At 52.7% G+C, this 56,700-nt stretch carries 55 protein-coding genes, 2 pseudogenes and 1 riboswitch (1 of these 58 only partly in view); of the genes and pseudogenes, 22 read left to right on the forward strand and 35 right to left on the reverse strand.

All coding sequences use genetic code 11. The features are described 5' to 3' along the window. The 8 genes from ugpA to livK form a co-directional block, all read right to left on the reverse strand. Positions 1-766 carry the 5' portion of a sn-glycerol-3-phosphate ABC transporter permease UgpA gene (gene ugpA / locus OGX66_RS03385; RefSeq protein WP_003837841.1) on the reverse strand. The gene continues 122 nt to the left of window position 1, outside the view, so 766 of the gene's 888 nt are visible here — the first part of the coding sequence; the start codon lies at positions 764-766; its stop codon lies beyond the left edge, outside the window. Positions 767-866: 100 nt separating this feature from the next. Next, complete coding sequence (gene ugpB, locus OGX66_RS03390; protein WP_003837839.1) at positions 867-2,183, reverse strand: sn-glycerol-3-phosphate ABC transporter substrate-binding protein UgpB; 1,317 nt, start codon at positions 2,181-2,183, stop codon at positions 867-869. 246 nt (positions 2,184-2,429) lie between these two features. Further along, on the reverse strand, positions 2,430-2,711 hold the full coding sequence (locus OGX66_RS03395) for a hypothetical protein (protein WP_003023442.1): 282 nt from the start codon (positions 2,709-2,711) through the stop codon (positions 2,430-2,432). A 102-nt stretch (positions 2,712-2,813) separates the two neighbouring features. Further along, entirely contained in the window at positions 2,814-3,527 is a 714-nt protein-coding gene (gene livF / locus OGX66_RS03400; protein ID WP_003827581.1) for a high-affinity branched-chain amino acid ABC transporter ATP-binding protein LivF, read from the reverse strand. A 17-nt stretch (positions 3,528-3,544) separates the two neighbouring features. Beyond that, positions 3,545-4,312, reverse strand: coding sequence for a high-affinity branched-chain amino acid ABC transporter ATP-binding protein LivG (gene livG, locus OGX66_RS03405; RefSeq protein ID WP_003023438.1), 768 nt, complete (start codon positions 4,310-4,312; stop codon positions 3,545-3,547). Beyond that, positions 4,309-5,586: a branched chain amino acid ABC transporter permease LivM gene (livM, locus tag OGX66_RS03410; RefSeq protein ID WP_286510900.1), complete on the reverse strand. Its 1,278-nt coding sequence runs from the start codon at positions 5,584-5,586 to the stop codon at positions 4,309-4,311. The genes livG and livM overlap by 4 nt, the downstream gene beginning before the upstream one ends. After that, positions 5,583-6,509, reverse strand: a complete 927-nt coding sequence (gene livH, locus OGX66_RS03415) for a high-affinity branched-chain amino acid ABC transporter permease LivH (RefSeq protein WP_003023435.1) — start codon at positions 6,507-6,509, stop codon at positions 5,583-5,585. Before livH ends, livM begins: the two co-directional genes overlap by 4 nt. A gap of 61 nt (positions 6,510-6,570) precedes the next feature. After that, complete coding sequence (gene livK / locus OGX66_RS03420; RefSeq protein WP_003023433.1) at positions 6,571-7,680, reverse strand: high-affinity branched-chain amino acid ABC transporter substrate-binding protein LivK; 1,110 nt, start codon at positions 7,678-7,680, stop codon at positions 6,571-6,573. Positions 7,681-8,103: 423 nt separating this feature from the next. Between livK and panM the strand changes: the two genes are divergently transcribed. Together panM and OGX66_RS24580 are read left to right on the forward strand one after the other, a co-directional pair. Further along, the gene (gene panM, locus OGX66_RS03425) at positions 8,104-8,487 is read left to right on the forward strand and encodes an aspartate 1-decarboxylase autocleavage activator PanM (protein ID WP_003846184.1); all 384 of its coding nucleotides are present in this window, start codon (positions 8,104-8,106) and stop codon (positions 8,485-8,487) included. Next, a pseudogene (locus OGX66_RS24580) lies at positions 8,472-8,599 on the forward strand (hypothetical protein). The gene panM and the pseudogene OGX66_RS24580 overlap by 16 nt, the downstream one beginning before the upstream one ends. A gap of 83 nt (positions 8,600-8,682) precedes the next feature. Here the strand turns inward: OGX66_RS24580 and livJ are convergent. The 5 genes from livJ to ftsY all read right to left on the reverse strand — a co-directional run bounded on the left by livJ (position 8,683) and on the right by ftsY (position 14,415). Next, complete coding sequence (livJ, locus tag OGX66_RS03430; protein ID WP_139153507.1) at positions 8,683-9,786, reverse strand: branched chain amino acid ABC transporter substrate-binding protein LivJ; 1,104 nt, start codon at positions 9,784-9,786, stop codon at positions 8,683-8,685. Positions 9,787-10,056: 270 nt separating this feature from the next. Beyond that, positions 10,057-10,911: an RNA polymerase sigma factor RpoH gene (rpoH, locus tag OGX66_RS03435; RefSeq protein ID WP_003023425.1), complete on the reverse strand. Its 855-nt coding sequence runs from the start codon at positions 10,909-10,911 to the stop codon at positions 10,057-10,059. Between the two features lie 255 nt (positions 10,912-11,166). Then, on the reverse strand, positions 11,167-12,225 hold the full coding sequence (gene ftsX, locus OGX66_RS03440) for a permease-like cell division protein FtsX (protein WP_003837835.1): 1,059 nt from the start codon (positions 12,223-12,225) through the stop codon (positions 11,167-11,169). Next, entirely contained in the window at positions 12,218-12,886 is a 669-nt protein-coding gene (gene ftsE, locus OGX66_RS03445; RefSeq protein ID WP_136345934.1) for a cell division ATP-binding protein FtsE, read from the reverse strand. The genes ftsX and ftsE overlap by 8 nt, the downstream gene beginning before the upstream one ends. A gap of 2 nt (positions 12,887-12,888) precedes the next feature. Continuing rightward, on the reverse strand, positions 12,889-14,415 hold the full coding sequence (gene ftsY / locus OGX66_RS03450) for a signal recognition particle-docking protein FtsY (RefSeq protein ID WP_088902989.1): 1,527 nt from the start codon (positions 14,413-14,415) through the stop codon (positions 12,889-12,891). A 276-nt stretch (positions 14,416-14,691) separates the two neighbouring features. Between ftsY and rsmD the strand changes: the two genes are divergently transcribed. Further along, positions 14,692-15,288, forward strand: a complete 597-nt coding sequence (gene rsmD / locus OGX66_RS03455; protein ID WP_003837832.1) for a 16S rRNA (guanine(966)-N(2))-methyltransferase — start codon at positions 14,692-14,694, stop codon at positions 15,286-15,288. After that, positions 15,278-15,553, forward strand: coding sequence for a DUF1145 family protein (locus OGX66_RS03460; protein WP_003023415.1), 276 nt, complete (start codon positions 15,278-15,280; stop codon positions 15,551-15,553). The genes rsmD and OGX66_RS03460 overlap by 11 nt, the downstream gene beginning before the upstream one ends. A gap of 52 nt (positions 15,554-15,605) precedes the next feature. On the opposite strand, the gene OGX66_RS03465 is transcribed toward OGX66_RS03460, so the two are convergent. The 4 genes from OGX66_RS03465 to OGX66_RS03480 all read right to left on the reverse strand — a co-directional run bounded on the left by OGX66_RS03465 (position 15,606) and on the right by OGX66_RS03480 (position 18,083). Further along, on the reverse strand, positions 15,606-16,115 hold the full coding sequence (locus OGX66_RS03465; RefSeq protein WP_099975503.1) for a DUF1240 domain-containing protein: 510 nt from the start codon (positions 16,113-16,115) through the stop codon (positions 15,606-15,608). A gap of 1 nt (position 16,116) precedes the next feature. Further along, the gene (locus OGX66_RS03470) at positions 16,117-17,001 is read right to left on the reverse strand and encodes a hypothetical protein (protein WP_225990928.1); all 885 of its coding nucleotides are present in this window, start codon (positions 16,999-17,001) and stop codon (positions 16,117-16,119) included. Between the two features lie 6 nt (positions 17,002-17,007). Beyond that, positions 17,008-17,487 carry an Hcp family type VI secretion system effector gene (locus OGX66_RS03475; RefSeq protein WP_003837826.1) on the reverse strand — a complete coding sequence of 160 codons (480 nt, stop codon included), beginning with the start codon at positions 17,485-17,487 and terminating at the stop codon, positions 17,008-17,010. Positions 17,488-17,723: 236 nt separating this feature from the next. Beyond that, positions 17,724-18,083: a DUF2500 domain-containing protein gene (locus tag OGX66_RS03480; protein WP_003837824.1), complete on the reverse strand. Its 360-nt coding sequence runs from the start codon at positions 18,081-18,083 to the stop codon at positions 17,724-17,726. Positions 18,084-18,224: 141 nt separating this feature from the next. On the opposite strand from OGX66_RS03480, the gene OGX66_RS03485 reads away from it, so the two are divergent. Then, positions 18,225-18,851, forward strand: coding sequence for a lysoplasmalogenase (locus OGX66_RS03485; protein ID WP_003846172.1), 627 nt, complete (start codon positions 18,225-18,227; stop codon positions 18,849-18,851). 74 nt (positions 18,852-18,925) lie between these two features. Continuing rightward, a complete protein-coding gene (gene zntA, locus OGX66_RS03490) occupies positions 18,926-21,124 on the forward strand; it encodes a Zn(II)/Cd(II)/Pb(II) translocating P-type ATPase ZntA (protein WP_136345935.1) in 2,199 nt (732 codons plus the stop codon). A 93-nt stretch (positions 21,125-21,217) separates the two neighbouring features. Here the strand turns inward: zntA and tusA are convergent, their stop codons facing one another. Beyond that, a complete protein-coding gene (tusA, locus tag OGX66_RS03495) occupies positions 21,218-21,463 on the reverse strand; it encodes a sulfurtransferase TusA (RefSeq protein WP_003023404.1) in 246 nt (81 codons plus the stop codon). A 168-nt stretch (positions 21,464-21,631) separates the two neighbouring features. On the opposite strand from tusA, the gene OGX66_RS03500 reads away from it, so the two are divergent. Next, positions 21,632-22,297 (forward strand): 7-cyano-7-deazaguanine/7-aminomethyl-7-deazaguanine transporter, encoded by a 666-nt coding sequence (locus OGX66_RS03500; protein ID WP_003023401.1) that lies wholly within the window; start codon positions 21,632-21,634, stop codon positions 22,295-22,297. Between the two features lie 72 nt (positions 22,298-22,369). Further along, positions 22,370-22,927 carry a DcrB family lipoprotein gene (locus OGX66_RS03505; RefSeq protein ID WP_003837816.1) on the forward strand — a complete coding sequence of 186 codons (558 nt, stop codon included), beginning with the start codon at positions 22,370-22,372 and terminating at the stop codon, positions 22,925-22,927. 3 nt (positions 22,928-22,930) lie between these two features. On the opposite strand, the gene OGX66_RS03510 is transcribed toward OGX66_RS03505, so the two are convergent. Then, a complete protein-coding gene (locus OGX66_RS03510; protein WP_103798319.1) occupies positions 22,931-24,148 on the reverse strand; it encodes an MFS transporter in 1,218 nt (405 codons plus the stop codon). 133 nt (positions 24,149-24,281) lie between these two features. On the opposite strand from OGX66_RS03510, the gene OGX66_RS03515 reads away from it, so the two are divergent. The 3 genes from OGX66_RS03515 (at position 24,282) to nikR (ending at position 26,423) form a co-directional block, all read left to right on the forward strand. Beyond that, positions 24,282-25,331: an AI-2E family transporter gene (locus OGX66_RS03515; RefSeq protein WP_003023393.1), complete on the forward strand. Its 1,050-nt coding sequence runs from the start codon at positions 24,282-24,284 to the stop codon at positions 25,329-25,331. Positions 25,332-25,393: 62 nt separating this feature from the next. Next, on the forward strand, positions 25,394-25,972 hold the full coding sequence (gene acpT, locus OGX66_RS03520) for a 4'-phosphopantetheinyl transferase AcpT (RefSeq protein WP_003023390.1): 579 nt from the start codon (positions 25,394-25,396) through the stop codon (positions 25,970-25,972). A 49-nt stretch (positions 25,973-26,021) separates the two neighbouring features. Then, on the forward strand, positions 26,022-26,423 hold the full coding sequence (gene nikR, locus OGX66_RS03525) for a nickel-responsive transcriptional regulator NikR (RefSeq protein ID WP_003023387.1): 402 nt from the start codon (positions 26,022-26,024) through the stop codon (positions 26,421-26,423). A 112-nt stretch (positions 26,424-26,535) separates the two neighbouring features. Here nikR and OGX66_RS03530 read toward each other — a convergent pair whose 3' ends face one another. From OGX66_RS03530 to OGX66_RS03550, 5 genes are all read right to left on the reverse strand, one after another. Beyond that, entirely contained in the window at positions 26,536-26,895 is a 360-nt protein-coding gene (locus OGX66_RS03530) for a type II toxin-antitoxin system HicB family antitoxin (RefSeq protein ID WP_003837808.1), read from the reverse strand. Further along, positions 26,892-27,167 (reverse strand): type II toxin-antitoxin system HicA family toxin, encoded by a 276-nt coding sequence (locus OGX66_RS03535; RefSeq protein ID WP_003837806.1) that lies wholly within the window; start codon positions 27,165-27,167, stop codon positions 26,892-26,894. Before OGX66_RS03535 ends, OGX66_RS03530 begins: the two co-directional genes overlap by 4 nt. Positions 27,168-27,244: 77 nt before the next feature. After that, entirely contained in the window at positions 27,245-28,369 is a 1,125-nt protein-coding gene (locus tag OGX66_RS03540; RefSeq protein ID WP_003837801.1) for an ABC transporter permease, read from the reverse strand. Then, complete coding sequence (rbbA, locus tag OGX66_RS03545; protein ID WP_003846160.1) at positions 28,369-31,116, reverse strand: ribosome-associated ATPase/putative transporter RbbA; 2,748 nt, start codon at positions 31,114-31,116, stop codon at positions 28,369-28,371. The genes OGX66_RS03540 and rbbA overlap by 1 nt, the downstream gene beginning before the upstream one ends. Then, entirely contained in the window at positions 31,113-32,180 is a 1,068-nt protein-coding gene (locus OGX66_RS03550; protein WP_003023381.1) for an HlyD family secretion protein, read from the reverse strand. Before OGX66_RS03550 ends, rbbA begins: the two co-directional genes overlap by 4 nt. A gap of 401 nt (positions 32,181-32,581) precedes the next feature. Continuing rightward, a riboswitch (M-box (ykoK) riboswitch) is annotated at positions 32,582-32,765 on the forward strand. A gap of 55 nt (positions 32,766-32,820) precedes the next feature. Between OGX66_RS03550 and OGX66_RS03555 the strand changes: the two genes are divergently transcribed. Then, entirely contained in the window at positions 32,821-33,834 is a 1,014-nt protein-coding gene (locus OGX66_RS03555; protein WP_057101813.1) for a magnesium transporter, read from the forward strand. A gap of 38 nt (positions 33,835-33,872) precedes the next feature. Here OGX66_RS03555 and OGX66_RS03560 read toward each other — a convergent pair whose 3' ends face one another. Next, positions 33,873-35,066 carry a BaiN/RdsA family NAD(P)/FAD-dependent oxidoreductase gene (locus OGX66_RS03560; RefSeq protein WP_057101814.1) on the reverse strand — a complete coding sequence of 398 codons (1,194 nt, stop codon included), beginning with the start codon at positions 35,064-35,066 and terminating at the stop codon, positions 33,873-33,875. 229 nt (positions 35,067-35,295) lie between these two features. Between OGX66_RS03560 and pitA the strand changes: the two genes are divergently transcribed. Continuing rightward, a complete protein-coding gene (pitA, locus tag OGX66_RS03565; protein ID WP_003023373.1) occupies positions 35,296-36,795 on the forward strand; it encodes an inorganic phosphate transporter PitA in 1,500 nt (499 codons plus the stop codon). 64 nt (positions 36,796-36,859) lie between these two features. On the opposite strand, the gene uspB is transcribed toward pitA, so the two are convergent. Beyond that, on the reverse strand, positions 36,860-37,195 hold the full coding sequence (gene uspB / locus OGX66_RS03570; RefSeq protein ID WP_003023371.1) for a universal stress protein UspB: 336 nt from the start codon (positions 37,193-37,195) through the stop codon (positions 36,860-36,862). A gap of 392 nt (positions 37,196-37,587) precedes the next feature. Between uspB and uspA the strand changes: the two genes are divergently transcribed. Next, positions 37,588-38,025, forward strand: a complete 438-nt coding sequence (uspA, locus tag OGX66_RS03575) for a universal stress protein UspA (RefSeq protein ID WP_003023368.1) — start codon at positions 37,588-37,590, stop codon at positions 38,023-38,025. 281 nt (positions 38,026-38,306) lie between these two features. Further along, entirely contained in the window at positions 38,307-39,779 is a 1,473-nt protein-coding gene (dtpB, locus tag OGX66_RS03580) for a dipeptide/tripeptide permease DtpB (RefSeq protein WP_270932819.1), read from the forward strand. Between the two features lie 48 nt (positions 39,780-39,827). Here dtpB and OGX66_RS03585 read toward each other — a convergent pair whose 3' ends face one another. Then, the gene (locus OGX66_RS03585) at positions 39,828-40,331 is read right to left on the reverse strand and encodes an RrF2 family transcriptional regulator (RefSeq protein WP_003023361.1); all 504 of its coding nucleotides are present in this window, start codon (positions 40,329-40,331) and stop codon (positions 39,828-39,830) included. Between the two features lie 232 nt (positions 40,332-40,563). Between OGX66_RS03585 and OGX66_RS03590 the strand changes: the two genes are divergently transcribed. Further along, positions 40,564-41,763: an NAD(P)/FAD-dependent oxidoreductase gene (locus tag OGX66_RS03590; RefSeq protein ID WP_088902981.1), complete on the forward strand. Its 1,200-nt coding sequence runs from the start codon at positions 40,564-40,566 to the stop codon at positions 41,761-41,763. Between the two features lie 105 nt (positions 41,764-41,868). On the opposite strand, the gene rsmJ is transcribed toward OGX66_RS03590, so the two are convergent. Next, positions 41,869-42,618: a 16S rRNA (guanine(1516)-N(2))-methyltransferase RsmJ gene (rsmJ, locus tag OGX66_RS03595; RefSeq protein ID WP_088902980.1), complete on the reverse strand. Its 750-nt coding sequence runs from the start codon at positions 42,616-42,618 to the stop codon at positions 41,869-41,871. A 134-nt stretch (positions 42,619-42,752) separates the two neighbouring features. Then, positions 42,753-44,795 (reverse strand): oligopeptidase A, encoded by a 2,043-nt coding sequence (gene prlC, locus OGX66_RS03600; RefSeq protein WP_088902979.1) that lies wholly within the window; start codon positions 44,793-44,795, stop codon positions 42,753-42,755. A gap of 208 nt (positions 44,796-45,003) precedes the next feature. Here prlC and OGX66_RS03605 point away from each other — a divergent pair, with 208 nt between their 5' ends. Both OGX66_RS03605 and gorA read left to right on the forward strand, forming a co-directional pair. Continuing rightward, on the forward strand, positions 45,004-45,846 hold the full coding sequence (locus OGX66_RS03605) for a 23S rRNA (adenine(2030)-N(6))-methyltransferase RlmJ (RefSeq protein WP_003023347.1): 843 nt from the start codon (positions 45,004-45,006) through the stop codon (positions 45,844-45,846). A 104-nt stretch (positions 45,847-45,950) separates the two neighbouring features. Beyond that, entirely contained in the window at positions 45,951-47,303 is a 1,353-nt protein-coding gene (gene gorA / locus OGX66_RS03610) for a glutathione-disulfide reductase (protein WP_003837777.1), read from the forward strand. 66 nt (positions 47,304-47,369) lie between these two features. On the opposite strand, the gene dinQ is transcribed toward gorA, so the two are convergent. Then, entirely contained in the window at positions 47,370-47,453 is an 84-nt protein-coding gene (dinQ, locus tag OGX66_RS03615; protein ID WP_003837776.1) for a damage-inducible type I toxin DinQ, read from the reverse strand. 27 nt (positions 47,454-47,480) lie between these two features. Here dinQ and OGX66_RS03620 point away from each other — a divergent pair, with 27 nt between their 5' ends. After that, a complete protein-coding gene (locus tag OGX66_RS03620; RefSeq protein ID WP_005122496.1) occupies positions 47,481-47,612 on the forward strand; it encodes a hypothetical protein in 132 nt (43 codons plus the stop codon). 223 nt (positions 47,613-47,835) lie between these two features. Here OGX66_RS03620 and OGX66_RS03625 read toward each other — a convergent pair whose 3' ends face one another. After that, entirely contained in the window at positions 47,836-49,230 is a 1,395-nt protein-coding gene (locus OGX66_RS03625) for a cytochrome-c peroxidase (RefSeq protein WP_003837773.1), read from the reverse strand. A 427-nt stretch (positions 49,231-49,657) separates the two neighbouring features. Here OGX66_RS03625 and OGX66_RS03630 point away from each other — a divergent pair, with 427 nt between their 5' ends. After that, positions 49,658-51,307, forward strand: coding sequence for an alpha,alpha-trehalase (locus OGX66_RS03630; RefSeq protein ID WP_003846147.1), 1,650 nt, complete (start codon positions 49,658-49,660; stop codon positions 51,305-51,307). Between the two features lie 27 nt (positions 51,308-51,334). Here the strand turns inward: OGX66_RS03630 and OGX66_RS03635 are convergent, their stop codons facing one another. Next, complete coding sequence (locus OGX66_RS03635) at positions 51,335-52,924, reverse strand: STY4199 family HEPN domain-containing protein (RefSeq protein WP_286510925.1); 1,590 nt, start codon at positions 52,922-52,924, stop codon at positions 51,335-51,337. Positions 52,925-53,091: 167 nt separating this feature from the next. On the opposite strand from OGX66_RS03635, the pseudogene OGX66_RS03640 reads away from it, so the two are divergent. Both OGX66_RS03640 and OGX66_RS03645 read left to right on the forward strand, forming a co-directional pair. Then, positions 53,092-53,631: pseudogene (locus tag OGX66_RS03640) on the forward strand (GNAT family N-acetyltransferase). 86 nt (positions 53,632-53,717) lie between these two features. Then, positions 53,718-54,068 (forward strand): glycoside hydrolase family protein, encoded by a 351-nt coding sequence (locus tag OGX66_RS03645; RefSeq protein WP_016151134.1) that lies wholly within the window; start codon positions 53,718-53,720, stop codon positions 54,066-54,068. A gap of 18 nt (positions 54,069-54,086) precedes the next feature. Here OGX66_RS03645 and OGX66_RS03650 read toward each other — a convergent pair whose 3' ends face one another. From OGX66_RS03650 to OGX66_RS03660, 3 genes are all read right to left on the reverse strand, one after another. After that, positions 54,087-54,689, reverse strand: a complete 603-nt coding sequence (locus tag OGX66_RS03650) for a response regulator transcription factor (protein ID WP_061549113.1) — start codon at positions 54,687-54,689, stop codon at positions 54,087-54,089. 361 nt (positions 54,690-55,050) lie between these two features. Beyond that, positions 55,051-55,899, reverse strand: a complete 849-nt coding sequence (locus tag OGX66_RS03655) for an EAL domain-containing protein (protein WP_044700373.1) — start codon at positions 55,897-55,899, stop codon at positions 55,051-55,053. Positions 55,900-56,098: 199 nt separating this feature from the next. Beyond that, positions 56,099-56,539, reverse strand: coding sequence for a winged helix-turn-helix domain-containing protein (locus OGX66_RS03660; protein ID WP_032937221.1), 441 nt, complete (start codon positions 56,537-56,539; stop codon positions 56,099-56,101). Between the last annotated feature and the right edge of the window lie 161 nt (positions 56,540-56,700).

Raw genomic sequence — 56,700 nt, forward strand, 5'->3', positions numbered from 1 at the left:
CGCGATAGATCTTATAAATCAGCGTCGTGGTCGCCTGTACCGGCCCGCCTGCAGTGGCAGCATCAATCACCGGGAAGGTGTCAAAGAAGGCATACACCAGATTCACCACCAGCAGGAAGAAGCTCACCGGGGCAATGAGCGGCAGCGCCAGTTTAAAGAAGCGGCGAACCGGCCCCGCACCGTCAATCGCGGCGGCTTCGATCAGCGAGCGAGGAATAGACTGCAGTGCGGCAAAGAAGAACAGGAAGTTGTAACTAATCTGCTTCCAGACCGACGCAAACACCACCAGGAACATTGCCTGACCGCTGTTTTGCGCATGGTTCCAGTCATAGCCAAACTCACCGAGAAAATGGGTAATCAGCCCGCGCCCGGGGTTAAACAGGAAGATCCACAATACGGCGGCAACGGCGGGCGCAACCGCGTAAGGCAACAGCATCAGCGTTTGGTAAAAACGGCTGCCGCGCACCACGTAATTCACCAACGCCGCAAAAAATAACGACACCAGCAGACCGCTTACCGTGACTAACGTACTGAACTTAATGGTGGTCCAGAATGAGTCGAGGTAGTACGGGTCATGAAACAGCGCGACAAAGTTTTCCAGTCCGACAAACTGGCTGGAAAGACCAAACGGATCAACGGATTGTAGCGAGTACCACAGCGCTTCACCGGCAGGCCAGATAAAGAAAATAACGGTGATAACCAGCTGCGGAGCCACCAGTAAATAGGGAAGCCAGCGCGAACGGAACACCGGACGAGATGAAGACATGGAAGTTTGATTCCTGAACAGCGCCGGATGGCGCTACGCTTATCCGGCCTACGCGCATTTGTAGGCCGGGTAAGGCGCAGCCGCCACCCGGCATTTCACATTACGATTTGGTCGATTGCTCAAAGCGGCGCAATAACTGATTGCCACGCTCAACGGCGGCATCCAGCGCCTGCTGCGGGGTTTTCTTCCCGGTCCAGACGCTTTCCAGCTCTTCATCCACAATGGTACGGATCTGCGGCATGTTGCCCAGACGCAGCCCTTTGGTGAACGGCAACGGCGGCTTGTTCAGCATCTGGCGGGTGGCGATATCAGCCCCAGGGTTCTTATCATAGAAGCCCTGCTCACGGGTCAGGTCGTAGGCAGCTGTGGTGATCGGCAGATAGCCGGTCTTCTGGTGCCATTCAGCAGCAATTTCAGGCTTCGCCAGGAAGTTGAGGAACTTCGCCACGCCTTCGTAGGTGGCTTTGTCTTTGCCCTGCATCACCCAAAGACTGGCCCCACCGATAATTGCGTTCTGCGGCGCGCCCTTCACATCGGCATCGTACGGCATCATTCCGACGCCATAGTTGAATTTCGCGTAATGGCGGATATCAGCCAGCGAACCGGAAGAGGCGGTGGTAATGGCACAATCCCCGTTATAGAACTTCTCAGTGGATTCGTCCTTACGCCCGAAGTAGCTGAAATCGCCTTTTTTGTTCAGCTCTTCCAGCAGAGCGATATGTTTTACCTGTTCCGGTTTATTGAACTCCAGCACTGCGTCAGTACCGTCAAAACCGTTGTTTTTGGTTGCTACCGGCAGACCGTTCCAGGCGCTGAAGTTTTCAATCTGAATCCATCCCTGCCAGCCGCTGGCGTAACCGCACTTCATGCCTGCCGCTTTCAGCTTCGCGGTGTACTCCGCCAGGTCCTGCCAGGTTTTCGGCGGCTGCTCAGGGTCTAAACCAGCTTTTTTAAAGGCATCTTTGTTGTAGTACAGCACCGGAGTGGAGCTGTTAAACGGTTGAGAAAGCAAATGTCCGCTTTTAGAGTCGGTGTAATAACCGGATACCGTCGGTACGAACTGAGACTCATCGAAGTTAATACCAGCCTCTTTGAATACTTCATAGACCGGTTTAATGGCTTTCGAAGCCATCATCGTTGCTGTACCCACTTCATAAACCTGTAGCAGCGCGGGCGCGTTTCCGGTACGGAAAGCGGCAATTCCTGCACTCAGGCTCTGCTCGTAGTTGCCTTTGTACTGCGGAACAATTTTGTAGTCGGGATTGGCGGCATTAAAACGTTGCGCCAGAGAATCAACTTCTTTACCCAGTTCGCCTTCCATTGAGTGCCAGAATGGGATGGTGGTGACCGCCAGTGCCTGACCTGCAAACGCCAGGCTAAGTGCCAGTCCTAAAGCTGTATGTCGTAACGATATCATCGGTTATCTCTCTTGTTGTGCCGGATGCGCGATATCACGCGTTTTATGCTCGCGGGGGTAACATGACATGCTCGAATGACAGAAAAATAACTTTTTTATTACAAAAAAAAGATAGTAAGGCGACAAACAGATGGCAAGGCGGTGAAAGCGTAGTGACAGGAAAATGCGGAGTGGTGCACAACAAAGCCGGGTAGCGGTATGCCTTACCCGGCCAGGATGGCGTTATCTGTTGCTGCAGGAGAAAGATTAATCTCTGCGCCAGCGTCGTTCGTACTCATTCTGTAAACGCTGCTGCTCTCGTCGCTCACGTTCACGTTGGATATCTGATTTATCATCTTCCCAGCCCGGGCATACCGAGCTGGTAAACACTTCGCAGGGCGAGTCGGATTGCGCTAACGGGTTGTCCGATTTCTCTTCCCAGATTGCGGGATCGCGCGGGTCAAACGCTGGCGGTGTCGAGGCCAGGGTAGTTAAAGAAAGCGTCAAAAACAAACTGCCAATCATCATGCAGGTACCTGAACGAATCATCCTTTCTCCATGTTCATTTTTTATTATTGATAACTATTCTCAATAATAACATAGCGCAATAAAAAGGGGCCACAGCGGGCCCCTTGTCTATTCAGAGAATGATTAACCGCCAAGATACGCACTGCGCACCGCTTCGTTAGCCAGTAGCGCATCGCCGGTGTCTTCCAGCACCACATGACCGTTTTCCAGCACGTAGCCGCGATCGGCGAGCTTCAGCGCCTGGTTAGCGTTCTGTTCGACAAGGAAGATGGTCATCCCCTGCTCGCGCAGTTGCTCAATGGTGTTAAAGATCTGCTGGATGATAATCGGCGCCAGACCCAGCGATGGTTCATCAAGCAGTAGCAGCCTCGGCTGGCTCATCAGCGCACGGCCTATCGCTAGCATCTGCTGTTCACCGCCGGACATCGTTCCCGCACGTTGAATACGACGCTCATGCAGGCGAGGAAACAGGTCATACACCCACTTGATGCGTTCCTGAAACTGGTCTTTCTCGGCAAAGAAACCGCCCATCGCCAGGTTCTCTTCCACCGTCATACGGGAAAACACGCGACGTCCTTCCGGCACAATCGCTACCGCTTCGCGCATGATTTTCGCCGTCTGCCAGTCGGTAATGTCTTTACCATCAAAGACGATTCGCCCGCTGGTCGCTCGCGGGTCGCCACACAATGTGCCGAGCAGCGTGGTTTTTCCCGCGCCGTTGGCACCAATCAGAGTAACGATTTCACCCTGGTTGATATACAAGCTGACGTCATGCAGCGCCTGTATCTTGCCGTAGTGGGCGTTGACTTTGTCGAACGATAACATCGCCTTATCCATATTAATCCTCGCCCCCATTATGCTTCACCTAAATAGGCGCGGATAACATCCGGGTTATTACGAATCTGTTCCGGCGTCCCATTCGCCAGCGGCGTGCCCTGGTTCACCACGTAAATACGATCGGAAATACCCATCACCAGCTTCATGTCGTGCTCAATCAACAAAATGGTGGTGTTGTGATGGTTACGCAGTTCAGCAATCAGCTCGTCCAGCTCTTTGGTCTCTTTCGGGTTGAGTCCCGCAGCGGGTTCGTCGAGCATCAGAATTTCCGGCTGGGTCACCATGCAACGGGCAATCTCCAGACGACGTTGATCGCCATAGGCCAGGTTACTCGCCTGACGGTTGGCGTGCTCCAGCAAACCAATACGCTCCAGCCAGGTGGCGGCACGATCCAACGCTTCACTCTGCGCGCGACGGAACGACGGAGTTTTCAACAGGCCGGAGAAGACGCCGGTTTTCAGTTGCTGATGTTGCGCCACCAGCAGGTTTTCAATCACCGTCATTTCGCGAAACAGACGTACGTGTTGGAAAGTACGCACCACGCCCATACGCGCGATTTGCTGACCCGGTAGTCCTTCCAGGTGCTGGTCGCGCAGCTTAATCGTCCCGCCGGTCGGCTTATAAAAACCGGTCAGACAGTTAAAGACCGTGGTTTTTCCCGCGCCGTTTGGCCCGATTAACGAAACTATTTCCTGCGGCCGCAGTTCCAGTTCAACGTTGTTTACCGCCAGCAGACCGCCGAAGCGCATCATCAGGCCGTTAACGGATAATAATGGCTGACTCATGCCTGCTCTCCTTTTGCTTCCCCGTTTTTCAGCTTCAACTGTGGACGGGTCATCGGCAACAAGCCCTGCGGACGCCAGATCATCATCAGTACCATTAAACCACCCAGCATTAACATGCTGTATTCGTTGAAATCACGCATCAGCTCGCGTGACACTACCAGCAGGATGGCCGCGAGGATCACCGCAAACTGTGAGCCCATTCCGCCCAATACCACAATTGCCAGCACAAAGGCCGACTCGGCAAAGGTGAAGGATTCCGGGCTGACGAAGCCCTGGCGCGCGGCAAACAGCGTACCGGCAAAACCGGCAAACGCGGCGCTGATGGTAAAAGCTGTCAGTTTGATGCGCGTAGGGTTTAAGCCCAGCGAGCGACAGGCTATTTCATCTTCACGCAGCGCTTCCCACGCACGGCCCAACGGCATACGCAGCAGACGGTTAATCACAAACAGCGAGAAGACCACCAGCAGCAGTGCCACCAGATAGAGGAAAATGACGCGGTCAGAGGGATCGTACTTGACGTTAAAGAAGTTGCTGAAGGTATCCCAGCCGCCTTCACGAGCGGTACGGCTAAACTCCAGACCGAAAAAGGTCGGTTTCGGGATCTGGCTGATACCGTTCGGGCCACCGGTCACTTCGGTGTTGTTGAGCAGCAGGATACGGACGATTTCACCGAAGCCTAAGGTCACAATAGCCAGATAATCACCGCGCAGGCGCAGTACCGGGAAGCCGAGCAGGAAGCCCGCAGCAGCGGAAACCAGCCCAGCCAGCAGCAGACAGGTCCAGAAACCGAGTCCGTAATAGTGGTTCAGCAGCGCGAAGGTGTAAGCGCCGATGGCATAAAAGCCGCCGTAGCCCAGCACCAGCAGGCCGGAAAGCCCCACCACCACGTTTAAGCCGAGGCCGAGGATGATATAAATCATCGTCAGCGTGGCGATATCCACCGTACCGCGCGAGACCATAAACGGCCACGCCACGGCAATCACCAGCAACGCCACCAGGAACAGCTTCTGTTTAACGGTGGAGCCGTCAATCGCCGGCAGAATAAACTTCGGTCCGGAGACGCTCTTCAGGCCCTTCTGGAAAGCTGGACGCAGCAACTGAAAGAGGAAGACCACGCCAGTACCAATAAACACCCACTGCCAGCGAATATCTGCCGCGGAATCCACCACCAGTTTGGTGCCGTCAAGCTCTAACTGAACGCCCATAAAGACGCCCGCCAGGACAAAGAACATGGCGGCAGAGAGCAGCGCCATTGCAAAATGCATCGGTTTCATACTTTCTCTACCTCCGGGCGACCCAGAATACCGGTCGGCATCACCAGCAGCACCAGAATCAGCAGCGCGAATGAAACGACGTCTTTGTATTCAGTACTCAGATAAGCAGAGGAGAGCGCTTCCGCGACGCCCAGAATCAGGCCGCCGATCATCGCCCCAGGAATGCTGCCGATGCCGCCAAGCACCGCTGCGGTAAAGGCCTTCATCCCGGCCATAAAGCCGATGTACGGGTTAATTACGCCATAGAATTGACCAAGCAGCACGCCCGCGACCGCCGCCATTGCCGCGCCAATCACAAAGGTCAGCGCAATCACGCGATCGGTGTTGATGCCGAGCAGGCTGGCCATTTTCAAGTCTTCCGCGCAGGCACGGCAGGCGCGACCCATACGGGAGTAACGGATAAACAGCGTCAGCGCCAGCATCGCCAGGAAGGTTACAATCCAGATAACCAGCTGCATGGTGGTGATGGAAGCAGAGAAGTTTTCGCTACTGCCAACGGTCCACTGGCCATTAAACAGGCTGGGCAGTGCCACATCGCGCGAACCTTCCGTCAGGCTGACGTAGTTTTGCAGGAAGATGGACATCCCGATGGCGGAAATCAGCGCGATCAGGCGCTTAGAGCTGCGCACGGGTCGATACGCCACGCGTTCAATGCTCCAGCCGTAGGCGCTGGCAATCACAATCGCGCCGACGAAGCCCGCCGCGACCAGTAGCCAACTGGAATCAATGCCCATCATCATTAGCGCGGCGATGATCATAAAGGAGACATAGCTGCCGATCATATACACCTCGCCATGGGCGAAGTTGATCATGCCGATAATGCCGTACACCATCGTGTAACCGATGGCGATCAGCGCGTAGGTGCTTCCCAGCGTGACGCCGTTAAACATCTGCTGCAAGAAATAGAGGAACTGCTCGGACATAAGGTAACCTTTTTATACCCGCCCATTTTACACGGGCGGTGGGATAACTCGTCTTCAGGTATTACTTCGCAACGGTCGATGAACCGTCCGCATGCCACTGGAAGACACCAAACTCAAATCCCTTCAAATCGCCTTTTTCGTCCCATTTCAGCGGCCCAATCACGGTATCAGCCCCGTGTGCTTTCAGATCTTTCACCAGGTCCAGCGGCTCTTTGCTACCGCTGCGATCCATTGCTGTCGCCAATGACTGGACGGCTGCATAAGTGATCCACACGTACGGTCCAGTTGGATCTTTCTTGTCAGCTTTGAGCGCATCGACGATAGCTTTATTCGCCGGATCCTGGTCATAGCGTTTTGGCATGGTCACCAGCATGCCTTCAGCGGCATCACCAGCAATGTTAGACAGCGACGCATTGCCGACGCCCTCTGGTCCCATAAACTGGGTTTTCAGCCCGACGGAACGTGCCTGGCGCAGCATTTGCCCCATTTCCGGGTAGTAGCCGCCGTAATAAACAAAGTCGATATTTTCTTTTTTCAGGCGAGCGATCAGCGCAGAAAAATCTTTTTCCCCGGCGGTGATACCGTCAAAGAAAACGATGTTGGCTTTACCCGCTTTCAGGCTGTCCTGCACTGAACGCGCCAGGCCTTCACCGTATTGCTGTTTATCGTGAATGATGGCAATGCGCTGCGGCTTCACCTTCTCCAGAATGTATTTCGCGGCGGTCGGCCCTTGAGAGGAGTCCAGGCCCGCTGTACGCATAATGTGAGCGTAACCTCGCTGGGTCAGTTCCGGGTTTGTGGCGCCCGGAGAAATCATCAGAATGCCTTCATCTTCATAGATATCTGATGCGGGCTGCGTGGAAGATGAGCACAGATGTCCAATAACGTACTGAATGCCGTCATTGACGATTTTGTTCGCTACCGCAACGGCCTGTTTCGGATCGCAGGCGTCGTCATATTCCACAGCGACCAGTTTGTCGCCTTTGACCCCGCCTTTGGCATTGATATCTTTAATGGCCTGACGTGCGCCATTAAATTCCATATCACCCCACTGCGCGACCGGACCTGACATCGCGCCGACAACAGCGACCTTGATATCTTCCGCCATGACCGCGTGTGACATTGCCAGTGCTATCACCCCTGCGATGATTGTTTTCGCATTCCGTTTCATTACCTGAATCCCCATTCGTGACGTAATTAATATTTTGTATTTATGTGGTTAAAAAGCAGTCTGTGCTTTTTTTGAACTGCACTATTTTTACCAGTCTCATTAATGGTTTAGCGCAGCCATTTAAGCAAAATCAGGCTAAAATCTCTATTTTTCAGTCGATTAAGAAAAGATAATATTCTGCTTTTCACTATAGATAAACAAAAAAAAGCACGTTTGTCAGCATAAAATAACGGCACAAAGAGCCGAATAAAATGCTGCATTCCAGGGTATTATTCTGCCTGTTTTTCAATCTCTACGGTTTCAAACTGTCATTACTGTTGTTACAAAATTATTAATCTGGTTATTCACATAAAAAAGAGAAAGCATCCGGGTGAATTATTTCGGTACACTCATTCCATCTTTTGTGATTTGGACATGCTGTTAATGAAGCTGACCATCGTTCGTTTAGAGAACTTTAGCGACCAGGACCAGATTGATCTGGGCAAAATCTGGCCGGAATATTCCGCCTCATCATTAAGCGTAGATGAAACGCACCGGATCTACGCCGCGCGCTTTAACGAGCGTCTGTTAGGCGCAGTTCGCGTAACCCTGAGCGGCACGCAAGGCGCATTGGATTCCTTGCGCGTACGCGATATCACCCGCCGCCGCGGCGTCGGGCAGTATTTGATCGAAGAAGTGATCCGGGAAAACCCTGACGTGAGTTCATGGTGGATGGCCGACGTCGGCGTTGAAGACCGCAGCGTGATGGCCGCGTTTATGCAGGCGTTAGGGTTTACGGCCCAGGAAAATGGCTGGGAAAAAAGATAAAAAAGCCGGATGGCGCTGACGCTTATCCGGCCTACATGCTGGGAGCAAAAAATAAAAAACCACCTCGCAATTTTCCAAGAATTTCACGTTGCAGGAAGGCGGCAAGTTATGAAGTCCCCGGAAGCTTACATAAGTAAGTGACCGGGGTTGAATAACGCAGCCAACGCGTCTGCAGCGCGAAAGGCGCCAGGAAAATTATTTGGCGTCGGTCGCCGTCCCGTTTGCATGCCAGTCAAACACGCCGAATTCGAAGCCTTTCAGATCGCCCTTCGCATCCCATGACAGCGGCCCCATTACGGTTTCCACTGAGTTTGCTTTCAGGTATTTGGCAATTTCAGCCGGGTCGTCAGACTGGTTCAGACCGGCCTGCAAGGATTGCAGCGCGGCGTAGGTGGTCCATACGAATGCACCGCTCGGATCCTGTTTCTTGGCTTTGATCGCGTCCACAATCGGTTTGTTCGCCGGAACCTGATCGTAGTTTTTCGGTTTCGTTACCAGTAAGCCTTCTGCAGACTCACCCGCGATGTTAGACAGCGACACGTTCGCTACCCCTTCTGGTCCCATAAACTGGGTTTTCAGACCCGCAGCGCGTGCCTGGCGCAGAATCTGCCCCATTTCCGGGTGGTAACCACCGTAGTAAACGAAATCGATATTCTCTTTCTTCAGACGCGCCACCAGCGTAGAGAAATCTTTCTCGCCAGCGGTGATCCCATCGAAGAACACCACGTCAGCGTTGGCTTTCTTGAGGTTGTCCTGCACGGAACGCGCCAGGCCTTCACCGTACTGTTGTTTGTCGTGAACGATCGCAATGCGCTTCGGCTTCACTTTTTCAACGATATATTTGGCAGCAGTCGGGCCCTGATCAGAATCCAGACCGGTGGTACGCATCACCAGGTTATAACCGCGCGCGGTCAGCTCCGGCGCCGTTGCCGCTGGGGTAATCATCAGAATGCCTTCGTCTTCATAGATATCTGACGCAGGCTGAGTGGAAGATGAGCACAGGTGGCCGATAACATATTTAATCCCGTCGTTGACCACTTTGTTAGCTACCGCTACCGCTTGTTTCGGGTCACAGGCATCGTCATATTTCACCATGACCAGTTTGTCGCCTTTCACACCGCCTTTGGCATTGATATCTGCAATAGCCTGCTCTGCGCCAGTAAATTCCTGATCGCCATACTGCGCTACCGGACCGGACATCGCGCCGACGACAGCAACTTTAATATCCTTAGCAAACGCCATATTGCTCAAAGACAGGGCGATACATCCTGCCAATAACGCTTTACCCTTCATATTCATCCTGACAATCCCCATTATTGTGGTTATTACGTGTGTTGTGATGTTGTTGTTCAGCACTTTATTTCGATTATTGGATAGCCACCCGTGCTTTAGCAGCATACTCTGCTAAAACATACCCGATTTTTATTATTTTGGAATAGCTAAATTTGACATGCAGATAACAACTTGATGACAAAAAGCATAAACGTCAGGAGAGAGGGGGAGAGATAAAAACAAAAAACCCCGGATTTTCATCCAGGGTTTATCAGCATTTCCAGGTCGGCTGGAAGATTATGCTTCGATCGCCGCGCGCAATTTTTTCATGGCGTTCTTTTCAAGCTGACGAACACGTTCAGCGGAAACGCCGTAGCGATCGGCCAGTTCCTGCAACGTCGACTTGTTGTCTTCGTCCAGCCAACGAGCACGAATGATGTCCTGGCTACGCTCGTCCAGACCTTCCATTGCGTGGGTCAGTTTGTTCGCGGCCTGATCTTCCCAGTTATCTTCTTCAATGCCGTCGGCAAAGTTAGAAGATTTATCCTGCAGATACAGCACCGGGGCCATCGGCTGGCTGTCAGACTCATCGTCTGAAGACATGTCAAACGTCATGTCCTGCGCCGCCATACGGGATTCCATTTCGCGCACGTCTTTGCTGGAAACACCCAGCTCGCGAGCAACCATTTCAACTTCGTCCTGGTTAAACCAGCCCAGACGCTGCTTGGTTTTACGCAGGTTAAAGAACAGCTTACGCTGCGCTTTAGTGGTCGCGACTTTAACGATACGCCAGTTACGCAGAACGTATTCGTGGATCTCAGCTTTGATCCAATGCACAGCGAAGGAAACCAGGCGCACACCCACTTCCGGGTTGAAACGGCGCACGGCTTTCATCAGGCCGATATTACCTTCCTGAATCAGATCCGCCTGCGGCAGGCCATAGCCCGCATAATTACGAGCAACATGAACAACAAAGCGCAGGTGAGACAGGATCAGCGTTTTAGCTGCTTCCAGATCGCCCTGGTAATGCAGCTTTTCAGCCAGTGCCCGCTCCTCGTCAGCCGACAACATCGGCCACGCGTTCGCAGCCCGGATGTAAGATTCCAGGTTACCAACAGGGGCTAAAGCTAAATTTTGCATTTCTTTGGTCATTCAAATCCTCTCAATCTTTTCATCTGGCGCATTGGCTAAAACCAATAGCAACAACCATGCCAGAGCTTATGAGCAACGAGAATATCATTCAATCTTTTATCAGACAGTGATTTTATCCACAAGTTCCATGTCGTAATGTGTATAGATTACGCACAAAATGTGACATCACAATGAATACGCCGGGAAGAGATCACAGGGACTCTTTCCCTGCAGAGCGAACTACTCAGTGCAGGGAAAGATTATACCAGAGATTTTTTAATCGGGGGTAAAGTGGCGTAAATGTTGAACCGTGGCAAGCCAGGCTGCCACCCAGCCAATCATCGAGCACACCAGCAGCAATAACAGGCATTCATCGAATGATAAGCCATTGATATCAAACTTGGTTCCAAATACCTGTGCCACTTCAGTCACCGCTGACGACAGACGCATCACCAAAATTTCTGACAAAATCAGTGAAAGAAATGCACCGGAAAAACCGAGCAGTGCCCCGCCGTAGAGGAACGGACGCAGGATAAATCCATCCGTCGCGCCAATCAGTTTTTGCACGTTAATGGTATCGCGACGCGCAAAAATACTCAGACGCACGCTGTTACCGATGACGAGGAAGACCGCCGCTACCATCAGCACGCCAATCATCGCGGAAACGCGTCCGACAAGGCCCGTCAGCGCCGCCAGACGAGCGAACCAGCTGTCATCCATCCGCACTTCATCAATACCGTTGATTTGTGCGATGCGGTCACGCAGCGTGTTTAGCGACTCCGTACCCTGGAAGTCCAGTTTCGGGATCACCACCGCCACGGCCGGCAGCGGGTTCTCTTCCAGCATATCCAGCGCACCGCCAAATCCAGACCAGTTACGGAATTCGCCCAGCGCGTCGTCACGGGAAAGATAATTCACTTTCTCCACGCCCTGCTCGGCCTGCAACTGACCAACCACCCGCGCCGCCGCATCATCATCCAACGTTTTTTGCAGGTAAACGGTGATCTGCGGGGACGGATAATACTGACTTGCTGCATGGTTTACGTTCTTATATACCATGTAGCACACGCTTGGCAGCGTCAGGGAGATGGCAATAACCATCACCGTCAGGAACGTCGCCAGCGGCTTGCTTTTCAGGTCCTGTAACGCGCCCTGGAACGCATAACGTACCTGCTCATTAAAGACATTGGTTTTACGCGAGTTCGGCTTTGGCGCGGCCTTCGCACGCTTAGGCGCGTTGCGACCGCCATCACCCGGCGCACCGCCCGATTTACGAAAGCGATCCAGTCGGCCACCGAACTGTTTGATTTGGTTAATAGCGTCACGTCTATTCATGCGCCACGCCTCCATGCAGATGTCCATCGCTCAGAACCATTTGGCGATAGGAGCGACGGGAGATCAGGCCAATATCGTGCGTGGCCATTAATACCGTGACCCCGACGCGGTTAAACTCTTCGAACAGGCGCAGGATCCCTTCCGACAGCGCGTCATCCAGGTTCCCCGTTGGTTCATCCGCCAGCAGCACCGCTGGTTTATTCACCACCGCACGGGCAATGCCGACGCGCTGTTGTTCACCGCCAGAGAGCTGAATAGGGAAGTTTTTCGCTTTGTCCAACAGCCCGACCTTATCCAGCGCCGCTGACACGCGACGACGAATATCGTCCCCGCTGGCGCCTGCGATGATCAGTGGAATTGCCACGTTATCAAACACGGTTCTGTCCATTAGCAGGTGGTGATCCTGAAAAATCATGCCAATCTGACGACGCAGAAACGGCACTTCGCGGTTTTTCAAACGGCTGATGTCATGCCCGCTAAAGTAGATTTTCCCGGCGCTGGGCCGTTCAATTCCACAAATCAGCTTCAGCAGGGTACTTTTCCCCGCGCCGGAGTGGCCGGTCAGAAACGCCATCTCGCCAGGCTGCATATGGAAGGTCACTCCCTGCAGCGCTTGTCTCCCACCGAGATAGGCCTTGCTGACATGTTCAAAGCGAATCATTGTTAATCCTCTCGGGCAAAAAGTGCCTCTATAAAATCGTCCGCTTTAAACGGACGTAAATCCTCGATACGTTCGCCCACACCGATATAGCGGATAGGGATGCCAAACTGATCGGCAACCGAGAAGATAACCCCGCCCTTCGCCGTACCGTCCAGCTTGGTCAGGGTGATACCGGTTAAGCCCACCGCTTCATGGAACAGTTTGGCCTGGCTTATCGCATTCTGCCCGGTGCTGGCGTCGATAGTCAGCATAACTTCATGCGGCGCATCTTCGTCCAGCTTCTTCATGACGCGAACGATTTTTTTCAATTCTTCCATCAGGTGCGATTTATTCTGCAAACGCCCTGCGGTATCAGCGATCAGCACATCTACGTTACGCGCCTTCGCCGCCTGGATGGCATCAAAGATAACGGACGCGGAATCCGCACCGGTATGCTGAGCAATCACCGGGATATTATTACGCTGACCCCAGACCTGCAGCTGTTCTACCGCCGCCGCACGGAAAGTATCGCCCGCCGCCAGCATTACTGATTTACCCTGCTGCTCAAACTGACGCGCCAGCTTACCAATAGTGGTGGTTTTGCCCACACCGTTGACGCCAACCATTAAGATAACAAATGGTGTTTTGCCCTCAACATTCAGCGGTTCGTCAACCTTCGCCAGAATCTCGCCCATCTCTTCTTTCAGCAGGCCGTACAGCGCTTCCGCATCTTTAAGCTGCTTGCGGCTGGCACCTTCTGTCAGATTCGCAATGATCTTACGGGTCGTTTCTACGCCCACATCGGCGATCAGCAGTTGCTCTTCCAGCTCTTCAAACAGATCATCGTCGATCTTTTTACCACGGAACAGACTGATAAATCCGGAACCGAGGTTTTCTTTTGTTTTCAGCAGGCTGCGTTTCAGACGCGCAAAGAAACCTTCTTTGGTTGGTTTTTCCTGCTCCTGGACTACCTCTTCTTCTACCGGTTCTTCTACAGCAGGTTCTTCTACCGGCACCACCATAACCGCTTCTTCAGCAGCCTCAGCGGCCAGCGCCTGTGCTTCCAGCTCTTCGTCGGTCAGTTGCGGCTCGTTTTCAGCTTCTTCTTCAGCCGCCTCAACAATTTCCACGGTTTCCGCTTCGGCCTGCCACTCTTCGGCAGAAACGTCTTCGGTTTTCACCTCTTCCGGCAGCGGCAATTCTTCGCGTTCGATAACCACCGCCGCTGGCGTTTCCACTACAGTTTCAGCAACGGGTTCAGCAACCGGCTCAATTTCCGGCTGCGCCTGTTCGGCGACAGGTTCTTCTTCCGGCTGCGGTTTCTCAATTTCCGCAACCTGTTCAGTTACTTCAACGACTTCAGCTGCAAAGGCTTGCGTTTCCGCCTCGCTACGGGTTTCCTCGGCGCGCGGCTGTTCGTCAACGACGGTAGTTTCTTCAGCAACCGGTTGTTGTTCTTCGTTTTTTACTTCTGTCTCGTTTTCCGGTGCCTGCTCTTTTTGACCAAAGCCCAGCCAGGAAAAAAAGCCACGTTTTTTCTCTTTCGCCATTTGCGACTACACTCCCCCGCTGTTGCTTCATGGCACAGCGTCAACGCTATGTACATAGCAGCTAAAAAAATGATGAAATAGTCTATCACTTATACCCAATGAATTTCGAGTTACGTCAAGGCGGCAAGCGCACGAATCCCGATGAGCTTACTTTTAGTAAGTGATTCGGGTGAGTAAGTGCAGCCAACGAAGAGGTAACTTGAAAGGCGACGGGTTAACTTAACTCACATCACCGCCTGGAATGACATGCTATAGGCGGATTGAGCAATAATAGAAATGAAAAAACCGAATCACTCTGGTAGCGGCCAGATCCGCATTATTGGCGGGCAATGGCGTGGCCGTAAACTCCCGGTTCCGGACAGCCCCGGCCTGCGTCCGACCACCGACCGTGTGCGCGAAACGTTGTTTAACTGGCTGGCCCCGGTAATGGTCGATGCTCACTGTCTGGACTGCTTCGCCGGCAGCGGCGCGCTGGGGCTGGAAGCCCTCTCTCGCTATGCGGCAAATGCGACGCTTCTGGAGATGGATCGCGCGGTATCTCAGCAGCTACAAAAGAATCTCGCCACGCTGAAAGCCTCCCATGCCCGCGTCGTCAATACCAATACGCTGACATTTTTGGCTCAGACGGGTACGCCGCATAACGTGGTATTTGTGGATCCGCCGTTTCGCAAAGGGTTACTGGAAGAAACATTAACACTTCTGGAAACTCATGGCTGGCTGGCAAATGAAGCGTATATTTACGTTGAAAGCGAAGTAGAAAACGGTTTGCCGCCGGTTCCGGTGAACTGGTCGCTATACCGTGAGAAAGTTGCCGGACAGGTCGCCTATCGCCTGTACCAACGTGAAGCACGAGGAGAACACGATGTTGATTAACCTGGGACGCCTGCTGATGCTGTGCGTCTGGGCATTTTTACTACTGAATATTTTCCAACCCTTTCCACGCCCGCTTAACATCTTCGTTAACGTCGCACTGATATTTATGGTGCTGATGCATGGCATGCAGCTGGCGCTGCTAAAAAGCACCATGCCTAAAGATGGCCCGCAGATGACCAACGGAGAGAAAATCCGTATTTTTCTGTTCGGCGTCTTTGAGCTACTGGTGTGGCAGAAGAAGATTAAAGATCAGTTGAAGAAGTAACTGCGATCTTTTCGCCCGGCGGCACGTTGCGAGCCGGGCCTGTTAAACACCATCACGGTGGTGATACGCCGTCCAGCTGATCTTTCAGTTTTGGAATATCTCTACTGGCTCTTGTTTTCCGCAGGTGTTTCACCTGCTCGCAAATCTCTTCGGTCCGGGTGTAATAGGTGCCAGACGTCGGGCCTGGACGCTCGCATAAAACATAGTTAGTACCAAGAGGATAAAAAATAACAATAAAAGAGAGGATATTTCCAACAACAAACCCTACACCCGCAACATGGATACCGATAGTAAATACCCTGTCGAAGAATTTGGGCGGCTGCATGCTTTTCGTAAAGGTCACGTAGGCAATACATAAAGTAAAGAAAAAACCCACAGGAAACATCAGCAGCAGAGAAAATGACCCCCAGAAAAAATAAACAATGCTCCTGGATTCAATAAGATCGGTAATGTCTGGCACACTGGCGTGATAAAACCCCCAACTAATCCCACCAACAAAAAGCATAAAAAAAAACGACTTACATCTTTTCTTAATATTCTCCAGATTAATATTAAAGCTCATATCAATAAATTCCGCCGTAAAGTGAACCGCTATATCCCGAGTGTCGAGAGTTCCACTCTGCAATTTTTTGCTGCTCTTTCATCCCCTCACAAATACACGCTATAAGTTTGTCTGACAGCTCGTATTTTTCGTCCACTTCATTGAGGATATAAGCAATAAAGAAACCTAATGCAACAGCACAAACAATTTCTCCCCAAACCGGAACTGCTGCGCTCGTTACAATAAATGAAGATAAGAACAACACAGGGGTTCTCCCAGCTAATTTGGAGGCAAAAACACTCACAATCACCTTCGCCACATCCATCGTCACGTTTCCCAGCAATGCGGCAACGTCATGTTCGGATTTAAAGATCAACTCAATCAACCGCCAGCATGCGGAAAACCAGATGCAGAATTTGGCCCCTGACATTATGCCATTTCGAAACCCGGCGCTGCCAATGCCCACTTCAAGTACCTTAGGATGATTAATCCCGTAACGGGTTCCGTTAAGAATGCGTCGCAGAGAAGGGTAGCCAGTAATCTTCACATACAGTTTTCCCTGATAAGCATACTGCGTAGCTTTAATCCCAAGGCCTTTTAAGGTAAAGACAATCTTCCCGGCCTGCTGATAAGAAAAAAGCTTCGACAGGTTTTTAGTAGCAAAAACCGTATCTCTGATATTCCCGGCATAATTCGTCGAAAAACTGACGGGTTTACTGCCCAGCAAATCATCAATCACGCCCTGAGCCTCTTCAAGCGTTAGCAGCATAATGTGTTGTATATTGCTATTCAGGTTATTTTTCAGCGTTCTGATTTCGTTCTCGATACGCTGATTACGCTGCCAGTTATTTCCTCTAAGAATATCTTCACGATGATTCCCTATCCAGTCATAATAGCTTTCCATCATTGCTCCTTAAAAAATTCGCTCATCCCAAAGGCTGTATGCGCTGGTTCCAGCAATAAGATGTTCCCAGGAAATAGATTCGTAAGATAGTTCAATGATTTCTTCTGGCTGACCCGCACTGTCATCGATGGTATGAGGCACCTGCAAATGGATGCTGGATATTCTGGCATTGATAAGTTTTAGCACGTAATAACACTCGTTTAAACCCGCCGGACTCGTGCGATAGAAGCTAAATTCACAGCTCAATATTTCATTGTCTGTTATGGCTTTTCCTAACAAAGGCGAGGATTTATCTACCGGCTTAATAAATGTCAAACATTGATGGTTCACATTTTGCACCCGGCTCATGCCATGGTTAACTGTCATTACCATTATCTGGTCACGATGGGCAGGTTGTGATTTATTTCCGATTGAACTTACCGAAGCACATCCAGCAGAAATCAAACCCTGCGCCTGCCCATTTAAGGCCAGCCACATTGTATTCGCCATATAAATTCCTTAGTTTATTTTTAAAAATATTTATATATACGATGAAGTTGAAATAGCAGAATAGTGAAAGGCGGGTGGAAAAATAGTGATACAATCGATGTTTTTAGGTAAGCGATAAATATGTAACCTACAAAATAATTATCGAGAAATTAATAAAAAATATACTTCAGAAGCATTATATATTTAATTTAAATTTATTGTCGGCGCTGACGCGATAAACACAGCGCCGATCGGCATTATTGCACCGGCGTAAACCCCTCAAAACGCGAACCTTTGTAACTTAGCGTGCCTTTATCCCCGACCGTTAGCGCATGGTACTGCTGAGCATCCAGACGAAACGTCTGCTCCAGGCCGCCGTTTTGTGGCTTAAAGCTGGCTTCATAGCGCATGCTGGTTCCCGCCGGGCTCACTTCCTGTTGACGGGATCGTCGATCGTTAAGCGGTTTTTCCCGTTTGTTACTCACCACCACCTGCTTTTGCACCAGCGGCGCCGCATCATTATCGGCTTTTTCACGCCGCTGCTGAACAAAGCGAAACGACGCGGCGACAACAATTAAGATAATGATAACAATGAAAAAAAGTGGTGGTTTGCTCATAGTATTAACCCATCAGAAAATGCGGAAATAAGCATACATTGCCCGTTATGGTGTTGTCATCTGGCAGTGTCGACCTCTACACTGGACAGTAGAGCCGTAAGCACCCCGCTTACGAAAAAATAACGAATTCAAGGAACTAAGATGCTTTGGTCGTTTATCGCTGTCTGCCTTTCCGCATGGTTGTTCGTGGATGCTTCCTATCGTGGGCCCGCCTGGCAACGCTGGGTCTTTAAACCCCTGACGTTACTCCTGCTGGCGCTGCTGGCCTGGCAGGCGCCAATGTTTAACGCTATCAGCTATCTGGTGCTGGCTGGTCTGCTGGCCTCGCTGCTGGGCGATGCGCTGACGTTATTGCCGCGCCAACGCCTGCTGTACGCCGTGGGGGCATTCTTCCTGTCGCATCTGCTGTATACCATTTACTTCGCCAGCCAAATGACGCTGTCGTTCTTCTGGCCTTTGCCGTTGGTGCTGGCGGTACTGGGGGCGTTGCTGATCGCCGTGATCTGGACGCGTCTGGAAGAGTTGCGCATTGCTATTTGTACCTTTATTGGCATCACGCTGATGATGGTCTGGATGGCTGGCGAACTGTGGTTCTTCCGCCCGACCGCTCCGGCGCTGTCGGCATTTATGGGCGCATCGCTCCTGTTCATTGGCAATATTGTTTGGCTGGGTAGCCATTACCGTCGTCGCTTTCGCGCCGATAACGCCATTGCCGCCGCCTGCTACTTCGCCGGACATTTCCTGATTGTTCGTTCGTTGTATCTTTAAAATGCTTGACTCTGGAGTCGACTCCAGAGTGTATCCTCCGGTTAATACGAAATGATTATCAACCGGAGGATGCCATGTCGACACCTGATACCAATGGCAAAAAGGCCCCACAATTTTCTTCTTTCAAGCCAGCGCCTGCGCCACAAAAGGCGGATGACTGCTGCTGCGAAGGAAGCTGCTCCACTACACCGCCCGTATCCGATACCGTACTAGGTACCCGCTATTCCTGGAAAGTGGCGGGCATGGACTGTGCAGCCTGCGCCCGCAAAGTAGAGAATGCGGTCCGCCAGGTCAGCGGCGTCAACCAGGTCCAGGTTCTGTTCGCCACTGAAAAACTGGTGGTCGATGCCGGTTCCGATATCCGCCAGCAAGTTGAAAACGCGGTGCAAAAAGCAGGTTATACCCTGCGCGATGAGCACGCGACGGACGCCGCCCGCGAGTCACGTTTTAAAGAAAACCTACCGCTGATTTCGCTGATTATCATGATGGCGATTAGCTGGGGGCTGGAGCAGTTCAATCATCCCTTCGGTCAGATAGCGTTTATCGCCACCACGCTGGTCGGTCTGTATCCCATTGCCCGTCAGGCCCTGCGTCTGATGAAAACCGGCAGCTACTTTGCCATTGAAACATTGATGAGCGTGGCCGCCATCGGCGCACTGTTTATCGGCGCGACGGCGGAAGCCGCCATGGTGCTGCTGCTGTTTTTAATTGGCGAACGCCTGGAAGGATGGGCCGCCAGCCGGGCCCGTAAAGGGGTCAGCGCACTGATGGCGCTCAAACCGGAAACCGCCACGCGCCTGCGTAACGGCGAGCGCGAAGAGGTGGCTATCAATACCCTCCGGTCTGGCGATGTTATTGAAGTTGCCGCGGGTGGGCGTTTACCTGCCGACGGCAAACTGGTTTCCGGGTTTGCCAGCTTTGATGAAAGCGCCCTGACCGGCGAATCGATCCCGGTTGAACGGGCCACCGGCGAGAAAGTCCCGGCAGGTGCCACCAGCGTGGACCGTCTGGTTACACTGGAAGTGCTCTCCGAACCGGGCGCCAGCGCCATTGATCGTATTCTGAAGCTGATTGAAGAAGCGGAAGAACGTCGCGCCCCCATTGAGCGCTTTATTGACCGTTTCAGTCGAATTTACACTCCAGCCATTATGGCGGTTGCGCTGCTGGTCACCCTCGTACCGCCGCTGCTGTTTGCCGCATCCTGGCAGGAGTGGATTTATAAAGGACTGACGCTGCTGTTGATTGGCTGTCCTTGCGCACTGGTGATTTCAACCCCCGCAGCCATTACCTCTGGTCTTGCCGCCGCGGCGCGTCGTGGGGCGTTAATCAAAGGTGGGGCCGCGCTGGAACAGTTGGGTAGAGTCACGCAGGTGGCGTTTGATAAAACCGGCACTCTGACCGTGGGTAAACCGCGCGTCACTGCGATTCACCCGGCGAGTGGTATTGGCGAAGCTGAACTGCTGGCGCTGGCGGCAGCGGTAGAGCAAGGTGCGACACACCCGCTGGCACAAGCGATTGTCCGGGAAGCACAAACACGCGAACTGACTATTCCTATCGCAAGAGAGCAACGGGCTCTGGTTGGCTCTGGAATTGAAGCGCTGGTCAACGGCGAACGCGTGCTGATTTGCGCCGCCGGTAAGCAGCCTGCTGATGCCTTTGCCGGGCAGATAAGCGAGCTGGAAAGCGCGGGCCAAACGGTGGTGCTGGTGCTGCGTAACGATACTGTACTCGGCGTGCTGGCCCTACAGGACACGCTGCGCGACGACGCTCGCAGCGCTATCGCCGAGCTTGATCAGATTGGCGTGAAAGGCGTGATCCTGACCGGTGATAACCCGCGTGCGGCGGCCGCCATTGCCAGTGAACTGGGTCTCGAATTTAAAGCAGGACTCTTGCCGGAAGATAAGGTGCAGGCCGTTACCCATCTCAACCGACAATCGCCGCTGGCGATGGTTGGCGACGGTATCAACGACGCTCCGGCAATGAAAGCGGCTACCATCGGCATTGCGATGGGAAGCGGGACCGACGTCGCGCTGGAAACCGCCGATGCCGCCCTGACCCACAACCGCCTGCGCGGTCTGGTGCAAATGATTCAATTGGCGCGGGCCACCCATGCCAATATTCGCCAGAACATTGCGATTGCGCTGGGCCTGAAGGGGATTTTCCTCGTCACCACGCTGCTCGGGATAACCGGATTGTGGCTGGCAGTGCTGGCCGATACGGGGGCAACGGTACTGGTGACCGCTAACGCGCTGCGGTTGTTACGTAAAGGATAGTTTTTTGCCGGATGACGGCGTGGCCTTATCCAGCCTACGGGTTACACGTTCTTTGTAGGCCGGATAAGCGTTAGCGCCATCCGGCAAACAAAACTAGTGACCTTTACGCAGCAGATAGCGGTACGGCAGCGAGTCGGTCTCTTTGGCCACCAGCTCATGCTCCATAAAGGTACAGAAGCCAGGAATATCGCGGGTTGTTGCCGGATCGTCGGCGACAATCAGCAGTGTTTCACCGGCCTGCATGCCACGTACGGTTTTACGCACCATCATCACCGGTTCCGGGCAGCGCAGTCCCTGGGCATCAAGAGTATGGTCGGGGGAAGTAAACAGGTCGCTCATCGTCGTCTCATTCATACAAAAACGGCGTTATTTTACGCTCTGTTGTGGCGTAAGCCAATCAGGTTAACGATTGCGTGAAAAACAACCATTGCAATGTGCTCTTAAAGCAGTATCATGCGACGGTTTTTTATTGGGTTCCCTCACCCCATCCAACAAAAAGGTCACAATATGACTCCGTTTACACAAACTCAGCGCCTAAAAGCGTTGTTCTGGCTATCGCTATTTCATCTGCTGGTGATCACCTCCAGCAACTATCTGGTGCAGCTTCCAATCTCCATTTTTGGTTTCCATACCACATGGGGCGCGTTTAGCTTTCCGTTTATTTTCCTCGCGACCGACCTGACCGTGCGTATTTTTGGCGCGCCGCTGGCTCGACGTATCATCTTTGCGGTGATGATCCCCGCGTTGCTGATCTCCTATGTCGTTTCGTCCCTGTTTTATATGGGATCGTGGCAGGGATTTGGCGCACTGCTGCACTTTAACCTGTTTGTTGCCCGTATCGCCGCCGCCAGCTTTATGGCTTACGCGCTGGGACAAATTCTGGATGTGCATGTCTTTAACCGCCTGCGCCAGAACCGTCGTTGGTGGCTGGCACCGACAGCGTCCACGCTATTTGGCAATATCAGCGATACGTTGGCCTTCTTCTTTATCGCTTTCTGGCGTAGCCCGGATGCCTTCATGGCCGAGCACTGGATGGAAATCGCGCTGGTCGATTACTGTTTCAAGGTGCTGATCAGCATTATTTTCTTCCTGCCAATGTACGGCGTGCTGCTGAATATGTTGCTGAAAAGGCTGGCAGATAAATCCGAAATCGCTGCATTGCAGACGAGTTAAAGGTTCATTTTCCGAGTTGTGATAAGATGGACGAATGAGCCGTTATGGCCGTTTATCGAAAGGAAGAAGTCAATGCGCAATCTGGTTAAATATGTCGGTATTGGCCTGCTGGTTATGGGGCTTGCAGCCTGTGATAATAGCGATACAAAAGCGCCAGCCGAGGGTGCTGCCGCAGAAAGTAGCGCCAGCGGACAACCGGTCAGCCTGCTGGACGGCAAACTCAGTTTTTCCCTGCCAGCGGATATGACCGATCAGAGCGGCAAGCTGGGCACCCAGGCGAACAATATGCACGTCTATTCTGACGCAACCGGCCAGAAAGCGGTGATTGTGATTGTTGGCGACAACACCAACGAAGACCTGGCCGTGCTGGCAAAACGTCTGGAAGATCAGCAGCGTAGCCGCGACCCACAGTTGCAGGTCGTCACCAATAAATCTATTGAGCTGAAAGGCCACACGCTGCAGCAGTTAGACAGCATCATCTCAGCCAAAGGCCAGACCGCTTACTCTTCCGTAGTGCTGGGTAAAGTGGACAATCAACTGCTGACCCTGCAAATCACGCTGCCTGCTGACGATCAGCAAAAAGCGCAGACTACCGCAGAAAACATCATTAACACGCTGGTTATCCAGTAACGGTTAAGACGATGACGCGGCCTCCGGTGACACCACCTGAGGCCGTTTTTTTAGCCGCCAGGTCAGCAATAGCGCCACCGCCACCAGCCCAGCTGCCGCCAGATAGATAACCGGCACGCCCGCCCACGTCATTATCAACCCAGCCAGCGGCCCGGTAACCCCCAGCGATAAATCCATAAACACCGTGTAGGTCGCCAGCGCAGCGCCCTGATTTTGCTGCGGGACGGCTTTTACCGCGACCACGCCCAGCGCCGGGAAAACCAGTGAGAACCCAGCCCCAGCCAGCAGAACGCCGATTTTCGCCATCCACGGCATGGAAGCCATCCCGACCAGCAGCAGCCCGACAATCTCGACGCTAAAGCAGATCATTGCCACATTCAGCCCGCCTAAACGGTTGATACCATTTGGGAACAACAGTCGAGTGCCGACAAATGTGCAGCTAAAAAGCGTCAGCGCGAAAGCTGCGCCGTCCCAGCCTTTGGCATCATAAAACAGGGTAATAAACGTGGCGATCACCCCAAATCCAGCGGAGGCCAGGGCCAGCGCCATACCGTACAACCAGACGCGCCCGAGCACCGCGCGAAACGGCAACGGTTTGCCTTTGCTGGCCTTCACCGCAGGACGAGGGAGCGCCAGCAGTATCGCCACCAGCGCCACGCCCATCACGGTCAGCGCCAGCCCCTGTAAGCCCCCCCAGGCATAAAACAGAACGCCCAGCGGCGCGCCTATCGCCATCGCGCCATAGGTCACGATGCCATTCCAGGAAATCACCCGTCCGATGTGCATTGAGCCAACTACCCCCACGCCCCACAGCGTAGAGCCAGTTCCGGCAAAGCTTTGCCCGATCCCGAGAATCACCCGCCCCAGACACAGCAGCAGCAGACTAGCCAACGGACAGCCGTTCGTTGATCCCGCCAGCAAATAGCCCAGACCACTTAAAAAACAGCCGCACAGTCCGAATACCACAATTTTCTTTGGCCCCAGCAGGTCGGCATAGCGACCTGCATGCGGACGGCTCAGCAGCGTAGCGAAATATTGCAGGCTGATAACCAGCCCAGCCCAGAAGGCGCTGAACCCCATCACATCATGGACATAGCCCGGCAAGACCGCGAGCGGCAGGCCGATGGTCAGATAGCTGGCGAAGTTGAACATCACCACAGAGACAATGCGCAGGTTAAGGCGTAAACCGCTCAGCGTCGGTTCAGCGACGGGTTCGGGCATGGAGGGTCACCACGTTTTCACAACAGTGTTTCATTTCTACCATGTTGCCGCGCAGAAATCAGCAGTCAGTTTAGGAATCTCAGCCGCAAGCCAGCCGCTACACTTAATGCAAAAACGCAAACAGGAAGAAAATATGACAACCGCTCAGCCCGATAAAACGGGTTTGCACATTTTACTCAAACTGGCTGCTTTGGTGGTGATCCTCGCCGGTATTCATGCCGCGGCGGATATCATTGTGCAACTGCTGCTGGCCCTCTTTTTTGCCATTGTATTGAATCCGCTGGTCGCCTGGTTTATTCGCCGGGGAGTACGTCGCCCGGTTGCCATTACGCTCGTAGTGGTGGTGATGCTGTTCGTCCTCACGGCACTTATCGGCGTCCTCGCGTCTTCGATTACGGAATTCATGGCCATGCTACCCAAATATAACAAGGAGCTGACACGTAAGGTCCTGCATCTGCAAGAGATGGTTCCCTTTTTAAATCTGCATATGTCCCCGGAGCGCATGCTACAACGCATGGACTCCGACAAAATAATGACCTTCACCACCACGCTGATGACAAGTCTTTCCGGCGCCATGGCCAGCGTCGTTCTGCTGGTGATGACGGTCGTCTTTATGCTGTTTGAGGTACGTCATGTTCCTTATAAGCTGCGCTTTTCGCTGAACAACCCACAAATCCATATTGCGGGGCTGCATCGGGCGCTCAAGGGCGTATCTCACTATCTGGCACTGAAAACGTTGCTCAGCTTATGGACCGGTGCCATCATCTGGCTGGGTCTGGCACTGATGGGGATTCAGTTTGCTCTGATGTGGGGCGTGCTGGCCTTCCTGCTAAACTACGTGCCCAACATTGGCTCGGTCATTTCCGCCGTCCCGCCCATGATCCAGGCGCTGCTGTTCAACGGCATTTACGAATGCGTACTGGTTGGTGCGCTGTTCCTGGTGGTGCATATGGTTATTGGCAATATCCTCGAACCCCGCATGATGGGGCATCGGCTGGGATTATCGACGCTTATCGTCTTCCTCTCTTTGCTGGTATGGGGATGGCTGCTCGGCCCGGTAGGCATGCTGCTCTCCGTGCCGCTAACCAGCGTGTGTAAAATCTGGATGGAAACGACCACAGGCGGCAGCAAACTGGCAATTTTGCTTGGACCCGGCAGGCCCAAAAGTCGATTACCGGGATAAACTTGCAAACAGCATGTGAAGAGTGGTACACAACCCCATTATTACTAAAGGTTAGTCCTGATATGTACCGGATCGTTCTTGGGAAAGTTTCTGTTTTAAGCGCTGGCGAACTGCCTGCCGCGATGAAAGAGCAAGCGCCGCAAGGTGTTCGCCGTGCGCGCTGGCTGGCAGGTCGCGTGCTGCTTTCCCATGCCCTTTCGCCATTACCGAACATCATCTATGGCGAGCAAGGAAAACCGGCCTTTTCCGCCGACACGCCGCTGTGGTTCAATCTCAGCCACAGCGGCGATGACATCGTCCTGCTGCTCAGCGACGAAGGGGAAGTCGGCTGCGATATTGAAGTTATTCGCCCGCGCGATAACTGGCAAACGCTGGCAAATACGGTATTCAGTCTTGGGGAACACGCTGAAGTTGAAGCCGAACACCCGGAGCAACAGCTGGCGGCGTTCTGGCGCATCTGGACGCGTAAAGAAGCTATCGTGAAACAGCGCGGCGGCAGTGCCTGGCAAATCGTCAGCGTCGACAGTACCGCCCTGACCTCCTCACTCTCCGTCAGCCAGTGCCAGATCGATACCCTGAGCCTGGCGGTTTGCACCCCCACGCCATTTACCCTGACCGCCGACGCCGTACACAGGCTGTAATGTTTTCATTCCCGTGCGCCGCCGCGCAATATCGTAAGGTTGAAATCTGATGCAACGTATCACCATCACACTTGATGACGATTTATTAGAAACGCTCGACGGCCTGAGTCAGCGCCGTGGCTACAACAACCGTTCCGAAGCGATCCGCGATATTCTGCGCGGCGCACTGGCGCAGGAAACCACTCAGGAGCACGGCACTCAGGGCTTCGCGGTGCTCTCGTATGTTTATGAGCATGAGAAGCGTGACCTGGCGAGCCGCATTGTTTCTACCCAACACCACCACCACGATTTATCGGTCGCCACGCTGCACGTGCACATCAACCATGACGACTGCCTGGAAATCGCCGTACTAAAAGGCGACATGGGCGATGTACAGCATTTTGCCGATGACGTGATCTCCCAGCGCGGCGTGCGCCACGGTCATTTGCAGTGCCTGCCGAAAGAAGAGTAATTGCCTGTTTCGTTGCCGGATGGCGGCTACGCATTATCCGGCCTACTCCGTTACCGTTTGTAGGCCAGGCAAGCGAAGCCCCCCTGGCAATAATGAGCAAACCAACTAGCAACTATGCCTGTTTGAGACTTTTGCTGAGCGTTTCGATGATCCATGTATTAACTGATACCTGTTCTTCCGCTGCCGCAAAACTTAAACGTTCTCCGAAAGACTCTGGATAGCGCAGAGTAAACGTCTTCAGCTTTTCCGGGTTTGCGTAAGGTTCTATCCCTGCGGCAGAGCAATCATCAAGATACTCTCGTAAGGAGATCTCCCCCTCTTTTTGCAGCCCCTGAATGCTGTCAGAGACAAAATCACAATAGCCTGACAATCCCAGGAACTTACCGCGAAACGCATTAAGCTCAGGGACATAATTAATCACCGCAGGTTGACCGGCGATTTCCATTGAGTTTGGCGTTTTGGGTTTGATCATGGTTTTACCCCTATACTTGTTAACCAGTCACGTACGTTTTCGACCGCGCCTTTATCTGTATCCGGAGAAGGATGTGGTCTATGAAAACTCGCAATGCTCTTATTTAAAAGAAATTTACATCGCGAGCCTCGTCCTTCTTTGATTTCGCCACCTAACGCCTTGATCAGTGACTCAATTTCCGACCACTTGATTCCCTGCGGCGTCGGTGCTTTAAAAAGCTGATCCAGCGTGTTCTTTTGCTTTTTGCGTAAAGACAACACTTTTTCCTTCATCGCATGTCCTTATGACTTCATCCTTTGAAGTCATATTATAACAGCATACAATGCAGTCAAGATATGAAGCCAACCAATTACGCCATCGTGCCAATCGTCTTTCTAAAGCGCAGCAGCGCTATCAGGAAGAACGCGCTGCCAATCGCCAACAGCGTCAGGAACTGCGGCCAGACGATGCCAAACCCAGCGCCGCGGTAAAGTATCGCCTGAGCGAGGCTGACAAAATGGGTAGTTGGCATAGTCAGCATTATGTCCTGCACCGCCTGCGGCATGCTTTCACGCGGTGTAGAACCACCAGAGAGCATCTGTAGCGGCAGCAGTACCAGAATCATCAGTAACCCCAGTTGCGGCATAGAGCGCGCCAGCGTGCCCATAAAAATTCCGATCGAGGTGGTGGCGAACAGGCTCAGCGCCACGCCCAGCATAAACAGTGGTATCGAACCTTCAATGGGTACGCCGAGCACGCCTTTTACCATCAGCATCAGCGATAAACCGGAAACCACCAGCACCACCAGACCCATCGACCAGATTTTTGCCATCATGATCTCAAACGGCGTCACCGGCATAACCAGCAGATGTTCTATTGTCCCGTGCTCGCGCTCGCGGATCAGCGCCGACCCGGTAAGCACGATCGCCAGCATGGTGATGTTGTTGATAATCGCCATCACCGCGCCAAAGCGGGCAGGTTCCAGATTAGGGTTAAAGCGCATACGCATTTCCAACGCCACCGGCGGCTCATTGTTGTCACGGTAACGCGCCACAAAGCTGTTCACCTCGCCGCTGATGATATTCTGGATATAGCTGTTGCCGGTAAAGGCCTGGCTCATCCGCGTGGCATCGACGTTAACCTGTATATCCGGCTGCCGACCGGCCAACACATCACGCTGAAAATCAGGTGGAATGTTCACGGCGAAGGTGTAGCGCCCGGCGTCCAGTCCGGCATCCATCTCATCAGCGGTGATCATCTCCGGCGGTAAAAACCACGGGCGATAAAAGCTGTTCACAATCCGGTTCGACAACTGCGACTGGTCCATATCGGCAATAGCAATCGGAGCCAAATGCAGCGAACCCGGCAGGACGGTCGCGGAAGAATAAACCGAAATCGTGAAGGCAAAGACGATCAGCGTCAGCATCGCTTTGTCACCCAGCAGGCTGCGCAACTCTTTGATACCGAGGTTATAAATATTGCGTAATCGGCGCATCACCCCTCCTGTTTTTTCAGCAGTAATACGCTCAGACCAATCACCACCGGAATGGCTACCGCCAGCGGAATAAACAGCTGCCAGAGATCGGTCAGATCCAACGCTTTAGAAAACGTCCCACGCGCGATGGTCAGAAAATGGCTGGTCGGGTAAATTTCACCAATCCAGCGTCCAGGCCCTTCGAGCGAGGCGACCGGATCGATCATCCCGGAAAACTGCGTCGCCGGGATCAGCGTAATAATCGCCGTACCAAAAATGGCCGCGATCTGGCTTTTCATAAACGTGGAAATTAACAGACCCAGCCCGGTGGCAATGGTGACGTACAACAGCGCGGCCAGCGTCAGGGTTAAAAAACTCCCCTTATGCGGGACGTCGAACACAAAAACTGACAGCGCACACAGCAGCAGGAAGTTCAGCATGCCCAGCACGATGTACGGCAACTGTTTGCCGAGTAAAAACTCGCTGCGAGTCGTGGGCGTAACGTACAGGTTGATAATCGACCCCAGCTCTTTCTCACGCACTACGCTGAGGGCGCTGAGCATCGAGGGGATCATCATCAGCAGCAGCGGGATCACCGCCGGAACAATCGCCGGCAGACTCTTTACATCCGGGTTGTAACGATAGCGAGTTTCAATGGTCATCAGCCCGTTTTGCCCACTGGAATTGGGTTGCCGCGCCATCACGTCCTGCAGCCAGGTCTGGTGCATCGCCTGTACGTAGCCTCTGACCGTTTCAGCACGGCTCGGCATTGCGCCATCGACCCAGACGCCAATCTTCACCGGCGTGCCACGCGCGATATCGCGGCCAAAGTTTGGCGGGATCTCTATTGCTACCGCCACTTCGCCCGAACGCATCCGTTTGTCCAGCTCGTCATAACTGGTGAGCGGCGGCTGTTCGATAAAATAGCGCGATCCCGCCAGATTCAGCGTCCACGCCTGGCTGCTGACGGTCTGGTCACGATCGAGCACCGAAAAACGCAGATTTTCCACATCCATGCTGATGCCGTAGCCCATGATCAGCATCAGGATCACTGTGCCCATCAGCGCCAGCGTTGAACGTACCGGATCGCGTCGTAGTTCCAGCGCTTCACGGCGGCTGTAGCTGAACAACCGCCGCAGGCTAAAGCCCTGCCGCGGCGGCTGACTATTTTCATGCGCTATCGGAACATTGGCTGGCGGTAACTGAGCTTCCGGTGCCGGGCCTGCCGCTTCCTGTAACCAGGAGATAAACGCCTCTTCCAGACTGGCAGCGCCACGCTGTTTCACCAGTTCCTGCGGCGTGCCGCTGGCCAGCACTTTTCCGGCGTGCATCAGCGACATCCGGTCGCAGCGCTCCGCTTCGTTCATAAAGTGGGTGGAGATAAAAATGGTCACTTTGTCCTGCCGCGACAGATCGACCATCAGTTGCCAGAACATGTCCCTCGCCACCGGATCGACCCCGGAGGTCGGCTCATCAAGAATGAGCATTTCCGGGCGATGGATCACCGCCACCGCCAGCGACAGGCGTTGACGGATCCCCAACGGCAGCGCGCCGGGCAACGCGTCTTCGACATCGGTCAGCGAAAAACGCTCGCTCATCTCTTGTACACGCCCGGGGATTTCCGCTTCGGGGATATGGAACAGCCGCGCGTGTAGTTCGAGGTTTTGCCGGACGGTCAGCTCGCTGTAGAGCGAAAACGCCTGCGACATATAGCCCACCCGGCGGCGGGTATCGATATTCTTCGGGTCAACCGCTTGCCCAAACAACCAGGCCTCACCTTCGCTTGCGGGTAGCAGACCGGTGAGCATCTTCATGGTGGTGGATTTACCGCAGCCGTTGGAGCCGAGAAAACCGAAGATTTCCCCGCGCGGAATACGAAAGTTAACGTGGTCAACGGCGACAAACTTACCGAAGCGCATAGTCAGGTCTTTCGCCTCAATGGCAATCTCTTCCTGCTCAGCGTGATACGGCGGGATCACCACCGGCTTATGTGCCTGGCGCTGGGCTTCAGGTAGCAGCGCGATAAACGCCTGCTCCAGCGTGTTGCTGTTGGTTTGTTCGCGTAGCTGCTGGGCGCTCCCGGTGGCTAACACCTCCCCGGCGTTCATCGCTACCAGCCAGTCAAAGCGCTCGGCTTCTTCCATGTAAGCGGTCGCAACCAGCACGCTCATGTTGGTCTGCCGCTGGCGAATGCTGTTAATTAGATCCCAGAACTGGGCGCGGGACAGCGGATCGACCCCGGTGGTGGGTTCATCGAGAATTAACAGTTCCGGGTCGTGGATTAACGCGCAGCACAGCCCCAGTTTTTGCTTCATCCCGCCCGAGAGTTTCCCGGCGGGACGGTCGCGAAACGGTGCCAGGCCGGTGCTGTTCAGCAGCTCGGTAATCCGCGCTTCGCGTTCCGCTTTATCATGACCAAACAGCCGGGCAAAGAAATCGACGTTCTCATACACCGACAGCGTATGGTACAGGTTTTTCCCTAACCCCTGCGGCATCCAGGCAATGCGCGGGCAGACATCCCGTCGATGTTTTGGGTCGCGCATATCGCCGCCCAACACCATCACGTTGCCGTGTTCAATGACCCTCGCGCCGGAGATGAGCGACAGCAGGCTCGATTTTCCGACGCCATCCGGGCCAATAAGCCCCACCATACAGCGGGCAGGGATATCCAGCGTGATGTTGTTCAGCGCGACCGTTTTCCCGTAATGCTGACTCACGCCGTCAAGGTGCGCCACGGGAGGAACGGGAACCAGCGCCAGATGCGTCATTGCGGCAACCTCACCACCAGGTCGTCAGGCCAGGGGCGATTTTCATCAACACGCACCCACGCCATGCCCGGCAGACCGGTTTTCACGTACTCCAGATGCTGCTGCAACAGCTCTGGCGGGATACGCGCTTTAACGCGGAACATCAGCTTCAGCCGTTCATCACTGGTTTCGACCGTTTTCGGTGTGAACTGCGCAACACTAGCCACAAAGCTAATGGTCGCCGGAATACGCAGATCCGGCGCGGCATCCAGCACCAGGCGAGCTTCACCGCCAATCTTCAATAAACCTGCCTGTTCGGTAGGTAAGAAGAACGTCATGTAGACATCGCTGAGATCGACCATATTCAGTACGCGACCGCCCGCGGAAAGCACCTCGCCCGGTTCGGCGACACGGTACTGCACGCGACCATCGCGCGGGGCTTTCAGCTCGCTGTCATCAATATCAGCGGCTATGCGACGTTCGGTGGCCTGCGCGGCTTCTACGCGGGTTTGCGCCTGAATGATGCTGGTACGAGCGGCTTCAATTGCGGCTTTTGCCGCAGAGACCTGCGCCTTTGCGGATTCCAGTGCCGCGCGAGCGCTTTCAGCCGCAGCCCTGTCGTCATCCAGTTGTTGCTCGGATACAGCCCCACGCAGGGATAGCGAACGGGAGCGAACGTGACGTTTAGAGACCGACTGCAGTTCCGCCTCGCGCTGTTTTACCACCGACTGCGCGGCGCGCATTTCACTTTGCCGCTGTTCCAGCAGCGCTCGTGCCGCCGCCACCGCGCTTTCGGCTTCTTTGATTTGTGCGACAGCTTCCAGTCGCTGCTCCTGCAGCACGCGGGTATCCATTTTCGCCAGTACCTCGCCCTGACGAACGAACTGTCCTTCCGATACGAGGATCGTATCGATACGCCCGGCAATTTTGGTGGCAATATCCACTTCGGTAGCTTCTATTCTGCCGTTGCTGGCCGCGAAACCTTCCGGAATCCCCGCAGGACGCAACATCCACCATGCTATTGCAGCAACCACCACCACAATACCCGCGCCCCACCACACCAGATGACGCTTAATCTTTTCCATATCCGACCCGCCGTAATCCCTGTTATCAAACGATGCGTGTCACAAAGCCCACTAAACAGCTATTCAGCGGGAGATTCCATCCGGGATGAGAAGGAATGAGAAATAATGGCCAGAGTGTGGGCAGGCGTTATAGCAACACACACCGCGAAGGAAGTGAGTGACGAAAATGCTGCGAAATCGGGTACTAATGTTGTCATCATCAGCGTTCCTGGCCGGAAATGAAACACGCATACTCATAACTGCTGTCTATTGAATACTAACACCTGGATTCAATATGTCTATTCGGTTGTCGTTTCCAGTTCAGCCCTGGCACAAGAAATATTTCGTATATCAACGATTGATAAACAATCGCAACTATAAACATAATCAATGATTAGGCATCCCTATAATAGCGGCTCATTTACCGATCTCGTTATGGCGAGGCTCCTGTACAAATACAAGTTACCGCCCTGCTGGTATCGAGAGAGACCACTCAGGGAAATACAGGCATCCATCGAATCAAGGTGTTGCCAAGGTAACTTCTGACGATTTCACCATCGGACAGATACGTTGTTCAGTGCTAAAACCAGGACGTAGGGATCTGCCTGTGCTAACCCTGTCTTGTTCGCCCCTATGAGAGATTTTTATAGGGAATTACACCATGTCATCTATGCCACTCTGCGCCGCTCATCATCCTATGCCGGATTTCAATGGCGACGCTATCGCCCAATATATGCGCACCGATTTTATTACTCTGCCGGACCATCTCAGCGTGAACGGCGCTCGCGAGTACTTTGTCTCCCAACTCACAACGGATGACATCCCAGGCCAGGTCTTTGTTGTGGCTGGAAAAGCGCTGCGCGGGGTGTTATCCATCAAGCGCTTATTGCAGGAAAAAGATACGTCGCTGAACATCAACCATCTTATGGACAGCTGTTTATTTCATGTAAAGCCTGATGATGAACGGGCGCAGGTCGTTGCCGAGTTAGCCGAACGCGAAGTCGATCTGGTTGCTGTCGTTGAGAGAGGTGAGCTGGTCGGTTGTCTGATGGAAAAAGAGATCGCTCATCTACAGGAAGATGATGTTACCGAAGACGTTCAGCTTCAGGGCGCCACGCTACCGCTGGAAAAACCCTATCTGGAAATTAGTCCGTGGACATTGTGGAAAAAACGTTCGGTCTGGCTCCTGCTGCTGTTTGTCGCAGAAGCCTATACCAGCAGCGTGCTTCAGCATTTTGAAGAGGCGCTGGAATCTGCAATTGCCCTGGCCTTTTTTATTCCGCTATTAATTGGTACTGGCGGCAACAGCGGTACGCAGATCACTTCGACGCTGGTACGTTCAATGGCGCTGGGAGAAGTGCGGCTGCGCGATATGGGTCGGGTGATCCGCAAAGAAGTTTCAACTTCGCTGCTGATCGCTCTGACGCTGGGCCTGGCAGGGTGCTTGCGCGCGTGGATGATGGGCATCGGTATGGAAATCACGCTGATCGTCAGCCTGACGCTGGTTTGCATTACGCTGTGGAGCGCCGTGGTGTCATCAGTGATCCCCATGGTGCTCAAGCGTATCGGCATTGATCCCGCCGTGGTTTCAGCCCCGTTTATCGCCACGCTTATCGACGGTACCGGGTTAATTATCTACTTTAAAATCGCCCAGCACTTTCTTGGTCTGAACTAATGATAACGCCCGGCAGCTCAGGTTGTCGGGCGTCACAGTCAGGCTGGCGCTAAATCTTGCGCGCACGCCCAGGCACTCGACCATGCCCACTGGAAGTTATAGCCTCCCAACCAGCCGGTAACGTCCATAACTTCGCCGATAAAATAGAGTCCCGGCACTTTACGTGCTTCCATCGTTCGCGATGAAAGCTCATTGGTATCAACGCCGCCCAGCGTGACTTCAGCGGTACGATACCCTTCTGTACCGTTCGGCTGCACCCGCCAATCGGTCAGCGTCTCAACCAGCGTTTGTTGATCGCGCACGTTAAGCTGTTTCAGCGAGACGTCCGGGATTTGCCCTAACTGCTGTAAACATTCCACCAGCCGTTTTGGCAACTGCATAGCAAGCGTATTCTTTAAGCTCTGATTAGGGTGGGCGCTGCGTTGGTCATCGAGGAAGCTCGCAAGGTCAACATCCGGCAACAAATTAATGCTGACAAATTCGCCTGGCTGCCAAAAACTGGAAATCTGCAGTACGGCCGGACCAGAAAGCCCGCGGTGCGTAAAGAGCAGATTTTCACGAAAAACGGTGCCGTCCTCGGCGGTGATAACAGAGGAGACCGACACGCCAGAGAGCACCTGAAGCTGCTCCAGCAGTGGCTTATGCAACGTAAAGGGCACCAGTCCTGCGCGCGTTGGCAATACGTTCAGACCGAACTGTTCGGCAATTTTATAACCAAACGGCGTCGCGCCCAGCCCCGGCATAGAGAGACCACCAGAGGCAATAACCAGCTTTTTCGTGCCCACGGTCATCCCGTTCAATTCGAGAATGAAATCATCACCCTCTCGCTCGACGCTCAGGACTTCGCTACGTAACCGCATAGTTACGTTACCTTTTTCACACTCGGCCACCAGCATATCGACAATTTGCTGTGCGGAATCATCGCAGAACAGCTGACCCAACGTTTTTTCGTGCCAGGCAATACCGTGTTTGCCCACCAGGTCGATAAAATCCCACTGCGTGTAACGCGCCAGCGCCGATTTGCAAAAATGGGGGTTTTGGCTCAAATAGGCGGCAGGCTCGACATAAAGATTGGTAAAGTTGCAGCGTCCCCCGCCAGACATGAGAATCTTACGCCCCGGCTTTTTACCATTATCAATCAGCAGTACGCGACTACCTGCTTGTCCTGCCTGCGCGGCACAAAACATACCCGCTGCGCCAGCGCCTATAATAACGGTATCAAACCTTTCCACGTTGCGATCCTCTCTAAAAAGCGGGTATGAATTGTAAAGATTCCTCAGTGGTCGCACCAGCACCAAACTACCGATAAAGGGTATTTAACTGAAATATATAGGATAATTCTTTAGTGGTGTAAAACAAAGCAGGAGACAAATCAAAAAAACTCTATATTTCACTTTGCCCGCGCCGCCAAAGTCACTGATAATGCGCCGCGTTCATGTCCTCAAAATGGCGTAACGTCCTATGCTACATTTGTTTGCTGGCCTGGATTTACATACCGGGCTTTTACTATTGCTTGCTCTGGCTTTTGTGCTGTTCTACGAAGCGATTAACGGCTTCCATGATACAGCCAATGCTGTCGCAACCGTGATCTATACCCGTGCAATGCGTTCGCAATTGGCGGTGGTCATGGCTGCGGTGTTCAACTTCTTTGGTGTTTTGCTGGGCGGTCTCAGCGTGGCATATGCCATCGTGCATATGCTGCCAACGGATCTGCTGCTCAATATGGGATCGTCACATGGCCTCGCCATGGTGTTCTCCATGCTGCTGGCGGCAATTATCTGGAACCTGGGTACCTGGTACTTTGGTTTGCCTGCATCCAGCTCCCACACGCTAATTGGCGCCATTATCGGTATTGGTTTAACCAATGCGCTGATGACCGGCACTTCTGTGGTAGATGCACTTAACATTCCGAAAGTTATCGGTATTTTTGCCTCGCTTATCATCTCGCCAATTGTTGGTCTGGTGGTTGCAGGCGGTCTTATTTTCATTCTGCGTCGCTACTGGAGCGGTACAAAAAAACGTGCCCGTATCCACCTGACGCCAGCAGAACGTGAAAAGAAAGACGGTAAGAAAAAGCCGCCGTTCTGGACGCGTATTGCACTGATCCTCTCCGCTATCGGCGTGGCGTTCTCTCATGGCGCTAACGACGGGCAGAAAGGCATTGGTCTGGTGATGCTGGTGCTGATTGGCGTAGCGCCTGCGGGCTTCGTGGTGAATATGAATGCTTCCGGTTACGAGATTACCCGTACCCGTGATGCCATCAATAACGTCGAAGTCTTCTTCCAGCAGCGTCCTGACCTGCTTAAACAGGCTACAGGCGTAGACCAGTTGATTCCGTCCCCGACGGACGCGGCACCAGCGACGACGACAGAGTTCCATTGCCACCCGGCGAATACCATCAACGCGCTGGAACGTGCGAAAGGTATGCTGGCGAACCTGGAAACCTACGACAAGTTAAGCGTCGAACAGCGTGGTCAGCTGCGTCGCATTATGCTCTGCATCTCTGATACCACCGATAAAGTGGTTAAGCTGCCTGGCGTAAGCACTGACGATCAGCGTCTGCTGAAGAAACTGAAAGCTGACATGCTGAGCACCATTGAGTACGCGCCTATCTGGATCATTATGGCCGTCGCACTGGCGCTGGGCATTGGTACCATGATCGGCTGGCGTCGCGTAGCCACCACCATTGGTGAGAAAATCGGTAAGAAAGGCATGACCTATGCCCAGGGGATGTCGGCACAGATGACCGCCGCAGTCTCTATCGGTCTCGCCAGTTACACCGGTATGCCCGTTTCCACCACCCACGTTCTCTCCTCTTCCGTTGCGGGGACGATGGTTGTTGATGGCGGCGGTTTACAGCGTAAAACGGTGACCAGCATTCTGATGGCCTGGGTCTTCACCCTGCCAGCCGCAATTCTTCTTTCCGGCGGGCTTTACTGGCTCTCTCTGAAGCTTATCTAAGCGAATGCACGGTAAAAAAGCGGGTCAGTTTTCTGACCCGCTTTTTTTGTATCTGTCGTTGGCATCAGTGCCAGATAATCAGCGCAACCATGCTGATTAGCACCAGGCCACATAGCGCGCTGGTGAGGATGAACTGACCGCGAACCCGCTCACAGCGGCGAATAAACTCATCATCATGATGATCGCGGTAACGCTGAGCGTAGATATACCACACCAGACGCATCTGCTTGTTCGGTTGCCCATGCGAGGTAAAAAAGCCCCCACCATCTACATACTGGTAAAGCAATGGATCGCAACCACGAAGTACCACTAACAGTGCGCGTAACGAAGAAAAATAGCGCGCCATATTAACAATGCAAACGACACATAAAGCCCAGAACAATGCAATGGTGCTTATCATACCTCCTCCCCGGCGACCCGCCCACGGAACTCCTTTCCGGGACTACCGCTCCCCGATACCCTGCCAAACCATTCAGTGAAGAGTACAGCCGAACCGTTCGTATTAGTATCACGCATCCGAACGCCTCTCTAGATAGTGTAGGAGATTAGTTAATTTTTTTGCCAGAAGGTTAATCGCTATCAATGCAATTAACTAAAAAATTTGTTTAACTGCTTGGCAAGCAAGGCGGATTGACGGATTATCCTGGTCGCTATAATGTAAGGATAGTCCTTATATGGTACGTTTTTACGACTGGGCTAGCCCCGCGCGCAAGGTTCGCAGGATGCGGATGACGCGGCGGCAGGTAAACGCCAGCAGGCTAGTCATCGACAACTTATGGAAGGAGTAACACTATGGCTTATAAACACATTCTTATCGCGGTTGATCTTTCTCCGGAAAGCAAAGTTCTGGTTGAAAAAGCGGTCTCTATGGCGCGGCCTTACAATGCTAAAGTCTCCCTTATCCACGTTGACGTAAACTATTCCGACCTGTACACCGGGCTTATCGACGTGAATCTGGGCGACATGCAGAAACGCATTTCTGAAGAAACCCACCACGCGCTAACCGAGCTTTCCACCAACGCAGGCTACCCTATCACCGAAACCCTGAGCGGTAGCGGCGACCTGGGCCAGGTTCTGGTTGATGCCATCAAAAAATACGACATGGATCTGGTCGTTTGTGGTCACCACCAGGATTTCTGGAGCAAGCTAATGTCCTCCGCGCGCCAACTGATCAACACTGTCCACGTCGACATGCTGATTGTTCCGCTGCGTGACGACGAAGAAGCATAAAACGCTGGCCGTCGGGAGATAACCCGACGCGCTACAAGTCGTTAAGCCTGTAAACGCCCGCCTTTGCGGGCGTTTTTGTTTTTATCATTCAGACACAATTAGTACATCAACCCAACAAATAAATCATAATTAGTGTGATCAACTAATTGGATCGAAAACTATCTCTATAATACTCTACTCCTGCGGCCAATAACCGCAGTCTATAACAAAATAAGACTTTTTCGGCGCGTTTAAGCATACGCGTTCATACTTTTCGGGATGGCTTTGAAAGGCGATGGAATATGAATAAAACTGCACCTACGGGCTTGCTGCAGCAACCTCGTCCGTTCTTCATGATCTTCTTTGTGGAATTATGGGAACGATTTGGCTATTACGGCGTTCAGGGCATCCTGGCGGTATTTTTTGTTAAGCAGCTCGGTTTTTCGCAGGAACAGGCATTTGTCACCTTTGGTGCATTTGCCGCGCTGGTCTACGGCCTGATCTCGATCGGCGGCTACGTCGGCGACCATCTGTTAGGTACCAAGCGCACGCTGGTACTCGGCGCCATTGTGCTGGCGATCGGCTACTTCATGACCGGGATGTCACTGCTTAAGCCCGACCTGATTTTTATTGCTTTGGGTACCATTGCCGTCGGTAATGGGCTGTTTAAAGCCAACCCGGCAAGCCTGCTGTCAAAATGCTATCCACCGAAAGACGCCCGTCTGGACGGTGCTTTCACCCTGTTTTATATGTCGATTAACATCGGTTCACTGCTGTCGTTGTCGCTGGCACCGGTGATTGCCGATAAGTTTGGCTATGCGGTGACCTATAATCTGTGCGGGGCCGGGCTTATTGTCGCGCTGTTGGTCTACTTTGCCTGCCGTGGAATGGTGAAGAATATCGGTTCAGAGCCGGACCATAAGCCGCTGAATTTCCGTAATCTATTCTGCGTGCTGGGCGGAACGGTAGTGATGGTATTTATCTGCGCCTGGCTGATGCACAACGTGCAGATTGCCAACCTGGTGCTGATCGTCCTGTCAATTGCCGTGACGATCATCTTCTTCCGTCAGGCCTTCAAACTGGATAAAACCGGGCGCAACAAAATGTTCGTGGCCTTTATCCTGATGCTGGAAGCGGTGGTGTTCTACGTCCTGTACGCGCAGATGCCAACTTCACTGAACTTCTTTGCTATCAATAACGTGCACCATGAAATTCTTGGTTTCGCCATCAACCCGGTAAGCTTCCAGGCGCTGAACCCGTTCTGGGTGGTACTGGCGAGTCCGGTACTGGCCGCAATCTATACCCGTCTGGGCAACAAAGGTAAAGACCTGACCATGCCGATGAAGTTTACGCTCGGTATGTTCCTGTGCTCGCTGGGTTTCCTGACCGCCGCTGCAGCCGGAATGTGGTTTGCCGATGCGCAGGGGCTGACGTCGCCGTGGTTTATCGTGCTGGTGTATCTGTTCCAGAGCCTGGGTGAACTGCTGATTAGCGCCCTGGGGCTGGCTATGGTCGCCGCTCTCGTGCCACAACACCTGATGGGCTTTATCCTCGGGATGTGGTTCCTGACCCAGGCAGCAGCCTTCCTGATGGGGGGTTATGTCGCGACATTCACCGCCGTACCAGAGAACATCACCGACCCGCTGCAAACGCTGCCTATCTATACCAACGTCTTCAGTAAGATTGGTCTGGTGACCCTGGCCGTAACGGTGGTGATGGCGATTATGGTGCCATGGCTGAACCGCATGATTAATACGTCGAGCACCGAGCAATAACCTTCAGTGCCGGATGGCGGCTATTGCCCTATCCGGCATTTTCACTCACTACCCTTTACGCGCGTCTATCCACTCCTGCACTTCCACCACAAAGGTGTCCGGCGCTTTGCGGTACATTTTGCGCGCCAAGTCCAGAATCGTATGCTGGCCGAGCGCTTCTTCCATCCGCTGCTGAGCCATGTCCATTACCGAACGCACACCACAAATGCCTTCACAGGCCCACTCTGGTGGATGCTCCTCAAATACCGCCAACCGCTGGCGAATTTCACGACATTCAAAGATGCGCTTATCACCATCAATAGCATTCACCACATCCAGCACAGTGATGTGTTCAGCAGGTTTAGCTAACTGGAAACCACCGCCCTTGCCTTCAATGCTGCGCACCAGACCCGCTTTGGACAGACGGGTGAAAATTTTTGCCAGATAGTCATATGGCACACTTTGCAGTTCGGCAATTTCCCGCACGCTCATATCCCTCGCGTCGCCCTTACTATCGACCATACACATCAGGCTATGAATGCCGTACTCAACCCCAGAACTGTAGAATGCCATTCTCTTATCTCAGTCAAAATTAATCTGAGTTTATTGTAGCTTTTTCGTTTCACTCATTCCAGACAGCAAAGTAACCCCTCTTCACAATAAAAATTTAAATACATATTTATCAAATAGATAATAAAAAACCCTCACCCTTTGAAGCAAAAAGGATCTCGATCGCATTGCAATTCTTAACTACGACAAATAAAATCCGAGTAAATAATTCGTAGTCACCAGTGAGAAAACCCCAATGCGTAAACAAATTCTGATCGTGGGCGCCGGCTTTGCCGGTATGTGGGCAGCATTAAGCGCCGCACGACTGGCGGATAAACATCAGCAGGCCATTGATATTACAGTAATTGCGCCACAGCCAGAGCTGCGTGTCCGCCCACGTTTTTATGAAAGCGCCGTTCATACGCTGGTCGCACCACTGCAACCGCTGTTTGACGTTACCGGCGTCAACTTCCTGCAAGGTCACGTCGAGCAAATCCTCCCGGACTCTAAAGAGGTGAGCTGGAAAGATGCCAACGGTGACATTCATCTGCGCCGCTACGACCGCCTGGTGCTTGCCAGCGGAAGTCACGTAAACCGCGACACCGTCACCGGTGCCGCCGAGCACGCGTTTGACCTCGACCAACTTGAGAGCGCCGCCGTACTGGAGCAGCACATTAACGATCTGGCATTACAACCGGAAAGTGAGGCTCGCAATACGGTAGTGGTCTGCGGCGGCGGATTTACCGGCATTGAAATGGCGCTGGAATTACCAGGTCGTTTGCGCGAAATATTGGGCGCTGATGCTAAGACCAGAGTTGTCGTAGTTGAGCGCGGCGCTCAACCGGGCGGACGCTGGAGCCAGGAATTACGCGACGTGATTATCGAAGCCTCTGCTGAACTGGGCGTTGAATGGTTGGTCAATGCGGAAGTCGAAAGCGTTGATGCCTGCGGCGTAACGCTGAAAGATGGACAGGTGATTTCTTCCCAGACAGTTATCTGGACCGTCGGCGTTCAGGCTAATAGCCTGACAGCACAGATTAACGCCCCGCGCGATCGCCAGGGCCGTCTGCATGTCAATGCCAATCTACAGGTTGTGGGTCACGATGATATCTACGCCACTGGCGATGTAGCCTACGCCGCCACCGACGACAAAGGCAATCATGCGCTGATGACCTGCCAGCACGCGATTTTGTTGGGTAAATTTGCCGGTAATAACGCCGCGGCAGACCTGTTAAACATAACACCACTGCCATATCGTCAGGAAAACTACGTCACCTGCCTGGATCTCGGTGCCTGGGGTGCGGTGTATAGCGAAGGATGGGATCAGCAGGTGAAACTGACGCGTGCAGAAGCGAAGAAGCTGAAGGTGTCGATTGTCAGCGAGCTGATTTACCCGCCGAAGGCGGACCGCGCGGTAGCGTTTGAGATTGCCGATCCGCTGGCACCGTTTGTTTAACCCGTGATGCCGGATGCGGCTACCGCCTTATCCGGCCTACTAACGGCACTGAGCTGTAGACCCGATAAGCGTAGCGCCATCGGGCACTATTGCTAACCATCTGGCCTATGCCGTTCCCGCATAAATATCGAACCGATGCCCTTTTGTAACTACCGCGTTCGGCGTTGCCACGTCGGCCAGCGGCGGCGCGTAGTCCGGACGTTTCACCACCACTCGTTTGGTGGCTAACTGACGAGCAGGCTCCAGCAGCCCATCCGCATCCAGATCCGGCCCCACCAGCGACTGAAACACACGCATCTCTTTTTTCACCAGCGCGCTTTTCTGCTTATGCGGGAACATCGGGTCGAGGTACACCACCTGCGGGCGCGGTGTGATATCGGTTAACGCCGTCAGGCTCGACGCGTGAATCAACTGCAAACGCTCCTGCAGCCACAGACCGATTTCCGGGTCGGCATACCCGCGCGCCAGGCCATCGTCAAGCAGCGCAGCAACCACCGGGTTTCGTTCCAGCATTCGTACGCGACAGCCTACCGAGGCCAGTACAAACGCATCGCGCCCCAGCCCTGCGGTTGCATCGACCACATCCGGCAGGTAATCGCCTTTAATGCCGACCGCCTTCGCCACCGCTTCACCACGGCCACCGCCAAATTTGCGCCGATGGGCCATCGCACCGCCCGCGAAATCCACGAAGATACCGCCGAGTTTAGGTTCGTCACGTTTGCGCAGTTCCAGATGTGCTGTCGTCATCACCAGCGCCATCAGGTTATCTTCATCGTGTTCCAGTCCCCAGCGGGCGGCCAGAACAGATAAGGCGCCGTCTCCGGCGCCTGTTTCATCAATTAAGCAGATTTTCAATTCCGCTTTACCCTAAATAATTCGAGTTGCATCAAGACAACAAGTGAAGGAATCCCTGGGAACGTACAAATAGTACGTGACCAGGGTGAGTGAGCGCAGTTGCCGAAGAGGCAGCTTGAAGTATGACGGGTAAATCAGCCTTTAATCCCGTAATGCTCCAGCATCGCATCCAGCTGTGGCTCGCGGCCACGGAAGCGTTTGAACAGTTCCATCGGCTCTTCAGAACCGCCACGGGTGAGGATGTTATCGAGGAACGATTGTCCGGTTTGACGGTTGAAAATCCCTTCATCTTCGAAGCGAGAGAAGGCATCTGCCGCCAGCACGTCGGCCCACAGATAGCTGTAGTAACCCGCCGCGTAGCCACCAGCAAAAATGTGGCTGAAGGCATGCGGGAAGCGGCCCCAGGTTGGGCCCGGCACCACGGCGACCTGTTTCTTGATTTCGGCCAGTGTGTCGAGGATTTTCGCCCCTTGCTGCGGGTTAAATTCCGCGTGCAGACGGAAATCAAACAGACCGAACTCCAGTTGACGCAGAATAAACAGCGCCGCCTGGTAGTTTTTCGCCGCCAGCATTTTATCCAGCAGTTCCTTCGGCAACGGTTCGCCGGTTTCATAATGGCCGGAGATAAACGCCAACGCTTGTGGCTCCCAGCACCAGTTTTCCATAAACTGGCTCGGCAGTTCGACCGCATCCCATGGCACACCGTTGATACCGGAAACGCCCGCGGTTTCGATACGGGTCAGCATATGGTGCAGACCGTGGCCGAACTCGTGGAACAGGGTAATCACTTCATCGTGGGTAAACAGCGCAGGTTTACCGTTCACCGGACGGTTAAAGTTACAGGTCAGGTAGGCAACCGGTTTTTGCAACGTGCCGTCACTTTTACGCATCTGGCCGACGCAGTCATCCATCCACGCCCCGCCGCGTTTATGTTCACGGGCATACAGGTCGAGGTAGAAGCTGCCGCGCAGCTCGTTGTTTTCGTCATACAACTCGAAGAAACGAACTTCCGGATGCCAGACGTCAACATCGGTGCGCTCTTTGGCAATGATGCCATAAATACGTTTAACCACTTCAAACAGACCGTTAACGGCTTTGTTCTCCGGGAAATAAGGACGCAGTTGCTCGTCGCTGATACTGTAGAGATGCTGTTTTTGTTTCTCGCTGTAGTAAGCGATATCCCACGGCTGCAACTCATCAACACCAAATTTCGCTTTCGCGAAGGCGCGCAGTTGAGCCAGCTCTTTCTCCCCCTGCGGACGGGCGCGTTTCGCCAGATCGGTCAGGAAGTCGAGGACCTGCTGCGGGTTTTCCGCCATTTTGGTCGCCAGAGATTTAAAGGCGTAGCTTTCAAAGCCCAGCAGCTGTGCCAGTTCGTGGCGCAGCGCGAGGATCTCTTCCATTATCGGGCTGTTATCCCATTTGCCAGCGTTCGGCCCCTGGTCAGACGCGCGGGTGGAGTAAGCGCGATACATCTCTTCACGCAGTCCCTGGTTGTCACAGTAGGTCATCACCGGCAGGTAGCTTGGGATATCCAGCGTTAACAGATAGCCTGCCTGCTCTTTGGCTTCCGCCTGGGCCTTCGCCGCAGCCAGCGCGCTTTCCGGCATACCAGCCAGCTCAGCTTCATCGGTGACTAACTTCGTCCAGCCCATCGTGGCATCAAGGACGTTATTGCTGTACAAGTTGCCGAGCTCAGACAGACGGGTGGCGATTTCACCATAGCGCTGCTGTTTTTCCTTCGGCAGACCGATACCAGAAAGCTCAAAATCGCGCAGCGCGTTATCGACCGCTTTTTTCTGCGCGGTACTCAGGGTGGCGTAATGATCGCCATCACGCAGGTCGCGGTACGCTTTGTACAGGCCTTCATGTTGTCCAACCCAGGTGCTGTATTCAGACAGCAGCGGCAGCGTTTGTTCGTAGGCTTCGCGCAGTTCCGGGCTGTTTTTCACCGAGTTCAGGTGGCTAACAGGAGAGAAAATACGCCCCAGCACATCGTCAACTTCCGCCAACGGCTGGCAGAGATTTTCCCAGGTGTACGGCGCGCCCTGCGCAACCACTCGCTCAACGTTTTCGCGGCAATCGTTCAGCGCCTTAGTGACGGCAGGCACGACATGCTCAGGCTGAATTTTAGAAAACGGCGGCAGTTCGAAGGGAGTCAGCAATGGATTGGTCATTAGCGCGGTCCTGTTGAAAAGAGTGAATGAAGCGCGTATCCGGCGCTGTGCATATTAATTTGTACAATGGGGTTAAGTGTAGAGGATTTCAATGCTAACCGTGACGGAAAGACGCCCGGTGGTGCTGCGCTTACCGGGCCTACGGGTAATCTGTGCCGATCTGCTGTAAACTGTGGCAAATCGTCATTTCAGCGGAATTTCATTACCCATGCTCAGTTATCGCCACAGTTATCACGCAGGCAACCACGCCGACGTCCTGAAACACACCGTCCAGAGCCTGATCATTGAATCGCTCAAAGAGAAAGAAAAACCGTTTCTCTATCTGGACACCCATGCTGGCGCTGGCCGTTATCAGCTGAGCAGTGAGCATGCCGAACGTACCGGTGAATATCTGGAAGGGATCGCCCGTATCTGGCAGCAGGACGATTTGCCTGCCGAACTGGAACCCTACATTGGCGTAGTGCAACATTTCAACCGTAGCGGTCAGTTGCGCTACTACCCGGGCTCTCCGTTAATTGCTCGCCAGCTGCTGCGCGAACAGGATAGCCTGCAATTAACTGAACTGCACCCGAGCGACTTTCCCCTGCTGCGCGGCGAATTCCAGAAAGATGAGCGCGCACGCGTGGCCAAAGCCGATGGTTATCAGCAGCTGAAAGCAAAATTGCCGCCGGTTTCACGTCGTGGGCTGATCCTTATCGATCCACCCTACGAAATCAAAAGCGACTACCAGGCGGTGGTCACCGGTATTAACGAAGGCTACAAGCGTTTCGCGACCGGCACCTATGCGCTGTGGTATCCGGTGGTTCTGCGCCAGCAAATCAAGCGCATGATCCACGATCTCGAAGACACCGGCATCCGCAAAATTCTGCAAATTGAACTGGCGGTGCGCCCGGACAGCGATCAGCGCGGTATGACAGCGTCTGGCATGATTGTGATTAACCCGCCGTGGAAGCTGGAGCAGCAGATGAACAACGTTCTGCCGTGGTTGCACAGCAAACTGGTTCCGGCAGGAACCGGTCATACCTCGGTAAGCTGGATCGTGCCGGAGTAATCGCAGCCATCGGTGGAACCTTTTAATATCAGGTATACAATCGCGAATATTTTGGCGGATGGCGTAACGCTTCTCCGCCCTACAATGAACATGAAGGAGCGGTCATGACCAAGCACTATGATTACATCGCTATTGGCGGCGGCAGCGGCGGTATTGCCTCCATTAACCGTGCAGCAATGTACGGCCAGAAATGCGCACTGATTGAAGCCAAAGAGTTAGGCGGAACCTGCGTTAACGTGGGCTGCGTACCAAAGAAAGTGATGTGGCATGCCGCCCAGGTTCGCGAAGCGATCCACATGTACGGCCCGGATTACGGTTTCGACACCACCATCAATAAGTTCGACTGGGATAAACTGATCGCCACGCGTACCGCTTATATCGATCGTATTCATACCTCGTATGACAATGTGCTGGGCAAAAATAATGTCGATGTGATTAAAGGTTTTGCCCGCTTTGTGGATGCCAAAACCATTGAAGTGAACGGTGAAACCATTACTGCCGATCATATTTTGATTGCTACCGGCGGTCGCCCGAGCCATCCGAACATTCCGGGTGTGGAATACGGGATCGACTCCGATGGCTTCTTTGAGCTGCCCGCACTGCCGAAGCGCGTTGCGGTCGTCGGCGCAGGTTACATCGCCGTTGAGCTGGCAGGCGTGATTAACGGCCTGGGTGCCCAAACGCATCTGTTCGTGCGTAAACACGCGCCGCTACGCAGCTTCGACCCGATGATCGTCGACACGCTGGTTGAGGTGATGAACGCCGAAGGCCCGACTCTGCATACTCACGCGATTCCGAAAGCGGTCGTTAAAAACGCTGACGGCAGCCTGACCCTGCAACTGGAAGATGGTCGTAGCGAAACGGTAGATTGCCTGATTTGGGCAATTGGTCGTGAACCAGCCACCGATAACTTCAACCTGGCAGTTACTGGCGTGAAAACCAACGAAAAAGGCTACATCGTCGTTGATAAATATCAGAACACCAGCGTGCCGGGAATTTATGCCGTCGGCGATAACACCGGTGCCGTTGAGCTGACGCCGGTTGCTGTTGCCGCGGGCCGTCGCCTGTCTGAGCGTCTGTTTAACAACAAACCGGACGAACATCTGGACTACAGCAATATCCCGACCGTGGTCTTCAGCCATCCGCCAATTGGCACCGTCGGCCTGACCGAGCAGCAGGCTCGCGAACAGCACGGCGATGACCAGGTAAAAGTGTATAAATCATCGTTTACCGCGATGTATACCGCTGTCACTTCACATCGTCAGCCGTGCCGCATGAAGCTGGTTTGCGTCGGTCCGGAAGAGAAGATTGTCGGTATTCACGGTATTGGTTTTGGAATGGATGAAATGCTGCAAGGCTTCGCGGTCGCACTGAAAATGGGCGCAACCAAGAAAGACTTTGATAACACCGTTGCGATTCACCCAACGGCAGCAGAAGAGTTCGTTACCATGCGTTAATCGCACTTCATGAGTGTTAAAGGGCAAAGAGGGGTTAGCTCTTTGCCCTTAGTTACGTTTCCGCTATCAGTTCAAAAGTTGCAGCAGATAGCGGATCAGCTCCAGCAACGCAATTAACGCTCCCAGAACGATGATTGCTTTATCAATCACCCGTTTTCTCCATCAGGTGGAGTGAGAATGCACCCGCTTACTCATCCATTGCCTGTCACGGGGCATGCTCCATTGTTAGATGATAACTATCTCACCCCGGCCAGAGCATCGGCCAACGGCACCACCCGTTTCGCCGATCAGGACTTAGAAAGCGTTTAGCGCGCGTCCGGAAGGGATAAGTTACAGAGCTAACTGGATAAGTATACAGTTCTTTTAATCGTAACTGCCAGCGCATTCTTGCAATAGCACCGTTAAGGTAATAGGATTGAAGCGTTAGATGATAACTATCTCACTTCGGCCAGAGCCACCAACTCGGGCTGAAGCGTAAAAAAACCGACGTGAAGTCGGTTTTTTTACGTCCGAATCAGGACCAGGGCAAAGTCTATTTACCCTGCATATATGGCGTATACACGCCGTTTAAGCTTTCGAGGAACGCCACGATATCGTCGATATCTTCCTGCGGCAGTTCTTTACCCACCTGATAACGCAGCATCAGTTTTACCGCACCGTCGAGCGTAGGCACATCACCTCGATGGAAATAAGGCGCGGTCAGCGCAACGTTACGCAAGCCAGGGACTTTTTGACGCAGCTTGTCACGTAATTCATTAGTGACGTTCATGCGGCCAATATCTGCAGCAGTGACCTCGCCGAAATTAAAGTCCTTTTTCAAACCCAATGGCTCAAATGAACGCCCGCCTAAAATAATACCGCCATGACAGGTCGCGCACTTATTATCTTTAAACAACTGATAGCCATGTTTCTGCTGGGCAGTTAACGCCGCTTCATCGCCGCGTAGCCATTTATCAAACGGCGAATTTGGCGTAATTAGCGTTTTCTCAAACTCAGCAATCGCATCGGTAATATTATCTCCGCTGAATCCCTGCGGATAAACCGCGATAAACTCTTGTTTGAGTTGCGGATCTTTATCCAGTTTCTGAATAATTTCATCCCAGGATTTAGACGCCATCTCGATAGGGTTCAACGGCGGGCCGCCTGCCTGCGCCTGCAATGTTGGTGCTCGACCATCCCAGAATTGTTCCACGTTGAAGACAGAGTTAAATACCGTCGGCGCGTTGATAGGACCAACCGCGCCGCCTACGCCGATTGACGTTTTGCGACCATCTACGCCGCCCGCATTCAGGGCATGGCAGTGCGCGCAAGAAATCGTGCTGTCACCGGAAATACGCGGGTCGTGGTAAAGCGTAAAGCCTAGCGCCACTTTGCGGGCATCGGTCGGAATGCTTTCCGGTATCGGCTGCACAGGCTCGTTACGATGCTGCGCGGCGGTATCGTTACTGGCGTAATACTGCTCGCGCTGTTTCGCAATCCAGCCCAGGATCTCTGCTCGCTCCGTATCGCTTACCTTGCCGGCCCAGTGCAGTGCGGTATAACGCGTCGGCGGCATGGTGTCGTACTGCATCACCCATTCAATTTTATTCAGGTCGCTTTGCGAAACGGGTTTATCTGCGACCAGCGCCGCACGAACGGCCTCAAGATTGAATGATTTGTATCCCAGTTGAATATCGTAATTCATCAACTGCTTAGCGACAGGAAAAGAAGAATAGAAAGGTAATTCAGCTGAAGGCGTGTGACAATAATCGCATCCTTTTTCGCGTAAAAAACCTAATACTTTATTATTTTCTTCCAGCGTAGAGGCCTGAACATCTGCCTGTTTACTACGTTGATTATCGTGATACCACACATAACCGGATAATCCAAAATAACAAATCACGACGCCAGCTATGGCAATCGCGGTAAGACGGGTAATGATTTTCATTATTTTACCCTCACCGTTGTGAGTTATTGTGACCCAGAAAAATTAGAATAATGAGTGCATAGTCTTTATCAGACTTAACCATCATAGAAAGTAAGGGATTTATTATTTTGATAAGTATCAAGCAATTACATGGGGGATAACTATCGATAGAATAGCCTGTGCCTATTACGGAGATAAGCCGTTATGGTTTTCCGTTCACAACTCGTTGCAATCGAATGTTCTGAAAATGAAATATCTTCAGGTCACGCAGAATTATGAATTCTTCATTATATTCATTGGGATAGTCTTATTTTCTAAATAATATGCAGCACTAAAACGTGATCAACCGCACGCTTTACTCACCAGACACCGAAGCGAATGTCTACGCTTAACTGACGACCGGGCAATAGCCTTAATCTTTCAACGTCCATCGGAGGTCTTTCTCATTATGCTCAACCAGAAACTACCCCACGCCCCTTCAGAAGAAATGACGATCGATATCGATCTGCTTTATGAAATGGATCCGTGCGAGTTAAAGCTGGATGAAATGATTGAGGCAGAGCCTGAGCCGGAGATGATTGAAGGGCTGCCCGCCTCAGATGCGTTAACCCCGGCCGATCGTTACCTTGAGCTGTTCGAACACGTCCAGTCGTCGAAACTGTTTGCCGATAGCAAAACCTTCCCCGACTGTGCGCCCAAAATGGATCCGCTGGATATTTTGATCCGTTATCGCAAGGTCAAACGCCACCGCGACTTTGATCTGCGACGTTTCGTCGAGAACCATTTCTGGCTACCGGAAACGCCCTCCAGTGAATATGTGTCCGATCCGGCAAGCTCGCTGAAAGAGCATATCGATCAACTGTGGCCTGTGCTTACGCGCGAGCCGCAGGATCACATTCCCTGGTCCTCGCTGCTGGCGTTACCGCAGTCATATATTGTGCCCGGTGGACGTTTTAGCGAAACCTACTACTGGGATTCCTACTTTACCATGCTGGGTCTGGCAGAGAGCGGCCGCGAAGATCTGCTGAAGTGTATGGCGGATAACTTTGCCTGGATGATTGAAAACTATGGTCACATCCCCAACGGTAACCGTACCTACTACCTGAGCCGTTCGCAGCCACCGGTTTTTGCGCTGATGGTGGAACTGTTTGAAGAAGATGGCGTGCGCGGCGCGCGTCGCTACCTTGAACATCTAAAAATGGAATACGCATTCTGGATGGATGGCGCCGATTCCCTGGTGCTCAACCAGGCCTACCGTCACGTGATCAGAATGTCGGACGGCTCTCTGCTCAACCGCTATTGGGACGATCGTGATACCCCGCGTGATGAATCATGGCTTGAAGACGTTGAGACCGCCAAGCATTCGGGTCGTCCACCCAATGAGGTGTATCGGGATTTGCGCGCGGGCGCGGCCTCTGGCTGGGATTATTCCTCGCGCTGGCTACGCGATGCAGGCCGCCTTGCCAGCATACGCACCACGCAGTTCATCCCGATTGATCTGAACGCATTCCTCTACAAGCTGGAAAGCACTATCGCCAATATTTCCGCGCTGAAAGGCGACAAAGAAACGGAAGCGCAGTTTCGCCAGAAAGCCAGTGACCGTCGCGATGCGGTAAACCGCTATCTGTGGGACGATGAAAACGGCTGCTATCGCGATTACGACTGGCGGCGCGAACAAATGGCCCTGTTCTCTGCCGCCAGTATTGTGCCGCTATATGTCGGTATGGCAACACATGAACAAGCCGACCGGCTTGCTAACGCGGTTCGCAGTCGCCTGCTCACGCCCGGTGGTATTTTAGCCACGGAGCATGAAACTGGGGAACAGTGGGATAAACCGAACGGCTGGGCGCCGCTGCAGTGGATGGCGATCCAGGGCTTCAAACTGTACGGTGACGACCATCTCGGGGATGAAATCGCCCGTAACTGGTTGAAAACGGTGAATCTCTTTTATCAGGAACACCACAAGCTTATCGAAAAATACCACATAGCCGACGCAGCGCCGCGCGAAGGCGGCGGCGGGGAATATCCGTTGCAGGACGGCTTTGGCTGGACCAATGGCGTGGTGCGCCGACTCATCGGTTTGTATGGCGAACCCTAGCGGTTGACGGTCTGATTCATCAGGATGTCAGTTAATCGCATCGTACAACTCGGCGTGAATTTTCTGCCATTTCTTGTTCTCAGGGCTTGGCTGGGCGCGAACACGCAGCTCGGCCTGCTCAAGATTATATTGCTGACGCGCAACGACCGCAGGCACCGAACAAAAACTTTGCAGATAACTTTTATGCAGCGATGTGAGTGACGCCCCATTCGACATCGCATGGCTGAGCGTAGTCATAAACTGTCGGCATGGTTTGCTTTCATCCATCTGCGAAGGGTAACGCAGCAGCAGTCTCAACACCTCGGTATTGCCCGCTGAGAACGCCTGCTCCGTCCACGCCAGCTTCCAGTCCATCCCACCCTGCAGGAACAGTGACGTCACGCGGGTGTCATTGCGATCGATAGCCGCCCGCATGTTAAAGGCATCCCAGGTGATACCCATTCGGGTCACCGCCTCCCGCGCGCTGGGGGCGTCACGTCGCGGTTCCTCCTGCACAATTTCAACGGATTGTCCGGATGACGCCAGTGGCGCTGGCGAAGTGAATAACCAGAACGCACCCAGCGAAATCGCCAGCACCATCACGCCGACTGCTACCCACAACATGCCGGAAATCAGCTGTTCACGTTCTTCCGCCGAGCGTTTGGCCAGCTTCTCCGGCGGATCAATACTGTCTGCGATTTCATGCTTATCGCCTCCTGCTTGCTCGTCTTTTTGCTTTGCCGTTTCCCAAAACTGGCGGAGCATGGACTCATCAGATTCCAGATACGACGCAGGATTAATGCGCGTACGTCGTTCTTCAAACGCCCGTTGCACAGGATGAGTTATCTGCCGGTACTGGTAGTCCAGCAACAGCAATTGTACTGAGGTTAGCGGTTGTTGCGCGATAACACAGTTACGAGCCAGGCGGCAATCATCCAAAAACATGCGTAGCGTGATGCGCGGCTCAACAAACGACATCAGCACCGAGGTATCGTTAAAAATCTGTGTAAAGTGGCGAACAAATAATTTCTTATCGACGACCATCAGTGCCAGCTCGCTAAACATCATACCGTCCAGCGCATCTCGTCCTTCGCCCAACTTTAGCCAGCGACGCAGACGTTCACCGCCAAAGTGCTGTTTCAGAAAGCTGTTGAGAGGATGTTGATCCGGCCATACCCGCGCAATCAGGGATTTGAGGGTTAATTCTATTGCGCGAAGTTGACGCTGCGCCCGCATCTGAGCATCCGGCTCTACAGGTGTAATTTCGGTTTGATACTTCAGGATGGGTTGTTGCTGGCGTAATTGTTCCAGAGAGGCCACAAAGCGCAGCGCTGAAATCAGCTGGTTTTCACTGACGTCCTGGCCATTTTCATATTGGGGTACACTCTGTTGAAGATGGCGTAGCCGCAGAGTGAACTGGCTCAATTGCGCATCATTCATCTGCAACCGTCTGGCGACAGCCCCCCAGCCGCCCAGATTCAGTCGTGCCTGATCCAGTTGTTCGAGAAACCACCGAGGGTCTTTGCCTTCTGTGACATGTACGCCTAACAGCAGTAATATTTCTATCGACGCCTGACGGATAATCCCCAGACAATGTTCAAAGGGTGTACATGTCGCTTGTAACGCGCTATTGGTCATCATCTTCCCTAAAAGGACCCAAAACGTGCGGCCTCATCATGGTATGTAATTATCTTTTTTAAACGCAACGTTGTGCCGATGTAGACTAAAACACATTCATATAGCAAATAAATAAGTTTTACAGTGACTTCCGCACAATCATTGAAAATTATTCTGGAGATAAGCCTGTGCCTGTATTGCAAACATCACGTCTGCTCTGCCGCCCACTGACAGAAAATGACTGGACGTTCTTCTTAACGCTACAGCAGAATCCAGATGTGATGCGCTTTGTCGCTGACACGCGTACTGAAGAGGAGATACGGACAGTCTTCAACTCCCGCCTGCCTGAATGGTCTCCCGGCAGCCCGCACTGGCTATGTCTGGTCCTGTGCGATAAGGCATCGGGAGCACCGCTTGGAGTGACTGGATATATTCATGAAAACAATGAATGTGCCGAGGTCGGTTTTCTGCTCGCCCCTGAAGCGCAGGGGAAAGGTTATGGTACTTAATCTCTGCATGCAGTTTGCGATTTTGCATTTACCACCGGAGGGCTACGCCGGCTTACGGCTTGCGTCACCGCAGGAAACGAAGCCTCACGGCGTCTGTTGGAAAAGGTCGGGTTCATTCACGAAGGCACGCTGCGGGAAAGCTACTGGTTGCATCAAACCTGGAATGATGACTGGATTTTCGGCCTGTTAAAACACGACTATCAGCCACCCGCAGCATAAGACGTTTTGCTGAAAAAACTGGCTGTATGACAACTGGCGTAACGGAGGCGGTTTCTTAAAATAGGTCTCTTTGTACAGAGATGAATATGCCACTCCATTCAACGTATTTCACGCCCGCCTGTGTTGCATTTATTAAACAATGGCAAGGCCTGTCACTGGAAAAGTATCAGGACAAAAATGGTGTCTGGGTGATTGGCTACGGGCACGAAATCACATCCGATGAAAGCTTTCCTGCGCCTGTTTCGGTAACGCAGGCAGAAACACTACTGCTCGCGGATCTGGAAATCTGCGAGGAATTCATACACCAGAAAATGCCGCAAATAAAAGAAAGGTTTCAACAGGAAGCGTTAATTGCGTGGATGCTCAGCGTGGGGATAAGCCGGTTTTGTGCTGCAGAATTCTGCTCGGGGGTTATTTCACAGCCAGAAACGTTCTGACTGTGAAATATTCGCCCGTTAAATTGCGTCGTTTAACATCATTGCCGCCTGCGTACGGTTTTTTACCTCGAGGCGCTGATACAGCGATTCAAGATGGGCTTTGACCGTTCCGGTGCTGATATTTAACAATCGACCAATTTGTTTATTTGATTCTCCGGCGGCAAGCATAGTCAGAATCTCTCGCTGGCGCGCACTAAGCGATCTGATATTTTGCCCGCTGTTCTCGGGGGTTGTCATACAATCTCTGGGGATAAATATCATTCCCATTGCAATGCTATTGAGAGCCAGCGTGAAGGTTTCCGCGTCAGAGTCGCGTGGAACAATGGCCAGCACATTCAATTGCGTAACCTCCTGCAGCCATTTTTTACGGCAGTCCGTTGCTGTTACCAGCACTTTTACTGTCGAAAAGCGTTGCGCTATCTGCTGTAGCAAGTTACGGCAGAACTCAGCGTCCTGGTCGCCATCCAGCATTATCAGTGCATCAGGGGTGTCTTCCAGTTTCTGCCAAAGGTCATCTGCCTGACTGACACCCTGAACATCCACTCCTGGAATACGCTCTTGTAAACTTACATTCATTCCATGAATAAATATCGACTGCCTGTCAAACATTATTACCTGCATTACTTATCTCCGTCTGAATAAGATACTAGCCTTAACACGCGGAAGGGTATTACCCGAGGGGTAAAATAAGAAGTCACCATTTGGCGGGGGCCATTTTACCGATAGACGGAGAAGAAAAAAGTAGAAATCGCAAATAGTTACAGCTCAAACCAAATAATCACACAAAGGGACAAAAGTTGCGCTAAACATTAAGGAAATCCTTAATATCCAATACTCAAAACCAGCTTATCAATATTAATTTTTTGGAGTCTATATTTTCTAATAAAAATAAGGAACTCACAGTAACAGACAAATATGTTACAAAATAAAATGTCGCATTAATTGATCATCACCTGTGGTTTCCCCAGGCAGTATTGCTGTATCAATCGACACTAAAGGTTGCGGGCGATTGCATCACTCCGATCAGATCTTCAAGTGGAACGGGTCTGCATAAATAATACCCTTGTAAAAAATCACAGCGTTTCATGCGCAGATAATCGGCCTGAACCTGAGTCTCAACACCCTCGGCAATCATTCGCAGACCCATCTTCTGCGCCAGCTCAATAAGCGTATCGACAATGCGGGTATCGCCCCCCTCACCAATCTGGCTGACAAACAGTTTATCTATCTTAATAAACTCCGGTTCCAGCGCGTGGAGGTAACACAGATTCGAGTATCCCGTCCCGAAATCATCTAACGCTACGGCGATATTGGATTTTCTCAACGCGGCAAACCACTCGCTTAGCTGAGGGGTAAAGTGCAGAGGGCGTCTTTCGGTAATTTCGATAACCAGTTGAACCTGAACCGGGGCAAGCTTTTGCATGAGCGCCACGACGTCCGACTCAAAGCGCGGATCGAGGCAGTTTTCGGGGCTCAGATTTAGGTTAAGGTAAAGTCCATTTGGGAAAAGGGGGAGCCGCGACTGCAGGTCGGCAATGACTTGCTGAATAAGTTGATGCGTCAGCGAGGCGATAAGACCATGCTCTTCCGCAAGGGGAATAAATATATCAGGGGGAATAGCGCCATACTGGGGATGCGTCCACCTAGCGAGAACCTCAATACCTGCAATTTCACCCGTCTGGCTGTTAAAAATGGGTTGATACACCGGTTGGAACTGCCGTTGAAGAATGGCTGCATTCAACGTTTTTACCGGTGCACAGGTGAGGAAACGGGCCAGTAATTCGCTGGCGTCAGAGAATAATATCGGGAGTTGCCTGGTTGTGGTAATCATCACGAGCCTCAAGCGTGCGGCGGCCTATTGAGGGCAACCGCACAGCAATCATCAGAACCTGACCCAATCGCCCTGGCCGTTATTGGTATCTATCGAACAATAACGTTATTTAGCGAAAATACATTGAAAATAAAAAGTAAAGATAACGATAAAAAAAGCCCCTCGCACTGCATGCTCAGGGCAAATACCTGGGTTGACATCACTCACTCAGGTTATCTATTTTCTCCCTTTTTTTGACAGCATGAGTTGGGAGTTCGCTCACTTTGTAATAAACGGGAATGACATCAGGATAATTGATGACATAACCCTGACCTCTTATATTAAGGATAAAATCCCTGGGTAACCCCAGCAGGCCAAGTTTATTATTAAGATTGTGCAGGACTTGCCATAATCTTTGCGCAGAGGGGCTCAGATTATGCGCTTCCCAGATTTTCTCAAATAATTCTTCTTTCGGTACCGGCTGGCTCCTGGCATTTATTAATAAATACAGGAAAAGCCTGAGCATTGTTTCATTAAAGTAAATTGACGCAAAAACGATGTTTTTCTCGGTATGGCTACCAGTAAGCCGATACAGTCGGCGATTAGAAATGTCAAAATGAATTTCAGCACCAATCATAAATCCATATAGACGATAGCCCATATCTTATACCCACGTTAAATGAAGACGAACATGCACCTCTACATATAAGCGTTGAGATAATCCATACCGTTTGTATGGTGGATTATATGACTGCTATAAATGCTTTCCAATCTTCATCCCAATCTACTATGAGGAAGCGGTCGTTTAGTATTCGTTTATGG

Source organism: Citrobacter sp. Cf072 (assembly GCF_030334485.1).
Classification (GTDB): Bacteria; Pseudomonadota; Gammaproteobacteria; order Enterobacterales; family Enterobacteriaceae; genus Citrobacter; species Citrobacter freundii.

Bases quoted from the DNA above. Each gene is read 5' to 3' on its own strand.
- ugpB (WP_003837839.1), bottom strand. From the start codon at position 2,183: ATGATATCGTTACGACATACAGCTTTAGGACTGGCACTTAGCCTGGCG.
- OGX66_RS03395 (WP_003023442.1), bottom strand. From the start codon at position 2,711: ATGATTCGTTCAGGTACCTGCATGATGATTGGCAGTTTGTTTTTGACG.
- livF (WP_003827581.1), bottom strand. From the start codon at position 3,527: ATGGATAAGGCGATGTTATCGTTCGACAAAGTCAACGCCCACTACGGC.
- livG (WP_003023438.1), bottom strand. From the start codon at position 4,312: ATGAGTCAGCCATTATTATCCGTTAACGGCCTGATGATGCGCTTCGGC.
- livM (WP_286510900.1), bottom strand. From the start codon at position 5,586: ATGAAACCGATGCATTTTGCAATGGCGCTGCTCTCTGCCGCCATGTTC.
- livH (WP_003023435.1), bottom strand. From the start codon at position 6,509: ATGTCCGAGCAGTTCCTCTATTTCTTGCAGCAGATGTTTAACGGCGTC.
- livK (WP_003023433.1), bottom strand. From the start codon at position 7,680: ATGAAACGGAATGCGAAAACAATCATCGCAGGGGTGATAGCACTGGCA.
- panM (WP_003846184.1), top strand. From the start codon at position 8,104: ATGAAGCTGACCATCGTTCGTTTAGAGAACTTTAGCGACCAGGACCAG.
- livJ (WP_139153507.1), bottom strand. From the start codon at position 9,786: ATGAATATGAAGGGTAAAGCGTTATTGGCAGGATGTATCGCCCTGTCT.
- rpoH (WP_003023425.1), bottom strand. From the start codon at position 10,911: ATGACCAAAGAAATGCAAAATTTAGCTTTAGCCCCTGTTGGTAACCTG.
- ftsX (WP_003837835.1), bottom strand. From the start codon at position 12,225: ATGAATAGACGTGACGCTATTAACCAAATCAAACAGTTCGGTGGCCGA.
- ftsE (WP_136345934.1), bottom strand. From the start codon at position 12,886: ATGATTCGCTTTGAACATGTCAGCAAGGCCTATCTCGGTGGGAGACAA.
- ftsY (WP_088902989.1), bottom strand. From the start codon at position 14,415: ATGGCGAAAGAGAAAAAACGTGGCTTTTTTTCCTGGCTGGGCTTTGGT.
- rsmD (WP_003837832.1), top strand. From the start codon at position 14,692: ATGAAAAAACCGAATCACTCTGGTAGCGGCCAGATCCGCATTATTGGC.
- OGX66_RS03460 (WP_003023415.1), top strand. From the start codon at position 15,278: ATGTTGATTAACCTGGGACGCCTGCTGATGCTGTGCGTCTGGGCATTT.
- OGX66_RS03465 (WP_099975503.1), bottom strand. From the start codon at position 16,115: ATGAGCTTTAATATTAATCTGGAGAATATTAAGAAAAGATGTAAGTCG.
- OGX66_RS03470 (WP_225990928.1), bottom strand. From the start codon at position 17,001: ATGATGGAAAGCTATTATGACTGGATAGGGAATCATCGTGAAGATATT.
- OGX66_RS03475 (WP_003837826.1), bottom strand. From the start codon at position 17,487: ATGGCGAATACAATGTGGCTGGCCTTAAATGGGCAGGCGCAGGGTTTG.
- OGX66_RS03480 (WP_003837824.1), bottom strand. From the start codon at position 18,083: ATGAGCAAACCACCACTTTTTTTCATTGTTATCATTATCTTAATTGTT.
- OGX66_RS03485 (WP_003846172.1), top strand. From the start codon at position 18,225: ATGCTTTGGTCGTTTATCGCTGTCTGCCTTTCCGCATGGTTGTTCGTG.
- zntA (WP_136345935.1), top strand. From the start codon at position 18,926: ATGTCGACACCTGATACCAATGGCAAAAAGGCCCCACAATTTTCTTCT.
- tusA (WP_003023404.1), bottom strand. From the start codon at position 21,463: ATGAGCGACCTGTTTACTTCCCCCGACCATACTCTTGATGCCCAGGGA.
- OGX66_RS03500 (WP_003023401.1), top strand. From the start codon at position 21,632: ATGACTCCGTTTACACAAACTCAGCGCCTAAAAGCGTTGTTCTGGCTA.
- OGX66_RS03505 (WP_003837816.1), top strand. From the start codon at position 22,370: ATGCGCAATCTGGTTAAATATGTCGGTATTGGCCTGCTGGTTATGGGG.
- OGX66_RS03510 (WP_103798319.1), bottom strand. From the start codon at position 24,148: ATGCCCGAACCCGTCGCTGAACCGACGCTGAGCGGTTTACGCCTTAAC.
- OGX66_RS03515 (WP_003023393.1), top strand. From the start codon at position 24,282: ATGACAACCGCTCAGCCCGATAAAACGGGTTTGCACATTTTACTCAAA.
- acpT (WP_003023390.1), top strand. From the start codon at position 25,394: ATGTACCGGATCGTTCTTGGGAAAGTTTCTGTTTTAAGCGCTGGCGAA.
- nikR (WP_003023387.1), top strand. From the start codon at position 26,022: ATGCAACGTATCACCATCACACTTGATGACGATTTATTAGAAACGCTC.
- OGX66_RS03530 (WP_003837808.1), bottom strand. From the start codon at position 26,895: ATGATCAAACCCAAAACGCCAAACTCAATGGAAATCGCCGGTCAACCT.
- OGX66_RS03535 (WP_003837806.1), bottom strand. From the start codon at position 27,167: ATGAAGGAAAAAGTGTTGTCTTTACGCAAAAAGCAAAAGAACACGCTG.
- OGX66_RS03540 (WP_003837801.1), bottom strand. From the start codon at position 28,369: ATGCGCCGATTACGCAATATTTATAACCTCGGTATCAAAGAGTTGCGC.
- rbbA (WP_003846160.1), bottom strand. From the start codon at position 31,116: ATGACGCATCTGGCGCTGGTTCCCGTTCCTCCCGTGGCGCACCTTGAC.
- OGX66_RS03550 (WP_003023381.1), bottom strand. From the start codon at position 32,180: ATGGAAAAGATTAAGCGTCATCTGGTGTGGTGGGGCGCGGGTATTGTG.
- OGX66_RS03555 (WP_057101813.1), top strand. From the start codon at position 32,821: ATGTCATCTATGCCACTCTGCGCCGCTCATCATCCTATGCCGGATTTC.
- pitA (WP_003023373.1), top strand. From the start codon at position 35,296: ATGCTACATTTGTTTGCTGGCCTGGATTTACATACCGGGCTTTTACTA.
- uspB (WP_003023371.1), bottom strand. From the start codon at position 37,195: ATGATAAGCACCATTGCATTGTTCTGGGCTTTATGTGTCGTTTGCATT.
- uspA (WP_003023368.1), top strand. From the start codon at position 37,588: ATGGCTTATAAACACATTCTTATCGCGGTTGATCTTTCTCCGGAAAGC.
- dtpB (WP_270932819.1), top strand. From the start codon at position 38,307: ATGAATAAAACTGCACCTACGGGCTTGCTGCAGCAACCTCGTCCGTTC.
- OGX66_RS03585 (WP_003023361.1), bottom strand. From the start codon at position 40,331: ATGGCATTCTACAGTTCTGGGGTTGAGTACGGCATTCATAGCCTGATG.
- OGX66_RS03590 (WP_088902981.1), top strand. From the start codon at position 40,564: ATGCGTAAACAAATTCTGATCGTGGGCGCCGGCTTTGCCGGTATGTGG.
- prlC (WP_088902979.1), bottom strand. From the start codon at position 44,795: ATGACCAATCCATTGCTGACTCCCTTCGAACTGCCGCCGTTTTCTAAA.
- OGX66_RS03605 (WP_003023347.1), top strand. From the start codon at position 45,004: ATGCTCAGTTATCGCCACAGTTATCACGCAGGCAACCACGCCGACGTC.
- gorA (WP_003837777.1), top strand. From the start codon at position 45,951: ATGACCAAGCACTATGATTACATCGCTATTGGCGGCGGCAGCGGCGGT.
- OGX66_RS03620 (WP_005122496.1), top strand. From the start codon at position 47,481: ATGCACCCGCTTACTCATCCATTGCCTGTCACGGGGCATGCTCCATTG.
- OGX66_RS03625 (WP_003837773.1), bottom strand. From the start codon at position 49,230: ATGAAAATCATTACCCGTCTTACCGCGATTGCCATAGCTGGCGTCGTG.
- OGX66_RS03630 (WP_003846147.1), top strand. From the start codon at position 49,658: ATGCTCAACCAGAAACTACCCCACGCCCCTTCAGAAGAAATGACGATC.
- OGX66_RS03635 (WP_286510925.1), bottom strand. From the start codon at position 52,924: ATGACCAATAGCGCGTTACAAGCGACATGTACACCCTTTGAACATTGT.
- OGX66_RS03645 (WP_016151134.1), top strand. From the start codon at position 53,718: ATGCCACTCCATTCAACGTATTTCACGCCCGCCTGTGTTGCATTTATT.
- OGX66_RS03650 (WP_061549113.1), bottom strand. From the start codon at position 54,689: ATGCAGGTAATAATGTTTGACAGGCAGTCGATATTTATTCATGGAATG.
- OGX66_RS03655 (WP_044700373.1), bottom strand. From the start codon at position 55,899: ATGATTACCACAACCAGGCAACTCCCGATATTATTCTCTGACGCCAGC.
- OGX66_RS03660 (WP_032937221.1), bottom strand. From the start codon at position 56,539: ATGGGCTATCGTCTATATGGATTTATGATTGGTGCTGAAATTCATTTT.